Below are 57523 nucleotides of genomic sequence, written 5' to 3'. Positions count from 1 at the left end.
CACCGAGGCGACCGAACGCAGCGACACCCAGCGAGACGGCGATCAACGCCGCGACCACCGTCGCCGTGACGATGCCGGACACATTCGCAATATTGAGGATCACCAGCGCGAACAACCCGAGCAGCATCGACAACCAGGCCGCCGAGGCGGCCCGATGATGGCGATTTGTCAGGTATTCAGTGCGGCAAGTGACCGAAACCATGCGAGTACCTCCGCTCACCCTCACCTCGGCCGAAGCGGTCGGCTACCGTTGTTTCCGTGAGTCTCCGCGCGCAAACTCGGCATGCCCGATCCCATCGAGTCCGGCGCCGCCCCAGCTTACGTGGCAGCGCCCGTCCTGGTGCCTCGTTGTTCGCGGCCTTCTGTCTCGGCTTTGCCGCCCTCGCGTTCGGCGCGTTCGGATCCGGTGGCGCGCACGCTGCGCCGGCTCCCCTGCTCGGCAAGCACTATTCATCGACGGCCGTCACCGGCACTCCCATCCCCGGGGGCGGACCGCTCGTCATCGACTTCCCGAGTGCTGGGCGTATCGCGCTCACTGCGGGCTGCAATCGACACATCGGTTCGGTGCGGATCGAAGGATCCACGATGCGGATCGGGCCGCTGATGTCGACCCGCATGGCGTGCCCGGGCCCGCGGGCCGGCGCCGACGCGTGGCTCGCGAACTTCACCAAGGCGCCGTTGAACTGGTATTCCGTGGGCCAAGCGCTGGTGCTGACGGGTCCGACCAATCAGGTATTGCTCACCGAAGGAGACTCATGACACCAGCACCTGCCGTCGTCACCGTGACGGGTGCCGCGGGCAGCATCGGCTACGCCGCGCTGTTCCGGGTTGCCGCGGGCGCCATGCTCGGTCACGACCAACCCGTTGCGCTGCGCCTGCTGGAACTGCCGCAGACCATCGCGGCGACCGAAGGCACCGCGATGGAACTCGAGGACGGCGCCTTCCCACTCCTGACATCGATCGACATCACCGACGATGCTCGACGCGCCTTCGACGGGGCGAATTTTGGGTTGCTGATCGGCGCCAAGCCGCGCAGCAAGGGCATGGAACGAGCCGACCTGCTGGCCGCCAACTCCGACATTTTCGCCCGCCAGGGGGCGGTGATCAACGACGTTGCTGCGCAGGACATCCGCGTGATCGTGGTCGGCAATCCCGCGAACACGAACGCAGCGGTCGCCGCCGCTCACGCTCCCGACGTTCCGTCGGAACGTTTCACGGCGCTCACCCGCCTCGACCACAATCGCGCCATCGCCCAGCTCGCCCGGCACACCGGCACACCGGTGGCCCAGATCAGTCGGGTTTCGGTGTGGGGCAACCATTCCGCAACCCAGTACCCCGACATCTTCCACGCCCGGGTGGGCGATCGCACCGGCGCCGAGATCGCCGAAGACCGCGACTGGCTCGTCGACGACTTCATCCCGACCGTCGCCAAACGCGGTACGGCGATCATCGAGGCACGCGGTGCATCGTCGGCCGCCTCGGCCGCCAACGGAGCCATCGACCACGTCCACGATTGGGTGCTGGGTTCACCGGACGGCGACTGGACGTCGGCAGCGCTGCCCTCCCCCGGTGTCTATGGCGTACCCGAGGGGTTGGTGTGCTCGTTCCCGGTTCGCGCGGTGAACGGCGAGTGGGAGATCGTCGAGGGTCTCGACATCAACGAGTTCTCCCGTGCGCGCATCGACGGCTCGGTTGCCGAGTTGCAGTCCGAGCTCGACGCGGTGGCTGCACTCGCGGATAGCTGACTCCCACACCGGATCCGCGCCGGAGCGCCTAAACTCGCTCCATGGCAAAAAAGGGCAGCGGCTCCAAGAAGGACACCTCGAAACCCGCGAAGATCCCCAACAAGATCTACGAGGCCGAACTTTTCCGGCTACAGACCGAACTGGTCTCGATGCAGGAGTGGGTCCGAGAGACCGGTGCACGCATCGTCGTCATCTTCGAAGGACGCGACGCAGCCGGCAAGGGCGGCACCATCAAACGCATCACCGAGTACCTGAGTCCTCGCATCGCACGGGTCGCGGCGTTGCCTGCCCCGACCGATCGTGAACGCGGACAATGGTATTACCAGCGCTACGTGGCTCACCTGCCTGCTCCCGGCGAGATCGTGCTGTTCGATCGATCCTGGTACAACCGTGCCGGAGTGGAGAAGGTGATGGGCTTCTGCACCCCCGAGGAGCACACTCGCTTCCTACGTCAGACCCCGATCTACGAGCAGATGCTCATCGACGACGGAATCCTGCTGCGCAAGTATTGGTTCTCGGTCTCCGACGAGGAGCAACTCCGACGCTTCCGCTCGCGGATGACCGACCCGGTGCGTCAGTGGAAGCTCAGTCCGATGGACCTCGAGTCGGTGTACCGCTGGGAGGAGTACTCCCGCGCCAAGGACGAGATGATGGTGCACACCGACACCGCGATGAGTCCCTGGTACGTCGTCGAATCCGACATCAAGAAGCACGCCCGCCTGAACATGATCTCGCACCTGCTGTCCACCATCGACTATCACGCCGTACCCCGACCCGAGGTGACATTGCCCAAGCACCCGATCGAGAGCGGCAACTATCACCGCCCGCCGCGGTCGTTGTCGAAGTACGTACCCAATCACGTCGACCAACTTCTCGGCGGTGACCACTGAACCGGTGAGTGCCCACGGATTCGACGGCATGTGGGTCGGCTTCTGCGAGTTCGACTACCTGCTCGGCGATGTCGGCTCGCTCAAGCACAAACGGTCGGTGATCCGCCCGATCGTCGCGGAACTCAAGCGTCGGTTCGAGATCACCGCGGCCGAGGTCGGTCACCTCGACGTTCACCGCCGAACGTCGATCGGCGTCGCTGTCGTGTCCGCTGATCGCGCTCACGTGGTGGACGTACTCGATGCCGTCGAACGGCATGCAGCTGCTCGCCCGGAGGTCGAGTTGCTGTCCGCACGCCGACGCGTCATCAATGCGGCCGACGTCTGAAGTGTAGAGCCCCGTCCGCTTTCTGAGGTGGGTCGGACCCTCAGCCGGCGGGCGCGGACACGATCCCCGCGGCGACCGCGGCCTCCCGGTATGCGGCGGCAAGGCTCTGCACCGTTTCGTGCGCGTTGAGACCGCTCGGATTGGGCAGCACCCACAGCTGCGCGCCACCCAACGCCCCGTCCTGTCGTCCGCTGACCGCGCGCCGATCGTCAAAGGCGGTGCGGTAGGCCGTGATTCCGAGGATCGCCACCACCCGCGGGGCGACCTGCGCGATCCTGCGACGCAACTGCTCACCGCCCTCGCGCAGTTCGGCGGCGGTCAGCTCGGCTGCGGTCGCGGTGGCTCGCGCGACGATGTTCGTGATACCGACGCCGCGGTCAAGGAGGAGCCCTCGGTCCGCGTCGGAGTACCCGTGCGACGCGTCGATCAGACGGTCGACAATGCCGGCCTGCACCAACGCGGGGTAGAACCGGTTGCCCGGCCGTGCGAAATGAGCCCCGGTCGCTGCTGTCCACAGTCCCGGATTGATTCCGACCATGAGCAGCCGGCAGTCGTCGCCGACCAGGTCGTCGACTTCCTCACCCGTATGAGCGAGCAGTTCGGCCCGCGTGAAACCCACTCGTTCAACCCTCTTCGCAGTCGGTGTCCTCTCACTCGGACGTTACGTCACCCGGCACCACCTCAGAAGCACCGCCGCACTTCGTCGGGTATGCCCGAGTGCCCGGCGGGATTACACTCAGCGGCGATGACCCGGCCCTCGTACACAGTTCTCGGTGGACTCGGCGCGCAGATCGATGCCGCGGCCGTCGAACTCGGCACGCGCAAACAGCGGATGACGCTTGCCCAACTGATCCTGGCCGAGGGCGCACCGGTGAGTGCCGACCGCCTGATCGTCGGCGTCTGGGGCGACGCACCCCCGGATCGGGCGGAAGTGTCTCTGCAGGCGTACATCTCGGGTCTGCGCAAGGCACTCGAACCCGATCGCAAACCGCGCGCACCGTCCACCGTATTGCTCACCCATGGTTCGGGCTACAGCCTGCCCACCGACGACGACCAGGTCGACGTGCGGCACCTGGTCACCCGGATCACGCGTGCACGCGAACTCCTCCGGCACGACGACCCGGCCGGCGCGGCGGCCCTGCTGCGCGAGGTCCTCGCCGACTATCGTCCCCTGCTACCCGAATTCGAGGGTCTCGGGTTCCGCGACGAGGCCGCCGCACACCTCGAGCGGTTGGTCGACGCCGCACGCGAACTCTCCTTCGAGGCCCGGATGGCGATCGGCGACCACCGGCTCCTTCTATCCGAACTCGAGCAGGCGTTGCAGCGCTCGCCTCTCGATGAGGGTCTGTGGGTGTTGCTCGCGACCGCACGCTATCGGCTCGGGCGGCAATCCGACGCGTTGGGCGCCATCGCCGAGGCGCGACGCATCCTCGCCGACGAGATCGGCGTCGATCCCGGTCCGCGCCTGCGTCAACTCGAGCGCGACATCCTCGACCACGCACCACATCTCGACGCGCCGGTATCCTCGACGCCCAGCCCAGCCACACAGTCCCGTGATTCGGCGGTCCCGACCGCCCAACCGGACGATGCGGAGGGCGACGCGGCAGCGACCCCGGCGGCGTCGAATCTGGTGGGTCGCACCGACGAACTCGCGGCCCTGCACCGCGCCGTCCTGATGTCGTTGGCCGGGCCGGGCGGCGTGGTGGTCGTCGAGGGGGAACCCGGCGCGGGCAAGACCGCGCTGATCGATGAAGCCGCCAAGCGCGCGTTGCATGCCGCAGACCTGAGCGTGCTGTGGGGACGCTGCGTCGAAGACGTGGCGGCGCCGTCGATGTGGCCGTGGGTCCAGATCCTGTCGTCGGTCCTTGCGCGGCTGGATCCGGACGATCTGCCCGTCCTCCTCGACAGCGATCTGGGCCGGATGGTCACCCAGGGCGCCAACGTGATCCCGCCGCCGCGCGAAATGCCCGACGCGGCCGCACGATTCCAGTTCTACGATCAGGCCGCAGATCTACTGGACCAAGTCGCCCAGCGCAGGCAGTTGATCATCGTGCTCGACGATTTGCAGTGGGCCGACGGCGCGTCCCTGGAACTGTTCGCGCACATGGCAAACCGCCGGACGTCCGGGGTGACCTTCTTCGCCTCGGTCCGCAGCGCAGCGTCACTGCGACCCGTCGTCGAACAGACATTGGCAACCCTCGCTCGCTTACCCGAACACCGTCGCCTCGAGGTCGGTGCGCTCGGAGCCGACGACATCTCCGAGTTGATCCGCCGCGAGACCCGGGAATGGCCGACGGTGAACACCGTGGATTCGATCGCCAAACGCACCGGCGGCAATGCCTTCTTCGTCCGTGAGCTCGCGCTGATCCTCGCCGACCGCGGATCGATCGCCGACAACGCGGTGCCCTCGGGAGTCCGTGACGTGGTGCGGCAACGCGTGCGCGACATGCCCACCGACACTGCAACTCTGCTCGATGTGGCCGCGTCGATCGGCAGTCGTGTCGATGTGGCCCTGCTCGCCGATGCCGCCGGCCGGGAGATCGACGGCACGCTCGAGTCGCTGGAAGTGGCAACGGCCGCGGGCGTGATCGAGAGCGACCCAGACGATCCGTTCGGATTCTCCTTCACCCACGACCTCATCCGTGAGGCGATCGTCGCGGGGATCGGCTCGGTCAGGAGCCGTCGAATCCACCTCGCGGTCGCCGACGCACTCGATCGCACCGGCTCACCGAACCGCATCACGCGAGTGGCACGGCACCTGTGGGCGGCAGGACCACTCGCAGACCGCGCACGAACGTCGGCGGCACTACTCGCCGCGGGCCAACTCAATCTGCGCACATACGATTTCGAGGGCGCCGTCCGGAATCTGACGGACAGCTCAACCCTCGCCCGCGCGATCGGCGACGAACAGGCCGAGATGTCGGCCATCACCATGCGACTCGCCGCCGACGTCGCACAGAACGGATACTTCTCGGCCGACCACGCACTCACCGAACGGGCGCGCGAGCTCGCCGAACGACTCGGCGACGAGCGGCTTCTCGCCAATCTCGATTACGCGCGATGCGCTGCGCACCTCCAGATCGCCGACGTCGCCACCGGACATCGGCTCGCCGAGGATCTGCGACGCAGGGCGCAGGGTTCCGACGACCCGACCGTCGTCCATCTCGCCATGCATGTCAGTGCGATCGATGAGTTCAACCGCGGCAACATCGGTGCGGCACACCGGCTTCTGGAACGCTACGCACCGCTCGATACCGACGTGGACGGGATCCGACCCGACCAGATGATCCTCGCCCGTGGCTTTCGCGCCTGGGCGGCGACGCTCCACGTGGACGCGACGACCGGCCGTGAGGAGTTCCGGGCGATCGACCTGCGCCAGACCGATCCGGTGGGGCGGCTGGGCGTTGCGATTTTCGCCGCGAGCGCGGCGGCGATGATCGGCGACACCTCCTGGGCCGCCGATGCAGGCCGACGCCTTCTGGACGCGAGCGGCCAGGGCCCCCTCGAGTATCTGCGCAACGGCGGTGAGCACATGTACTGGTGGGCGCGCGCGATGCAGGGTGACGTCGAGGAGGCATTGGCCGCGATCGACCGGCTCACCACACCCAACGACCAGGCACGGACCGGCGCGGGCTTCTGGTACGGGCTCTATGCGGAGATGCTGGTCGCGGCCGATCGCCTGATCGACGCCGGCGCCGTGCTGGCGGAGGCCGAGTCGTTTGCGGATATCACCGGCGAGCGTTACGCCGACGCCCATCGACTACTCGTCGACGCCACTCTCCAACGGGCGCGCGGAGCAGACAACCCGTCGATCAGCACACTCCTGACCAGGGCACGGGGCGTCGCCGTCCGGCAGGAATGCACCGAGCTCGTCACGCGTATCGATCGGACCGCGAGCTCCTGGGGCTGTTCGGCCGGCTGATCGGCAATCGACGAACGCCACCCACTTGGCGTTTGGCGTGGGGAGGCCAAGTCGGAGTGAACACCCCCTACGCGAATCGCCACCCACTTGGCGTGGGGAGACCAAGTCGGAGTGAACAACCCTGCGCGGGCCGACACCCACTTGGCTTGGGGAGACAAGTCGGCCACAAGTGCGTCCCAAGAACCGTTGGCGAAGGTTGTTCTCGAGCCGGTGACCAGCCGGAGAAGCAACCAGCGTCGGCCCTGCCGGCCGACCCCAACGTCAGGAATACCACGTCATGTCGATCGAGCTGAACAACCCTTCCAACCCCGAGTCCGTCCTCTCCGTCCGCACCCAGAACTCGGTTCTCGCCGACCTGCGCGACCGCATCGCCGGCGCGGTCTACGGACCTGGCGAACCGGGTTACGACGCCGCTCGCAGCGGCTTCAATCTCCTCGCCGACCATCGGCCCGCGGTGATCGCGGTACCCGCCAACCCGTTCGACGTCGTCGAGGCGGTCCGTTTCGCGGTCGACGAGGATCTGCGGGTGGCGGTTCTGGCGACCGGACACGGACCGGGTGCGGCCGCCGACGGCGCACTGCTCATCAACACCTCGCACCTGGATTCAGTGTCCGTCGATCCGGTCAACCGCACCGCAACCGTCGCGGCAGGCGTCAAGTGGGGCCCGGTACTCGAGGCTTCCGCAGCGCACGGGCTGGCCCCGCTGCTGGGGTCGTCCACCGATGTCGGCGCTGTCGGCTACACCCTGGGTGGCGGCTTCGGCTGGCTGGGCCGGCACTACGGCCTCGCCTCCGACGCGGTCCGGTCTTTCGACCTCGTCACCCCCGCCGGTGAAGCCCTCAAGGTCAGTGCCGATGCACACCCGGACGTCTTCTGGGCGCTCAAGGGCGGCGGCGCCGGCAGCCTGGGCGTCGTGACCTCGATGGAGATCGACCTCTTCCCTGTCGCCACCGTCTATGCGGGCAATCTGTTCTATCCGGCGTCGGACGCCGCGGCGGTGCTGCGTCGCTTCCGCGAGTGGGCGCCTGCGCAGTCGGACGAGCTGACCTCGGCGGTGACGTTGATGAACTTCCCGCCGCTCGACATCGTCCCCGAGCCGCTGCGTGGACAGAGCTTCGTGATGTTCCGTGGTTGCTGGTCGGGTGACATCGACGCCGGCAAGGACGTCGTCGACGAATGGCGGCGCTGGAAGACCCCGGATATCGACATGTGGGGCGAGCTTCCGTTCGCCGCCGCAGACGCCATCAGCATGGATCCGACCGACCCGATGCCCGCGATGGTGACGACGGAGTGGTGCAACGACATCGCCGACGGTGCGATCGACGTGATCACCTCCAACGTCTTGCCGCGACCGGGCGCCATGCCGCTCATCCTGTTCGCCGAGTTCCGGCACGCCGGCGGCGCGATCGCGGCGCACGCCGCCGAGGCGGCCAACGACCGTGGTCGCTGCGACGAGTTCCTCCTGGAGATGGGTGCGATCGTGCCCGATCCACACGTCGGACTGGCGGTCGAATCGGCGCTGCGGCTCACTCGACGTGCCCTCGAGCCGTACGTGACCGGTGCCGCCTACCTGAACTTCACGGAGTTCGAGGAGCGTGCTGATCGCTCGGCGTCGGCGTTCAGCGAGATCCACCGGCAGAAGATCGCTGCGATCAAGACCGACCTCGATCCGCAGAACAGGTTCTGCCACGGAACCGTGTTGTCCTGAAACCCCGCGCAGGACAGCGGCGAGACAGGGCCCGGTGACCCCCACCGGGCCCTGTCGTCGTCGCACCGGCAGTCTCGACGCCCCGGAAGCACCTGCGGAAAGTAGGGGAAGAAACTTCCTCCCCTACCCTTGGAGTCCTCCCCCAGAAAATTCTCGCGGACGACTATGAACCCCGGGGAAGAAGCTCTTCCCCTAGATTTTGTGGGCACCGCGCGATCGTGTTTGCCCAGGTCATAAGGGTGGTTGCCGAACACTTCGGGTCAGACACGCATGATGGACGAATGCAATCCGATCCGGAACGGCCGACGGTCCTCGTGGTGGACGCCGCCAATGTGGTGGGTTCGGTCCCCGACGGGTGGTGGCGCGACCGTCGGGGCGCCACCGAACGGTTGCGCGATCGGCTCGCGGGGCCGGCGACCGACGGACTTGCGGAGGTCCCGGGACCGCTGGAGGTCACCCTCGTCATCGAGGGTCGTGCCCGCGGTGTCGCCGCGACTCCGACGGTCGGAGTGATCGAAGCGCGTGCGTCGGGCGATGACGCCATCGTCGAATACGTTGCCGCCCAGGGCGACCGGAATGTGGTTGTGGTGACTGCCGACCGTGAGCTGAAAAGCCGCGTCCACCAACTCGGTGCGCGAACACTGGGTCCGTCGGTCCTGACCCGCTGACGCGAGTGCCTCGACGCCCATACGATGGGTGTCGACCGGTCGGTTCGGGGGATGCACACGCAGATCCGACACCACCTCATGGCGAGGAGCGGCAATGGCCACCACCGTGGCAGAGATCATCGTCGAGCGCTTGAAGGACGCCGGAATCGCTCGCGTATACGGGATTCCCGGTGATTCGCTCAACGGGTTCACCGACGCACTTCGGACCGACGCCACCATCCGGTGGCAGCACGTGCGGCACGAGGAGGGCGCCGCGTTCGCGGCGTCGGCCGAGGCTGCGCTCACCGGAGAGTTGGCGGTGTGTGCCGGGAGTTGCGGCCCGGGCAATCTGCACCTCATCAACGGGCTCTACGACGCGCAACGGAGCCGGGTTCCGGTCCTCGCGATCGCCGCGCATATCCCGGCACCCGAGATCGGCAGCGGGTATTTCCAGGAAACCCACCCCGAGCAACTCTTCCGGGAATGCAGTTCGTATTGCGAGATGGTCAGCACACCCGAGCAGATGCCGCGCCTCCTCGACATCGCCATGCGTACGGCGGTCGAGGAGCGTGGGGTGGCGGTCTTGGTGATACCGGGCGAGACGTTCCTGGAGAAGTGCGCCACGCGGCGCTCGGGGGCTCCGATCCGCGCCATCGACAGGGTCGTGCGGCCCACCGATGCCGACCTCGCGCGCGCCGCCGACATCCTGAACCGCTCGGAGCGGGTGACCATTCTGGCCGGGGCGGGTGTCGCAGGTGCGCACGACGAGGTCGTCGCACTCGCCGCAGCCCTGCAGGCACCGGTTGTGCATGCCCTGCGCGGCAAGGAGTTCATCGAATACGACAACCCCTTCGACGTCGGAATGACGGGCCTGCTCGGGTTCTCGTCGGGCTACCGCGCGATCGAGAAGTGCGACACGCTCCTGATGCTCGGGACCGATTTCCCGTACCAGCAGTTCTATCCGTCGAAGGCCACGATCATCCAGGTCGACATCCGGGGTGAACAGATCGGCAAACGCTGCCCTGTCGACCTGCCGCTGGTCGGGAGTGTGCGCGACACCATCGGACCGCTTCTCGACCGGATCGACCCCAACCGGGACAAGACCCATGCGGCGTCTGCTCGCGAGCATTACGCAAAGGCCCGCGTCCGCCTCGACGATCTCGCGGTCAACGACCGCAACCGCGCGCCGATTCATCCCCAGTACCTGGCCCGTCTGGTGAGCGAGAAGGCGACGGACGACGCGGTGTTCATCCCCGACGTCGGTTCTCCGGTGGTGTGGGCAGCGCGGTACCTCGAGATGAACGGCGCGCGGCGACTCATCGGCTCCTTCACCCACGGTTCGATGGCCAACGCGGTCTCCCAAGCGGTCGGGGCGCAATCGGCCTATCCGGGCCGCCAGGTGATCGCACTGGCCGGCGATGGCGGCCTCGCCATGCTGCTCGGCGAGTTGCTCACCATCACGCAGAACAGGCTGCCGGTGAAGATCGTGGTGTTCAACAACTCCTCGCTGAACTTCGTCGAGGTCGAGATGAAGGCAGCCGGTTTCGTGAATTTCGGCACGGACCTGGTCAATCCCGACTTCTCGGCGCTCGCCCAGTCCATCGGCATCCTCGGGCGTCGCGTCGAGCAGCCCGACCACCTCGATGCCGCGGTCACCGAGATCCTGGCCCACGACGGCCCGGCCCTGCTCGACGTGGTGACCGCACGACAGGAGTTGTCGATCCCACCCACCGTCACCGCCGCCCAGGCAAAGGGGTTCACCCTCTATGCGTTGCGCACCGTGATGTCCGGGCGCGGCGACGAACTCGTCGACCTCGCCGAGACCAACGTGTTCCGTCGACTCTTCGATTGAGCACCATGACCGGCGAATGGGCGATCGCCACGACGATCGCCGAGCTGGCGACACACGAAAGTGGTCGCATCATCGTGGGATTCACCGGACCGCCCGGTGCGGGTAAGACGACCATGGCCGGGCGCGTTGCCACCCTCCTCGCCCGGAGGCTCGGCCCCGACGCGGTGGGCTACCTGCCCATGGACGGATTCCACCTGTCGAACGCCGTGCTCGAGCGCCTCGGCCGCCGCGATCGCAAGGGTGCGCCCGACACGTTCGACGTTCATGGTTTTGTGGCCACACTTCGTCGAATCACCGACGCGGACACCGTGGTCTACGTTCCGGGATTCGACCACGCCGCAGGCGAACCCATCGCCGCCCAGCTGGTCATCCCAAGCGATGCGCAGGTGGTGGTCACCGAAGGCAACTATCTGGGGCTCGACGCCGGCTGGGCCGCGGTGCGGCCGCTGCTCGCCCTGCTCTACTACGTCGACGCGCCCGACGAGGTGCGGACCGCGCGTCTCCTGAAACGCCATGTCGCGGCCGGCAAGACACCCGAACAGTCACGCGCGTGGATCGATGACGCCGACCGGCCCAACGCGACGATGATCGCCGCGACCCGGGACCGCGCAGACGCCGTCATCGACAACGCGGCAGGTCACTCCGCTCGCGAGAACGCCGACGCCCGCGCCACCTGATCGGCGGTGACCGCTACGCCGGTATAGCGCTCGAACTGTCGCGCGGCCTGCAGTGCGATCACCTCGGCGCCGGTGACCACCTGCTTGCCCGCCGCTCGTGCCGTTGTGATGAACGGCGTTTCGGCAGGAAAGGCGACGACGTCGAAAGCTGCGCGTGCCGCGCCTATCTGCTCGGCGGAGAAGGCCAGCGACGATTCGTCTGCACCACTCATCCCCAACGGCGTGACGTTGACCAGGATGACGTCGGCAGGATCGGGTTCGGTTGCCGTGTGCGCATACCCGTACTTGTCGGCGAGCGCCGAACCGGCCTCCACGTTTCGCGCCACCACGGTCAGATTCTCGAAGCCCGCCCCGCGGAACGCCGCGACCACCGCTTTGGCCATGCCCCCCGATCCGCGCACGACGACCGGGATTCCCCGATCCAGCGAATGCTCGTCGATCAACTGCGCGACCGCTTCGTAGTCGGTGTTGGACGCCACAAGGCGACCATCCTCATTGACGATCGTGTTGACCGACTCGATCGCCGACGCCGACTCCTCCATCTCGTCGACGAGGTCGATGACGGCCTCCTTGAACGGCATCGACACCGACGCGCCCCGGATGCCGAGCGCACGCACCCCGCGGATCGCGCCTTCGATGTCGTCGGTGCCGAACGCCTTGTAGATGAAGTTGAGACCGAGCTCGTCATAGAGGTAGTTGTGAAAGCGGGTACCGATGTTCGACGGACGGCCCGACAATGAGATGCACAGGGTCATGTCCTTGTTGAGGATCGGCATTCGATGCTCCGTCTCCTGGCCGCCATCACGGCCTGCGTTGGGATCCCCCCGCCGACCACCGTACCCACGCCACGACAATGTGAGGACCGCAGATGATCAGCCGCCACCTTTCCGTTGTCGTTCCCGGGATCACCGCCGACGCGGTGTACCGATTCGCCGGCGACCCCGACAACCTGCCGAGCTGGGCGGCCGGACTCGCGAGCGGCGTCCGGCGCGACGGTGAGCTGCTCGTCGTGGATTCACCGATGGGCAAGGTGACTGTCCGCTTTGCCGAGTCCAACGCATTCGGAATCCTCGACCACGAGGTCCGACTGCCCGACGGCACAGGTGTCGACAACCCACTACGCGTGCTGTCGCATCCTCTGGGTGCCGAAGTGGTGTTCACGGTTCGCCAGCGCGACCTGTCCGATGAGGACTTCGACACCGATTGCGCTGCGGTGCAAGCCGACCTCGACCGACTGCGAGGCCTGCTGGTCGAGTGACGTCGTGATCAAGTGTCCCCAGATCGAGTTTCACCGTCACCCCTGATCACCGCTTCAGCCAACTCGCTGCGCCTTCGACCCCTGAACGCCAGAATGTGACTCACACCACATCGCTCCGCGTCGATCGACGACGGGTGCATTGATGAGAAGGGCCGAAGCCATGGGTCGCTCCACTACCGATCAGATCGATGTCCTGGTTGCCGGCGGCGGTCCGGTGGGCCTGACCGCCGCGATCGAGTTGCGGCGCCGCAGAGTGCGGGTGCGCATCGTCGACCCGCTCGACAGTGCTCCCCAATACGCCAAAGCCGTTGGCGTGCAGCCACGCACTCTCGAGGCGTTCGAGCAGATGGGCGTCCTCGGCCAGGTTCTCGACGCAGCCATCGAGATGCACGGCCAGATCGTGTTTCTCAACGGCGAGCAGGTGTCTCGGGTCGAACTGTCTGTGCCCCCCGACATTCCGTTCCGATTCTGCTTCATCCCGCAGTACGCCACCGAGCGCATACTCACCGAACGGCTCGCCTCGCTCGGCACGACGATCGATCGCGAGGTCCGGCTCGACGGATTCACCCAGGACGCCGACGGCGTGACCGCCACCTTGTCGGGTCCCGACGGCCACGAAACAGTCCGGGCCCAGTACCTGATCGGATGCGACGGCGCGCACAGCACGGTGCGCAAGACCCTCGGACTGACCTTCGAAGGCGGAGCGTTCGTCGAGCAGTACATGCTCGGTGACGTGGCGGTCGACTGGTCTCTGCCCCGCGGATTCGCTGTGCGTTCGGTTCACCGGTCCGAAGGTGGCGACGACGGACTCGTGTGTATTCCGCTACCGGGCCGGGGTCGCTACCGTGCGTCGATGCTTGTCCCCGACGAGTTGTCGGCCGATGCCGATCAGGGCGATGGCGTCGCCCACGGATTCGAGGGATCCAGGCGGCCCGAGTTGCACCACATCCAGACGGTTTTCGACCGGTTGGCACCCGAGCCCGCCACGGTGTCGGACATGCGGTGGTCGTCGGTGTTCCGCATCAGTCATCGAATCGTCGACTCTTACGGGCGTGGAAGGGTTTTCGTCGCCGGCGATGCCGCCCACATCCATCCGCCCACCGGCGCACAGGGCATGAACACCGGTATCCAAGATGCCCACAACCTTGCCTGGAAGCTGGCGCTCGCGGTCGCCGGCGACGCGGCGGACGGCCTCACCGACAGCTACGACGCCGAGCGACGACCGGTCGGCGAGGAGGTGGTCGGCCGCACCGTGCGCAACGCACGGCAAGGCATCGATACGGCCACGACCGACCCCGACCACCTCATGCGCAGGGAGGGGCAACTCCTGATCGACTACGCCGGCAGTCCCATCGTCGGTGACGCGCCCACGGCAACCGAGGGACCTCACCCGGGGCAGCGGGCGCCGGACGCAGCCGGCCTGACGCGCGAGGTGGTCAACTTCGGCCTGCGATTGTTCTCGGCCCTCGACCGCACACAGCATTCGGCAGTGCTGTACGCGGACAGCACGTGCGGTGCGGCCGAGGTGGCGGCTCTCGAACTGTGCGCCGCCGAGGTGGTTGCCGCAGCGCGGGGCAGGATCGATGTGCATGTGGTGGCGGCTCCAGCGGCCCAAGTCGGCACCACGATTCTCCCGTTGCTGCGCGATTCCGAAGGTCTCTTCGCCGACGCCTACCGCCCGGACGGGCCAACGGTGTTCGTCATTCGTCCGGATGGATATCTCGGCTACCGGGGCCCGCTGTCGAACGTCACGGCCACCCTCGCCCACCTGAGATCGACATTCGCCGAGTCCGCCACCGACCCGGCTCGCGAGAGCGCCACCGCGACAACGTAATCTCGGCGCATGTCGATTCCTGAGGTCGCGCAGCGTGCGCGACGCGCTGCGGGGCGCGTGGCCGGCACGACGATGGCACGCACGCTCGGCATCGGCGAGGTCATCTACCTGATCGCCCCCACCGGCTACCCGAACTACGGCGACGAACTGATCGCTCGGACGTGGCTGCGCCATCTGGCTCGGGTTCGTCCGCGCGCCACCGTCGTCGTCGACTGTCATTCGCCGGGACAGGCGTCGCTGCTGCACCGCGGCATCCACCCCCACACGCTGTTCGTGGATACGCTGTGGCAGTTGTCGGAGTTCGCCGCAGCCGCACCCAAGGATTCCGACGACGGCCCCGACCCGGACCAGCCGTGGACGTGGATGGCCTCGACCGTCACCGACCCCGGTCGCTCACCACGGCTGAGCGCGGGAATCGAGATCCTCAATCGCGCGTCGACGATCCACCTCCTCGGCGGCGGCTACGTCAACAAGGTGTGGCCGCAGCACGTTTCGCTTGTTGCCGCCGCTGCGGCGGTCAGTCGGGCCACCGGTGCCACCGCGGTGGCCAGTGGTCAGGGATTGATTCCCTGCCTGGATGAACCGGCGTGGACGGCGTTGGTCGATGCGGCCGGCGCCTTCTCGGTGTTCGACGTCCGCGACGATGCATCCGCCGATGCGCTGACCGCGGTGCCACACGCGACCAATTCCGGTGACGACGCATGGCTTTCGCTGCACCGGCCCGCGTCGAATGTGCACCGCCGGATGTGGAAGGACCGCGGCGTCGTCCTATGCCTGCAGTCCGACCTCACCGACGAGTTCCGCGGACCCGAGTCGACCGGAGTCGCCGCACTCACCGATCTCGTCCGATCGACTCTCGACAAGTGGGATGTCGCCGGCAGCGATGTCACCGTCATCGAGGGAATCCCTGGCTACGACAACGAGGTCGCCCACCGTCTCGGCGACCGCCTCGACGGCGCCACCAGGATCCCGTTCCGCGATGTCTGGATGTACGGCTTGCCTGCCGGCGAGGGGCAGACGTGGATCAGCACGCGTTTCCACCCACATCTGATGGCGGCAGCGGCCGGCGATTCGGGCGTGGCCATTGTCCCGATGCCCGAGTACTACTCGACCAAACATCGGTCGCTCACCGATCTGGGTTCGGCGTGGACGGTCGTCGACGACGGCACCACCGTTCCCGACCGGCCCTTCCGCGGCGGCTTCACCCCCGACGACCGGCAGCGCGCGATCGACGCGAAGACCGCGCTGGCCAAACGCATCTACCCCGACTCCCCCAGCCGGTCGCTACGCCGCGGCTGAGCACCCGGGTGGTTGAGTAGCGACATGCGAGCGAAGCGCCCTCCTCCGCTCCCTGAGGTGCGCCCTTCGATACGCTCGCAGGCTCGCTACTCAGGACCCGCGAAGCGAGCCTCGAAGGGTCGTGGTGAGAGGACCATGTCGTCTCACCAGGGGCTTCGAGGCTCGTCGCTTGCGCTCCTCACACCACAGCCATCGGATCGGGCTTCGAGCGTCGCGCCGTTGCTCGCGATGACGTCGGCGTACCAGTGGAATGACTTCTTGCGTGTGCGAGTGAGTGTCCCAGTTCCGTCGTCGCTGCGGTCGACGTGGATGAAGCCGTAGCGCTTGGACATCTGCGCGGTGGACGCGCTGACGAGGTCGATCGGACCCCACGTGCAGTAGCCCAGCACGTCGACCCCGTCCCGGATCGCTTCACCCACTTGGACCAGGTGATCGTTCAGGTAGGCGATGCGATAGTCGTCGACGACGGTCGGCCCGTCGGGACCGTCGACCAGGTCGTCGTGGGCGCCCAGACCGTTCTCAACGATGAACAGCGGCTTGTTCCAGCGATCCCAGAACTGGTTCAGAATCACACGGAGACCGCCGGGATCGATCTGCCATCCCCAGGCGGACTCGGCGAGGTGCGGGTTGGCCACCCCGCCCATCAGATTACCTTCGCGTGCAATGCGTTTGGCGGGGTCGGCGGTCTCGCACACACTCATGTAGTAGCTGAACGAGACGAAGTCCACGGTGTGCTCGGCCAGCAATTCACGGTCGGCTGCGGTGACCTCGAGTTCGATCCCGTGGTCGCGGAAGTACCGCTGTGCGTACCCGGGATAGCGTCCTCGCACGTGGACATCGGAGAACATGAGATTGGCATGGTCGGTCTCCAGCGCGGCAAGCACGTCCGCGGGATCCGGAGTCAGCGGATACACCGGAACCCCGAGCACCATGCACCCGACGCGGATGTCGGGGTTGGTCTCGTGACCGATCTTGGTGGCGAGCGCACTCGCCACCAACTCGTGGTGAATAGCTTGGTACAACTGGGTTTTCGACAGCTCGGCGACCGGAGTGTTGATTCCCCCGGACATGAACGGCGCGTGCAGAACCGAGTTGATCTCGTTGAACGTCAGCCAGTACCGCACGCGATGTCCGTACCGGGAGAAGAGAACCCGCACATACCGCTCGAACAGTCCGATGACCTTGCGGGAGATCCAGCCGTCAAAGCGATCGGCGATGGCCAGCGGTGTCTCGTAATGCGAGATCGTCACGAGTGGTTCGATGCCGTGACGCTCGAGTTCGTCGAGCACGCGGTCATAGAACGCAAGCCCGTCCTCGTTCGGATGCTCGTCGTCGCCGTTCGGGAAGATCCGGCTCCAGGCGATCGAGAACCGGAATACCGTGAAGCCCATCTCCGCGAACAGGGCGATGTCGTCGGCATACCGGTGGTAGAAGTCGATGGCGGTCTGCTTGAGATTGTCGGATGTCGGTGCGGGCGTGCGAGGTTCGAGAATCCCGCGCGGCAAGACGTCTTGGATGGACAGGCCTTTGCCACCTTCGTCGAAGGCTCCCTCGATCTGGTTGGCAGCGGTCGCGCCGCCCCAGAGGAACCCGTCGGGAAAAGGTGTGGACTCAGTCATCGTCGCCGCCCACCGATTCCACCGCGGCCCTGAATTCTTCCGAGGAGTAGAACGGCGCCAACCGTCGTCGTAACACGTCGTCGAGAAGTCCTCGCTCGTCGAGGGTTTCAAGGACCGGCGGTCCGAACCGCAGACCCTCCTCGATGAGGTCGTCGCGCCCGATGCCCAATTCGGTGAGCAGGTCGGTCAGGGTGGTCTCGCCGTACTTGTCGAACACGTGCGCAATCCCCTCGTCCAACAGCGCACGGAAATATGCGGTGTCGCGGAAGGACTTCCAGAACTCGAAGGCGGCCACCACCCCGTCTTCGACGTCGTCGGCGGTGACCAGCTCACGAAAGGTTCCCACGGACTCGGTGGCATTGCGACGCCACACCTCGCGGGCGGCGTCCACCAGCGCGACGTCGCCCTGCGCTGCTCCCAACACGAAATGCATACCGGCCCTGGTGGCCTGCTCCACCCCACGTTCGACGACGGGCATCGCCGGGGTCACCACCCGGGACAGACCACCGCGCAGGAAACCGACCACCCCCGTGCTGCCTCCCGCATCGACCCCCTGGGTGACCGCATCGTCGACCGCGCGCACGACGATCTCGACGAAGATGTCTTCGGTCACCGGGTCTGTAAGGATCCGTTGCAGCACGCGGTGCACGACGTCGAGATCGGCGATCGTGACGAGCAGATCGTCGAACTCGCGGACATCGAGGACCTCGGCGACCGCGACCTCGTCGTTCACGCGGTGGCGGTACAGGCGTCCGGCGATCTCGCCGACGAGTTCGGGGATGGCACCCTCGACCGGAAGCTGGACCGCGTACTTGTAGGCGGTGTCCTGAATGCGGGCCGGCGTCACCACCTCACCCAGGGTGAGTTGCCCCGCGTCGGCGAGAAAGTGGTCGATCTCCTCGGCGACCAGGTCGCCGAACAGATCGCCGTCGCGCAGTTGCCTTTTGGCGAAAGCAATCTGTGCCTCGAGCAGCGCATCCGCGAGTTCGGTCATGCCACCAGCCTCGCACACATCCGGCGGCCCACACATCAGCTCAACGCAAACGCACCACCCGTCGGGCCGGCTGATTTGGCCGACGAGCGACCACCGATGTCCCGTCCGATCCAGACGCCGGGAGTCAGCTGCCGGTATTCGTGCAGGCTGATGGGGACACCCCCGAAATCAGCTCGGAAGTCCGCGGCGTACACAGGTTTCCGGTCGATCCTGGAGATGGTTCGAACGAGGGCACCCCCGGCGTCGCGGCCCCACAGATAATCCTTGTAGACCCACGGGCCGCCGTTGGCCCCCGTGGTGAATGTCAGCGTCTTGCCCAGGAGGTTCTGCGTGCGGGAACCCGCGCGCGCAGCGTCGTCGGCCACCGCTTTGCCGTTTACCTGGAAGACCGGCAGCAAGGCGATGGATAACGTGCCCTTCGGCGCCTCGCCGAGTGGCGCGGAAAGAAACAGACTCATGATCTGTTGGCTGGTACAGCGATTGAGCAACACATCGACGGTGGCTGCCTTGTCATCGGCACGTACGACGCAATCTCGACCGATCGATGACGGCGCCGCATGAGCCGTCGATGGCGCCGTGAGACCGACGACACTGCTTACGATCGCCGTCACCATCATCCCGAACTTTCTGAGTCTCATACCCGCAGTCAACGCGCTGGAGCGGCATCTGACAACTCAGATCGCTTAATCCTCACTTTGACGAAACAAATTGAGCATCAACAACTTCGGCAATGCGATCCCGGGTCGCCGCCCACGTCAACGAACGCGGCTCAGATCCGTGCGCAACAACATCACGTTGTAGTCGCTCCATCGCGACGCGTTGAAGTACAACTCCGGACCCGTCCCCTTCAGCGCGGGCGATTGCGGCAGCATCATCGGCCCATACAGCACGATCCGGCCCGACGGCACGAGCGTCTTGCGCGCACTCCACGGCCCTTGCGGGTGGTCGGCGGTGCGCAGCGTGATCTCGTTGTCGCCGTCGAGCATCACATACTTCTTGAGGTAAGGACTCCACGACACCGACAACTCGGTGACCGGGGCCGGGATGACGACCGCCTCGCCCATGGCGTTCAGATCGTCGATCCACGTCGTGCCGTTCCAGTACTGATACCGGTCGAGGGCCAGGATGTCGTCGGGTTTGAATCTGGCCAGGAAGGCTGCGCCGAATCGTCCGTTGGGCGTGCCGAATTGGTAGATGTAGTCCTTCTCGTCGGCGTCGTCGGGGCGGCCGCGAGTGTAGGCGTTCTGCTGGAACTTGCCGTTGTTGACGGCCACGTCCGGAAACGGCGGCGACGGTAGATCAAGGGTCACCGGCGCGTTGACCCGGATGGTGTCACCGGCGTTTTCCCAGGTCTGTCCGTTGTTGTCGGAGTAGGCGATCTGGGAGAAGTTGGTGACCCAGTTCCCGGCACTCCCCCACGAGCGGACCGACATGTAGTTGATGTACTGCCGGAAACCACCGCCGGGTCGAGGAAGTGAGATCGCGGCGGTCGGGATCTTGGTGACCTCGATGTAGTCGACACCGAGCGCGGGAATCAGTTCCTGGGCGAAGTTCGGTTGGCCGGCGGCGATGACCGTACCCGAGTTCTGATCCCCCGCAACACCGTTCGGCACGGTGATCCCGTCGATCATCCGCGTGTCGTTGGTTCGGAGCAGTACGTTGTGCCGCCACTGTTGCCCGGTGGCGTTGCAGTTGCCGAAGGTGTCGCCGAAGGCCATCAGGGTCTGGCCGGAACCGTTGTCCCAGCTGATCCCGAGGTCGGTGCCAGAGATGGCGAATCGACTGAAGGTGCGATTGATGCTGCGCGGGCCGGTGACCCAGGAGACGGTCCGCGTGTTGGTCCCGATGTAGACCGGCAGCAAGCCCTGCGGTCCGTTGTTCGGGATGTTGGAGCTTCCCAGCCCGCTCGATCCGGCGGAACCGCTGGAACCCAGCGAGCCGGTCGACGAACCACTCGACCCCAACTGGCTGGAACCGAATCCGCCGTTGCCGCACGGCGACGCGAGGGCCGGAGCGGCCGTATGCGTGGTGGCCAGAGCCGAGGCGGAGAGGGCAAGAGCACCGACGAGCGCGACGCGTGCAGTCCTGAAAAGAATTCTGCGCACTACCCGACCTCCGCGCGTGACTGATGTTACTGATGTGATTAGTGATGCTATTGTGATTATTCATCATCACCGCTTAGGCATCGCAAGGTCACGATCCGGTACCACCCAGATGGAATGCGTCGCACCGATCGTCGGTTGTAGGCGGCATGAGAGCCGTCGTCGTCACCCAACCAGGCCCACCGGACGTCCTTCAGATCCGGGACGTGCCGACCCCGAAGCCCACGCCCGGCCAGGTCCTCATCCGTGTCGAGGCATTCGGACTCAACCGGTCCGAACTCCACTTCCGTCGCGGAGTGGCCGACAACGGCACTTTCCCCCGGATCCCCGGCATCGAGGCGACCGGAGTGGTGGCGGACTGCCCCGGTGGCGAATTCGAGGTCGGCACCCAGGTGGTCACATTGATGGGCGGGATGGGGCGCGAGTTCGACGGCGGGTACGCGGAGTACACGTGCGTGCCCGCGTCCAACGTCATCGCCTTTGACAGCGATCTACCCTGGGCCACCCTCGGCGCCATACCTGAGATGCTTCAGACCGCCTACGGATCGCTGACCACCGGGGTCGACGGCCACAAGGGTCAAACCCTGCTGATCCGCGGCGGAACATCGTCGATCGGTTTGGCGCTGGCGGTTCTCGCCCGACGACGCGACATGCGCGTCATCTCCACCACTCGGCAGGAGTCGCGCCGAGAGTTTCTCGAGCAGCATGCCGATCACGTCGTCATCGACGACGGCGACATCGCCGACGAGGTACGAGCGCTCACCGATGGCGGCGTGGACGGAGCCGTGGAGTTGGTGGGCGCCAACACCCTTCGCGACACCTTGCGTGCGACGCGGACCCACGGGGTCGTCTGCTTCACCGGCATGCTGTCCGACCAGTGGACGATCCCCGATTTCTACCCGATGGACTACCTACCGAACGGCGTACGTCTGACGGCATACGGCGGGTCGGCCACCGATCTCCCGCCGGCCGTCCTCCAGGACTTCATCGACGACGTCGCAACGGGCACGATCAGCGTTCCGGTCGCGAAGACCTACCGGCTCGATGAGATCGTCGAAGCGCACACCGACATGGAGAACGGCGCGCTCACGGGTAAGGGTGTGGTCCTGACCCGCTGATCGCCGTCAGCCCGACGACCACCCGAGCGCGGGACCGAGATGGCGGGCCATGTCGGTCACGATCTGTTCGTAGTCCGCGGCGTCGAACGAGAACGGCAAGGCGAATGCGACCTCGGATGCACGCTGAAATCCCGCGTGCGACCGAAGCTGTTCGGCCAGTTCGTCAGACGGCCCGACATAATCCGGCGAGAACATCATGCCGCGCGGACCCTGTGGCCCGGCCGTTCGCGGGAGCCGTGATGCGCGGTAGTCCTCATACCGACGGATCTGCTCAGGTGTCGCGGAATCGGTGGGAATGACGACAAGCCCCTGCGATACCCGAGCCCGCGTCGGATCGCGATGGTGCGCGAGGTAGGCGTCGATGTGTTCACCCTGGATCGTCGCGAAGTCCCGAGAATCGGTTCCCTCGATCGACACCACCGACGATGTCAGATAATTGAGTCCCTGCTCCCCCGCCCACTGCGCCGACGCCAGGCCGCCGCCGTACCAGACACGATCGGCAAGACCCGGCGAATGCGGCTGGATGCGTGTCGAATAGGTCTCGATCCCGACGGTGCCCTCGAAGGAACTGACCGGCTCGCCGCGAAGGCCGGACAACAGTCGCTGCACACGATCCTTGGAAAAGTCCTCGATGTCGTGGGTATCGGGATAGAGCGAGGTCTTGTAGTCGTCGTAGCGCATCGGAGTACCCACGGAGACACCGGGATTGAGGCGCCCCTCAGCCAGCAGATCGACCGTCGCGAGATCTTCGGCGAGTCGGAACGGGTTCTCCAGCCCCAGCGGTATCACCGCCGTGCCGAGTTCGATTCGGCTCGTGCGCATCGCGGCCGCCGCCAGCACGGCGATCGGCGAGGAGATCCCGAACTGCAGGTGTCGGTGACGAACCCACACGCTGTCGAATCCGAGGTCCTCGGCCATCTCGATCATTCGCAGGGTCTCGAGATGTCCCGCGCGCGGATCATCCTCGTCGAATCGGCCGATGGTGAGGAAACCCATCTTCTCCAGTGGCAGGTTGTCGCCGGTCATGCTGACATCTTGGCCGATTCAGCCGCGATCGTTCACCCGAGCCTCCGCCCAGAACTCGACAATCGCCTCCGCCGTGGCCGTGGGCTGTTCGACGGCGGGCAGGATGCGCGCGCCGGTGATCTCGACGACGCGCGCGTCGGCCATCTCGGCCGCGATGGGCGCGGCCTGTTCCGCAGTCCACTCACCTCGATCGTCGGTCGTGATCAGCAGCACCGGGCACGTGATGCGTCGCGTCGCCCAGGCCAGGTCGGTGCGACGCAGGATTGCGGTGTGGACCGCCGGCACCAACGCCCGGCCGGAGCATCGCAGCGAGTCATCGAGCATCGCGACCGCACCCGGGTCGTGGGCACGGGTCTCGTCGGTGAACATCGCTTCGACGATCGCAGCGCGAACGGGTCCCCGAGGTCCGACGATTCGGTAGAGCGGCAACAGCACCGAGATCTGTCTGCGCATGGCCGCGTCGATCGGAAACGTCGGCGCACTCATCGCGACCAGACTCGCAATACGATCGGGCCGTCGTGCCGCGAGTTCCATGCCGACGTGCCCGCCCCACGCGTTTCCGACCCAGTCGACCTGGGCAACCTGCTCGCGTGTACCGATCGCGTCGACGATGGTGGCGGCAGCTCGAGCACAAGCAGCGATGTCGGCGGGCGACGTCATGTGCTCGCTGCGCCCCATCGAAGGGCCGTCGATCAGGTACAACGTCCGCCCGGCGAGCAACGGAACCAGGCGATCCCAACTTCGTGAATCGACAAACATGCTGTGCCACAGAACAACCGGCGGACCTGAGCCGATCACGGAGACATGTAGGCGCCCTACTTCGGTGTCGATCTGCAGCTCGTTCATCGTTTGCTCCTACGCGTTCCGTTATTGACATTACACAGAGTAATCCCAATTTCGGTGAATGGAAAGAGCCGCAAGCCATAGACTCGATGAGTGGCTCGGACCTACACGTCGACGGTGCGCAACGAGCGCGCCGCCGCCAACCGGAGCGCGGTGATCACCGCTGCAACGAGGATGTTCTGTGCCGACGGCTGGACGTCGACCACGATGGCCGGGGTCGCGGCAACCTCGGGACTCACCCGGCAGACCGTGTATCAGCAGTTCGACAGCAAGTTGGCGCTCCTCGATGCGTGCATCGACAACGCGCTCTCGGAGGGCCGGGACATCCCGGTGCGAGAAATGGCCACCTACCAAGCGATGGGCACCGGCTCACTCGACGACAGGGTCGATGCCGCAGCGAGTTGGCTACGCGCCGCACACGAACGGTCGGCCCGCATTCAGAACGTTCTCGACCAGGCCGCCGTCAGCGATGCCGACGCGGCAAGTCGACTGCACGTACGGGAACAACGCCGACGTGACGAGGTCGCCTTCGCCGTCGGCCTCGTCGCCGGAGGCCTCACGCCGGCCATCCCCATCGACGACGCAATCGTGGATTCGGTGTGGCTCTTGGCCTCTCGACGCCAGTGGCTGATGCTCCTCGACGAGCGCGGCTGGTCTGCAGATCAATGGGAGCAGTGGTTCGTCCTGCATACCCGCGCAACCCTGACGCTGCGACCTCAGTCCTGAGGTTCACTTCGTCAAATCGTTGCGGCCCAATCGGATTCAGGAGAGTGTCCAGACCGCGTCGAGGCACCGACAACAAGTGAATACTGCACATATGGCCTTGCTCGTCGCTGCTGCCCCCACACCATGACCGCCGGCTCACCGCCCGCCGAGCAGTTGGATCAACGTCGCATCTGGTCCATCTTCGGTGGGCTGATGCTCGCGATGCTGCTGGCCGCACTCGATCAGACGATCGTTGCCACCGCGCTCCCGACCATCGTCAGCGATCTCGGCGGCGCCGACCACCTCTCCTGGGTGGTCACCGCCTACATGCTCGCCACCACGGCGACCACGCCGTTGTGGGGCAAACTCGGCGACCTCTTCGGTCGGCGCGGACTGTTCATCGCGTGTGTCGTCATCTTCCTGATCGGCTCCGCGCTGTGCGGCACCGCCCAATCGATGCCGCAACTCATCGGCTACCGAGCGCTCCAGGGCATCGGCGCCGGTGGACTGATGGTGTTGGCGCAGGCCATCATCGGCGACGTGGTGCCGCCACGCGAGCGGGGCCGCTATCAGGGAATCTTCGGCGCAGTGTTCGGGCTCGCCAGCGTCGCAGGCCCGTTGCTCGGCGGCTTCTTCGTCGACAACCTCAGTTGGCGGTGGGTGTTCTACGTCAACCTGCCCATCGGCGCGGTCGCCCTGGTCGCGATCGTTCTCGTGCTCCCGTCGACCAAGTCGGCGGTCAAGCCGGTGATCGACTACTGGGGCATCGTTCTCCTCGCCTTCATCTCCACCTGCATCGTGCTGGTCACCTCGTTCGGCTCGATCTGGGGATGGACGTCGGCCCGAATTCTCGTGCTGATCGCCGCAGCGGTGATCGCTGTGGTCGCGTTCGCGCTGGTGGAGCGCAGCTCTCCGGAACCTGTGCTGCCGTTCCGGCTGTTGACCAATCGGGTCTTCGTGATCGCTTCGACGGTCGGGTTTGTCGTGGGCTTCGCCATGTTCGGCGCGATCACGTTTCTGCCGTTGTTCCTGCAAACCGTGCAGGGCGAATCCGCGACCTCATCGGGCCTGCGCATGATCCCGATGATGGTGGGTCTGTTGCTGACCTCCGTCGCATCCGGTCAGGTGATCTCCCGAACCGGTCGCTACAAGGCCTACCCGATCGTCGGCTGTGCAATCTTCACGGTCGCCCTGTACCTGCTGTCGACGATGGACACGACCACGTCGGGCACCACCACGAGTCTGTTCCTGTTCATCCTCGGCGTCGGACTGGGCTTGGTGATGCAAGTACTCGTGCTCGCGGTGCAGAATGCCGTCGAGTACCGCGACCTCGGCACCGGGACCTCGGGCGCGACCTTCTTCCGCACGATCGGTGCGTCAGTGGGCGTGGCGGTGTTCGGCGCGATCTTCAACGCCCAACTCGACCGTCACCTGACCGAATCCGCGCCGGCAGCCGCGGTCGACCGATGCTCCGCGGAGAGCCTCGAAGCCTCGGCGCTCGGGTTGAAGGTGTGCCCGCCGGAGGTGAAGCTCTGGTACCTCGACGGTTTCACCGATTCGTTTCAGACCGTGTTCCTCGTTGCGGTCCCGATCGGTGCGGTTGCCTTCGTGCTGTCGTGGCTCCTGCCGGAAGTTGAATTGCGCACGGCAACGAGAACACCCGAACCCAGTGAATCCTTCGGCATGCCGAGTGAGCGGTCGTCGCTGGAGGAATTGCGACTCCAGATCTGGCGCGCCCTGGGCCGCGAGAACAAGTTGCGTGCGTGGGAACACGTCGTCGACGCCGCGCACAGTCCGCTCTCACGCGGTGAGGCATGGATGCTCAGCCGGGTCGCCGAGGAAGGCAGTCGGGACATGGAGGTGATGGCCTCGGCGTCGGAGACCGAACTGCCGACCATCGAGCGGACTGCCCACGCGCTCGCCGCCCGCGGGATGGTGGACATCGACGAGGCGCACGTGGCGATCACGCCGGCGGGAAATGCCGAGGCACAAAGTCTTCTCGATGCCCAGCGCACCGAGTTGCGTGCGTTGGTCGCCGATTGTCCCGGCAGCGACGAGCCGGACGTACAGACGATGCTCGACGAGATTGCGCGCCGGCTTCACGAGGAAGTGCCCCAGTCGCGTTAGTGCTGGCTGACACGGGTGACGTACTTGCCGTCCGCGATGTCGTCAACGATCTGGCGTGGCTTACCGGACAACTGCGATGTCGACTTCGCGACGTCGTATCCGATGACGAGCAGGCAGGTCTTGGCGGTCGCTGCGATGATCGCCGCGTCCTGGCGGGTGCTGTAACCGTGGTCATCCGAGGTGATCGGTGACTTCGACTTCTTCCATCCGGCACCTGCGGTGGGTGCCGCCTCGAATTTTCCGCCGTAGCCCGCGCAATTCTTCACTGCGATGGACACGGCTTCGGCGGCGTCGATGTCGACAACGTCACCACGCCTGATCTTCACGAAGAGATCCTGCAGTTCGGCGTTGGTGTGCGTCTCCGACTTCGGCACGAACGTGACGATCGACGAATCGCCGGGCGTCTCCTGAAACTTCCACCCCTTGGGCGCTCGGAGGGTGACGTCCAATGAGTCGCTCGCGTCACTGTCGGTCAGGGTGACCTTGGTGGTCGAGCCCGCATCGTCGTCGCCACCAGGCCAGAACACGATGGACAGGGTGACCACGAGCGCCACCGCGATCACGACGGCACCAACCGCGATGCCGATCACCTTGCCCGACCCGGACGAGGGCGGCTGACCACCGAACTGGGGACCACCGAACTGGGGCTGACCGAACTGGGGCTGACCGTGGAACTGCTGAGGCTGGGCCATCTGCGGCGCGCCGTAGAACTGCTGAGGTCGGGCTAATTGGGGTGACTGACCCTGCATGGGTGGCGGACCCTGAGGCGCACCCCAGGCTGGGGGCGCGTAGTGGGCGGTCGGTTGACCTGGATGGGGCTGTCCCGACCATCCACCATGCGGCGATCCGCCCATTCCTGGCTGTGTCATGAATGCCCCGTCCCCTGCCGAAACTGTTCTCTTGCTCCCGAAACGTATCGTCCGATGGGCCGCCGCGCCCATTCACCCCCACGGCAGCGCGACAAGGCGGTCGATCGCGTCCTTCATGAAGCACGTCCGAACCCTGGAATCGAGCGGATTGATCCACACCACCAAGAACGGCCGCGTGCGGACCTGCGCACTCAACCGCGAACGTCTCGCCCTGATCGACGACTGGCTCGCCGGCGAACGTCGCATCTGGGAAGACCGCACCGACCGGCTCGAGCAATTCGTCACCAACCCGAAGGAGAACTCATGACCACCGTTGCCGTCGACCCCCGGTTCGACCTCACGATCGAGCGCCTCATCCGAGCCCCACGCCGCAAAATCTGGCGGGCATGGACACAGCCGGATCTCTTGCAGCAGTGGTGGATTCCGGCGCCGATGCGAACGCGCGTGGACCACCTCGACGTCCGGCCCGGTGGCGCCTTTGTCACCCAGATGAGCGAGGACGGCACAACGTATGTGCCACACACAGACTCAGTGTTCCTCGTCGTCGAGGACGAACGTCGACTGGTCTTCACAAACGCCGTCAACAGTGCGTGGCGGCCCGCGTCACCGCAACCCGTGGCGATGACCGCCGAGATCATCCTCGACGACCACCCCGACGGTACCGACTACCGTGCGGTGGTCCGGCACGGCGACCCCGAACAGCGGACTCTGCACGAGGAACTGGGCTTCTTCGACGGTTGGGGGTCGGTGACCGACGCATTGGCGGCACTGGCGGAGACGGGCGGGACGTCACCCGACACGACCCCTATGGATCACTCCAGAACGAATACCGGGATCTGACGATCGGTCTTGGTCTGATACTCGGCGTACGGCGGATACGCCGCCACAGCCAGATCCCACCAGTGCGCACGTTCATCCCCGTCGACCTCGCGGGCCGTCAACTCGCGCACCTCGGCACCGTCCTGCACGGTCACCTGCGGATGCGCCTTGATGTTGTGGTACCACGACGGATGGCTCGGCGCTCCGCCCTTGGACGCAACCATCGCGTACCGGCCGTCCTCCTCAACGCGCATCAACGGGACATAACGCTTCTTGCCGGATTTCGCGCCGGTGGTGGTGAACAGCACGATCGGTCGGCCGAGGACCTGCACTCCGTCGGTGGTGCCCTGCTCGAGGATCGTGGTGGTCTGGGTACGAACCCAGTCGGTGGGGCTCAGTTCAGGTTGTGCGCTCATGCTCGAATACAACACCGTTGGGCCGACACTATTCCTCGCTCGGGTCGAAGCGACCCAACTTGTCGCCAGAAACCGCAGGTGCCGCCAGAAACCGCTGGTGCGCATCGGGTTTCTGACAAGACACGCGGTTTCTGAAATCGCGACACGCCGACGACGTGCCTCGCAGGTCCGCGACCCTGCTGTCGTGGACACAGCTCGGACGTCGGAGCGCGAACGCTTCCCACCCAAGGGCGCTGCCGACATCTGCTCGGTTGGTCGACGTCGCCATCCCGCCGGTCATCGAACTCTTCGGATCAGAGACCCACCCGCCGACGTGGTCGGCGATCGTGTAGGCGGCGGCGGCCTCGTCCCGGAAACCGCGCTTGTGGGTTCGCGATACGCCGACCAGCACTCGGACGGTTGGTGTCCGGCCATGGGCCGCACAAAAGTAGGGGAAGAAACTCGTCCCCTATCCCTGGAGTCCTCCCCGCGAATTTTCTCGCGGACGACTCAACAAGCAGGGGCAGAAAGTAGGGGAAGAACCTTCCCCTACTTTCAGTGGCCCGGCGCCTCGCTGACGTGGCCTGTTCGCCTGTCCTTCGAGGTATCCCTCGGCCGGCGCCTCGGGCACCTCAGCGAGCGGTGGGGTGGTGGACGCTTATGTGCAGGTCAGAGCGCTAGTCACCGAACTCTTCGGATCAGGCGAAGCGAACGTCCAGCGTCGCCATGCCGAAGATCTTCTTGCCGGCGCACTTTGCGACGAGAATGACCACGCCACTACGGGTTTCGGGATCGAGAGATTTGATGCGTCCGCTGTACTCGATATCGCCACGACCATTGGCCGGCACGATCGCCGGTGCGGAGAGCCGCACCGCGTAGCGCGTGACTGCTCCCGGATCGCCCGACCATGCCGAGACGAATCCCGCACCGATGCCCATGGTGAGCATTCCGTGTGCGATCACGTCGGGCAGCCCGGCGAGGTTGGCGATCTTCTCGTCCCAGTGAATCGGGTTCGCGTCACCGGCGACACCCGCGTAGTTCACCAGGTCACCACGTGTGAGTCCGGTGTGGTGCACGGGAAGCTGGTCACCGACCGACAGGTCGTCGAAGTTGAGACTGCCGACCGTGCGGGTGCGGCCGAGTTCCGACCGCGGCGCAGGGTCACCAACTCGCTCCGTCTTCACGTAGTCGATGGTCGACGCCTGGTTCGCCATGATGTCGACGTCGTGCATCATCACCTTGGACACCGCACCGGTGAGTTCGGGGTCGACCTCGTCGGCGGTCACCCCGACAACGGTCGTGTGCATGGTGTGAACGGTTTCACCCGACGTGTCGACAAAGGTGTTGGTGATCGTGATCATCTCGCGGCCGGCCACAGTCCGCACCGACGAGAGTTCGACATCGGTCTGCAGTTCGTCGCCGACGACGATCGGCCGGTGCTGCTCGAAGACCTGCTCGGTCTGCACGTAGGTGTCGTACCCCACGACCACCTCTTCGAGCAGTTTGCGGTTGGCGGCCATCGCCGGAATCGACGTGAAGGTCAGTGGAGCGAAGAGGCCGGTCCCGCCGAGTGCGGCAGCTGCCTCGGCATCCCAATGTGCCGGTCCGTAGTCCTGGACCGCCCGGGCATACTCGCGAACTTTCTCGCGTCCCACCTGATAGGTGTGATCGGCCTCGTAGTAATGGCCGACCCGCTCCCCGAGCGCAGACACTTCCGACGCTGTCGTCAATTCACTCTCCTGCCATTGGGGACTCGCCGCGAACAAGTATCCACGGAGTCGTCGACCCGCGTCACATGGGCAGGCAGACATGCGCGCCACACCACGTTCAGTCCGAAGACCCCTGGCGCGCGAAATGCGACAGTTCTTTCTACTTCTTGCCGCAGTTGCAGTTCTCGCCGCACTTGCAGTCCGGGCCGCAGGTGCAGTCCGGATTGTTGCAACCTCTCGTATTGCCACTCATGCATATGAGGCTACGCCCGGTGCTCGTCGACACGACGATGAACGGCTGCCCAACTCCCGATAAAGCGACCTGCCCGAAGGCCCGCGACGCGCATCAGCGACCATAGATGCCACAGTCCTACCGGGCGATGGGAATGAACGGGTGAGTGACAGCTATGCCGGACACAGCGGTGATGCAACCGTGCCGGTCTTCTTCCTGTCCGACAGCACCGGCATCAGTGCCGAGACCATGGGTAACGCACTGCTGTTGCACTTCCCCGATCACCGATTCGATCGCACCCTGATCCCGTTCATCACCACCGCCGACGAAGCACGCGACGTCGTGCGCAGGATCGACGCCACGATGACCGGCGACGTGACACCGCTCGTGTTCGTCACGGCGGCGCTCGACGACGTCCGCGACGAGTTGCAGAAGACGCGTGCCCCACTGATCGACTTCTTCGACCCGCATATGCAGGAGGTCGAGACGATCCTCAAGACCCGCGGCGCGCGCACCCCTGCGCGTCTACACGGCGTCGGCGATGTCAAGCGCTACAACGCGCGGATGCAGGCCGTCGAGTACGCGATCGAGCACGACGACGGTCAGAGTGTGCGCTCACTCGACAAGGCTGACGTGATCCTGGTGGCACCGTCGCGCTGCGGCAAGACACCGACGACCATGTATCTCGCGCTGCAGCACGGCCTCCGCGTCGCGAACTATCCGTTGATCGACGAAGACCTGGCGAGCACCGACATGCCGCGTCCGATCCGGCATCTGCAGGAACGATGCTTCGGACTCATCACCACCGCCGCCCGACTCAGCGCGGTGCGGACCGAACGCCGACCGGACTCGACCTACGCGTCGCTACGACAGTGCACCTACGAATTGCGCCGCGCCGAGGAGTTGTACCGGGCGCACGGCCTTCCCGTCATCGACTCGTCCGCGAAATCCGTGGAAGAGATGTCCACTCTGATCCTGCAGGTCCTCGCCCGCAGGCCCCACCCTGGCAATTGAGGAGCCATTTCATGAGCAGCAACGTCCGTTGGTTCGCCGACCTCGGCCTCGCCGATCTCGAGCAGGTCGGGGGTAAGAATGCTTCTCTCGGCGAGATGGTCCGCAATCTGACCGACGTCGGAGTGCGGGTCCCCAACGGATTCGCGACGACCGCCGACGCGTACCGGCGGTTCCTCAGCAAGCCCGACGAGTCCGGCACGAGCCTGGCCGACCGGATCAGCGCGCGGCTCGCCGATCTCGACACCGACGACGTGCAGGCGTTGGCCGAGGCCGGTCGTGAGATCCGCGCGGCCGTGATGGAGCAACCGTTCCCCGAAGACCTCGAGGCCGATGTCCGGGCAGCGTTCGCGGAGTTGTCGGGTGGCTCGGACGAGGCGTCGTTCGCGGTGCGGTCCAGTGCGACCGCCGAGGATCTCCCGGACGCATCCTTCGCCGGCCAGCAGGAGACCTTCCTCAACGTGCGCGGGATCGACGCGATCCTGCAGGCGACCCGGGAGGTGTTCGCGTCGCTCTACAACGACCGGGCGATCGCCTACCGCGTGCACCACGATTTCGACCACGACGCCGTGGCCCTGTCGGCCGGCGTTCAGCAGATGGTGCGCTCCGACATCGGCGCGTCGGGCGTCATGTTCACCATCGACACCGAGTCCGGCTTTCCCGATGCCGTGTTCCTGACGTCGTCCTATGGCCTGGGCGAGGCTGTCGTGCAGGGTGCGGTGAATCCCGACGAGTTCTACGTCTACAAACCCGCCCTGCGTGCCGGACGTCCCGCCGTGCTCAAACGCGGCATCGGGTCGAAGGCAACCAAGATGATCTACACCGATGACCGTTCGGTGGGCCGGACAACGGAGTTCGTCGACGTCGACCCCGCCGATCGCCGACTCCTCAGTCTCACCGACGCGGAGGTCGAGGCGCTTGCGCGACAGGCACTGTTGATCGAAGAGCACTACGGGCGCCCGATGGACATCGAGTGGGGCAAAGACGGCGTCGACGGTGAGCTGTACATCCTGCAGGCGCGCCCGGAGACCGTGCAGTCGCGAGCTGCCGTGACAGGTCAGCAGCGGTTCCGGCTCAACGAGACCGGCACGGCCCTCATCGAAGGACGCGCGATCGGTCATCGCATCGGCGCGGGCGAGGTTCGCGTGCTCGAGTCGGTGGAACAGATGCACGAGTTCCAGGTCGGCGAGGTACTCGTCGCGGACATGACCGATCCCGACTGGGAACCGATCATGAAGCGCGCCAGCGCAATCGTCACCAACCGTGGTGGCCGCACCTGTCACGCCGCGATCATCGCCCGCGAGTTGGGCATTCCGGCGGTCGTCGGAACCGGCGGTGCGACACGGTCGCTGACCGAAGGCCGGGCGGTGACCGTCTCGTGCGCCGAGGGTGACACCGGTTACGTGTACGACGGGCTGCTCGACTTCGACGTCACCGAGTCCACGATCGAAGCGATGCCCGAGATCAGCACCAAGATCATGATGAACGTCGGCACCCCCGAGCAGGCCTTCGCCTTCTCCCGCCTGCCCAACAACGGTGTCGGGCTGGCGCGGTTGGAGTTCATCATCAACCGCCAGATCGGGATTCACCCCAAGGCGCTGCTCGACTACGAGACGCTCGACGGACCGCTCAAGGAGCGGATCGGCGAAGCGATCGCGGCGTATGAGAATCCCCGCAAGTACTTCGTCGACCGGGTGGCCGAGGGCGTGGCGACGATCGCCGCGGCGTTCGCGCCGCACCCGGTGATCGTCCGCATGTCGGACTTCAAGTCCAACGAGTACGCGAAGCTCGTCGCCGGTGAACTCTACGAGCCCGACGAAGAGAATCCGATGATCGGATATCGCGGCGCATCGCGGTACCTGTCGAAGGATTTTGCCGACTGTTTCGCGATGGAATGTGCGGCACTCAAGTACGTCCGCGACGAGATGGGTCTGACCAACGTCAAGATCATGATCCCGTTCGTCCGCACGGTCGCCGAGGCCGAGGGCGTGATCGCGCTGCTCGCCACGCACGGCCTGCGGCGCGGCGAGAACGGACTCGAGGTGATCATGATGTGCGAGGTGCCCTCCAACGCCGTCATCGCCGACGCCTTCCTCGACCACTTCGACGGTTTCTCCATCGGCTCCAATGACATGACCCAGCTGACGCTGGGACTCGACCGCGATTCGGCGCTCGTCGCAGACTCCTTCGACGAACGCGACCCCGCCGTCAAACACATGCTCGCCGCCGCCATTGCCGCCTGCAAGGCCCGAGGCAAGTACGTGGGCATCTGCGGGCAGGGGCCCAGCGATCACGTCGACCTGGCCGAGTGGCTGCTCGAGCAGGGCATCGAGTCGATGTCGCTCAATCCCGACACCGTGGTCGACACCTGGACCCGATTGGCCAGCCTCGGCTGACGGGCTTCACTCGTCCGGTCCAGCGGTGATCGTGAACGCGCTGGGTGTCCCCATCTTGCGCTGACGGGTCACCGGCATGAAGGTGGTGCACCCAACGCAAGGCGCGTCACCGCCATCAAGAGTTCCTCGCGTTCCTCAAACACACCGCGAAGGTTCGCCATCATCGAGCCCAAGCGATTCACCACCGCGGCACCTTCACCAGCCGTCTGTTGGCGAGTGAATGAGGGCCGCGACCGGAACGCAGGACGCTGTCCACCGACCGGGTTACACTGCGGCAGAAGTGGGTTCGCACCGGCTCATGCTGCCGACGAAACGGAGACGCACATCAACGCACCGTCAATTGCCCTGGAGGGTCTCACCAAGACTTTCCCCAACGGCCGGGGCATACGCGACGTCTCCATGACAGTCGCCGAGGGAGAGGTAGTCGGGTTTCTCGGCCCCAATGGGGCTGGCAAATCGACCACCATCAGGTGTCTACTCGGGCTGTACCGTCCAACTTCAGGTACCGCACGGATTCTCGGTGCCGACCCGCAGGATTCCGACCGCACGCTCCTTGCCGACGTCGGATACCTCCCCGGCGAGCTATCACTTCCGGAGACGCTGAGCGGTGGCGATATCCTTCACCGATTCGGCCGGATGCGCGGCATGACCGATACGTCGCTGCGGGACACGTTGGTTGAGCGGTTGGACGTCGCAATAAAGCCGCCGATCAACACGTTGTCCAAGGGCAATAAACAAAAGATCGGCATCGTCGCTGCGTTCATGCACCGCCCGAAACTGTTGGTCCTCGACGAACCCACCTCCGGACTCGACCCGCTCCTCCAAGAGTTATTCGCCGAATTGATCAAGGAGGCGACCGACGACGGCCGAACCGTACTGCTGTCGTCCCACGACCTCACCGAGGTCAAACGCCTGGCCAAACGTGTGGTCATCATTCGAGACGGCCAGATCGTCGTCGACGACACGGTGGCCGCGATGGAGGCGCGAGCACCCGGCGTCATCGAACTCGACCTAGACCATGCCTTCGATGTCACCGCCTTGGCATCGGTGCCCGGCGTAACCGTGAAAAGCGTTACCGATCGCCATGTCTCACTCGTCCACTCCGGTTCGGTGGCCGCCGCTTTGACGGCGATCGCGGCGATGGAACCCACGGCTATCGCCGCGCGACCCGCCGAACTCGACGAGTTGTTCCTCCAACTCTACCGCGGCGAGGGGGTCTGATGCGCTTCGATCTGGAACGGCTGGATCTGCGCCTGCGCCGTCGGATGGTGATCGGCACCGCCGTCGGCGCCGCGCTGTACTTGCTCGTGATCGTCGCTCTCTACCCATCGTTCAAGGACGACACCTCACTCGACGAGATGCTCTCCTCGAACAGCGCCATGTCGGCGATGGTCGGCATCAGTGGCTCGATCACCTCTCCGGAGGGTTGGCTCAATGCCAACATGTATGCCAACATCGGTCCCCTGCTGGTGTTGCTGCTGACCATCGGATACGGGGCAGCCTCGGTTGCCGGCCAAGATGCCGATGGATCGCTCGGCGTGATCGCAACGCTTCCGATCTCGCGGCGCAATCTCCTCGCGCATAAACTGATAGCGCTGTTCGTTGCCGCCGCCGTGGTTCCCTTGGCATCCGTGGCGATCTGTCTGCTCGGCCCGCTGTTCGAGCTGACCCCCGATTGGTCGGCGCTGCTGGGCGTCACGCTCACCACAACCCTGTTGGGCTTCCTGTTCGGCGCCCTGGCGATGTCTATCGGGGCCGCCACCGGCAAGCGCGGCATGGCCTTGGGCATCGCCAGCGGCGTCGCAGCCGCGGCCTACTTGATCAGTTCGCTCGCGTCAGTCGTCGACCTCGTGCACAAGATCAGATGGATCTCGCCGTTCTACTGGTCGGTCGGCAACAACCAGATCGTCGACGGGATCGACATGACAGGGGTCATCGCGCTGATCGCGGCGGCCGCAGCGCTGAGTATCGCGGCGATCGCCGCGTTCGAGCGGTTGGATATCCACTGACACTCAAACCCGTCAGGGCGTTGATGCCGCGGGGCGAGGTGTTCGGTCACCCCTTTGCGGTCACCTTGTAGCGAGTTCGACGCTCAATCCCGACACGGTGGTCGACACCTGGACCCGGTTGGCCGCGCTCGGCTGATGCGCCGTCGGCCAGCGGGTTCGGCGCCCGGTGGCCGATACTCGGTGCGGACTCTGCCTGCGGCTCGGAGTACGCGTAGTTTGTCCGCATGGACTATGCGCTCTCGCTGCCGTCAGCCATCGAATTCCGTTCGGCCGTACCGGGAGTGACAACTCACGTCGTGCCCCCGGTTCTCGTGCCGCCTCGACTTCTCCAGTTCACCGTGGTTGCACAGACAACGATCGTGGATGACGAGGACGGCATGCTCGCCTACCTCGCCTATGCCGACGTGGCCGTGGACAACGCGCCGCCGCGCCGGTTGGGTTACGCGGGCACGTGGAGCGCGACAACCGCCGTGGTGGACTTCACCGACCCGGTTCCCGACGCGATCGACCTCGGGCGGCCACATCGTTTCACGATCACGTTGTACGACGGTCGCGACCAGGAAACCGCCGACAACCTCGTCTGCACGCTGCGCCTGGACTACACACCGGCAGCCACGTACTGACCACGAGCCTGGGCGGTTCGGGCGCTCAACGGGTTTCTCGGGTGTCAGCAGATGTCGGTCGCCGACGTGTTGCGGCCGATCTTCAGTTTCCGGTACGCCATGACTCCCTCGCACATCCCGATGTCGGAGGCGACCATCGTGACCGGCGAACCGGGCCCACGAGTCGAGCACAAGACGCCGGCACCGAAGGCGACCTGATCACCCCAGCCCGTCCAGGTGATCTGGTCGATCGAATTGGAGCAGCTTCCGAGCGAGATGGAGCTGGGTTGCGCCGTGCCGTAGCCGGTTTCGTTCCCGGTGGTGGCCGCACCGAGCACCACGGTCGACGCCGCCTTGGTCGACGACGGCGCCGCGGTCTGCGCACTCGCCCAGGTCGCAGGCCCGATTCCGATCGCCGTTTCACTGGCGACGACGCTGCCGTTCTGGATGACCTGGAATCCGTTGCCGGCGATCACGTATCGGGCGTTCTCGGCAGAGTTGACGGCGACGAACCCCGAGCCTTGTGGGTACACCTCGTAGAGTTCGATGTTGGCACCGTCGACGATCCGGTACCCGCGGTAGTAGAGGCGGTTGATCTCACTCCGGCACACCACGAGCGCCGACTCCGCGGTCCGCATGTACATCTCGGCATGATCGGTGCCACGGCACCGGGCTTTTCCGTCGAACCCGAGGAATCCCTGCACATCGACATCGCCGGCCGGTACGAGCGGCACGGCCGTGGTGGTGGCTGTTGTCGTCGAGGTAGTCGCGACCGACGTCGACACGGCGCTGGAACCAGACGACGCGTCGTCGGTGCCATCCGAACTCGAGCAGCCGGCGAGGGCGACGCTCGCCGCCAGACACAGAACCGCAACCGCGGTCGCAAGCTTCCTCATAGGCTCCACCTGTCAACGTCCCACTGAGATACCCGATCTCGGCGAATCGGGCCGTCCCGACACCGGAATATGAGTACCACGCACGATCTCGGGGCGGATTGCGGCACTCCTGCAGAAATTGGGATCCACCCGAACGGACGACACATCGCGCCGGCAGCACGGCGGAATATGCCCACTGGGGTATGGGTTGCAGCAGGTATGACCACACGCGAGATCACCATCGACAACCTGCAACAGACCATCGACGGCGGCGGCATCGTGCTGCTTGACTTCTGGGCCGGTTGGTGCGGGCCGTGCCGGATGTTCGCTCCCGTCTTCGAGAAGGCCGCCGAAGCCAACACCGACATCGTGTTCGGCAAGATCGACACCGAAGCGGAGCAGCAACTCGCCGCCGGTTTCGGCATCCGGTCGATCCCGACCCTGATGGCGTTCCGCGAGGGTGTGATGGTCTTCAATCAGCCCGGCGCGCTGCCCGCCGCGCAACTCGACGAGCTCATCGCCGCGGTACGTGGACTCGACATGGAGCAGGTTCACGCCGAGGTGGCCGCGGCAAACGGGTAAGACCGCGGGACCGCCTATTGGTCGCGAGATCCAGCGAACTCGACAAGCCCAACTGTGGGTCCGCCTCGCGTAGTTTCCGTGCCGCTTTCACCGGGTCATCGATCCCACCGACAACAGACTCAACCCGTTCCGGCGGCCACGCCGCCGTCACCTGGCCGCGTCTACGTTCGTTGCGCACCTCGCGCACACCGTAGACGGACAAGGACGCGAGAAACGCGGCGGTCCACCACTCACCCATGATCAGCGAGCCGATAGTTATCACGGGTGAGACAACCGCAAGGAACAGCCCGCACCACTTGATTGCCCTATTCGGCACCGCGCCCCCTCCTGAAACAACTGTTCGGTGCAGAGTATCGAGTATGTGATGGTCTTGTGTTCCCAGCCGCCTTCCACCGGCTGGCTCACTGACCTAGCAACGAAGAAAGCCAGGCCGGAGGTTTCACCTCTGACCTGGCTTTATTTGTCGGGCTGACAGGATTTGAACCTGCGACCACTTGACCCCCAGTCAAGTGCGCTACCAAACTGCGCCACAGCCCGTTGCCCCGAAAGGGGCGTTCAAGAGCCTAGCCGACGACCAGGTCTACGAACCAATCGCCTGGTCAGACGGTCGGCCCGAGATCACTCGGCCGGTGTCGACGACCGCTTCTTGTACCAGATCCAGCCACCCGTGACGATCAGCGCGCCGACGAGCGAGCCGATGATGCCGCTCGGGTGGAATTCGAGTCCGTGTCCGGTGAGCAGGCTGATCAGCAAGCCGCCGATGAAGGAGCCGACCAGGCCGGCCACGATCGCGAGGCCCCAGTCGATGTTCCACATGTTCTTGCCGCCGATGATGAGCTGCGCCAGAGCGCCGATGACCATGCCGAAGACGATGATTGCCAAAATGAGCACCCGCAGAGCATATAGGAGTCGCGTTCAGCCCAGAATCCGCCCGGCGAATCCGCGTGCGTGCGCACGCAGACTCTCGATTCTTTGCTGCCGCACGGCCTCCGGATCGTCGCCGGCGAAGATCGCCGACGGCCGGACCCGGACGTTGGCGTTGCACTCGAACCCCGAGCAGAGCAACGTACCGACCGTGTCGCCCTTGCGTCCCGCGGCACCGGCCCGCTTGGCGCTGAAGAAGGCGACCTCGTTGGGCAGTTGGACGTCCTCGCAGAACGAACACTGAGGCCGGGTGCGGGGTTGTCGTTGACCTTGGCGCAGCAGGATTCCGACCAGCGTGTCGTCGATCGGCACCACCAGGTACCCGATCAGCGGGAGCTTGGGGTCGCGCCAGGCCAGGAAGTCGAGTTGATCCCAGTCGAGTTCGGCGAACGACGGTGGCAGTGTGAGTGAATTGCGTTCGCGCAGCGTGGTGTTGACGAACGACTTCCGGATCTGTGACTCGGTGAGGGCATGCATGAAGGAACTCCTGTGACGAAGGTGTGTGGGGTACGCGAAGCGGGCGCGGGACGCACATTGTGCGTCGCTCGCGCCTGCGGGGCGGGTGGGTCACAAGGAGCCGGCGAACATGCCGGCAACCCCCTCACGATCGTCAGACATGCTCGCCATGGTGCCGGGTCGTCGTGTGTCCTGCAAACGAATACCGCCCCGATGGCTTCGCGAGATGACAATGTCGTCTCACCAGGCCCTTCGAGGCTCGTCGCTAGCGCTCCTCGCACCTCAGGGAGCGGGTGGGGCCCGAGCACCTCAGGGAGCGGGTGGGGCACGAGCACCTCAGGGAGCGGGTGGGGCACGAGCACCTCGTCAGCGCTTGCGGCGATCCCGCTTGTCGCGAACTCGCACGTTGATGCGCACGGGTGAGCCGTCGAAGTTGAACTCCTCGCGGAGTCGGCGTTCGAGGAAGCGCCGGTAGCCGGCCTCGAGGAAGCCGGTGGTGAACAGCACGAACGTCGGGGGTCGCACAGCGGCCTGGGTCGCAAACATCACGCGCGGTTGGCGGCCACCGCGCAGCGGCGGCGGGTTCGCGGCGATGACGTCCTTGAGCCAGTTGTTCAGCGGTCCGGTCGAGACGCGCTTGTCCCACGACTCCAAGGCCGATTCCAGGGCAGGCACGAGCTTCTGCACGGCCCGGCCGGTCATCGCGGAGATGTTGACCCGGCGCGCCCACGGCACCCGCGCGAGTTCGCGGTCGATCTCACGATCGAGCTGGTATCGGCGATCCTCGTCGACCAGATCCCACTTGTTGAACGCGATCACCAGCGCCCGGCCGCTCTCGATGATCATCGTGAGCACCCGCAGATCCTGCTCGGTGATCGGCTCCGAGGCATCGATCAGCAGGATCGCCACCTCGGCGGCGTCCAGCGCGGCCCGGGTCCGCAACGACGCGTAGTACTCGTGACCACTGGCGGTCCGGACCTTACGACGCAGCCCGGCGGTGTCCACGAATTGCCATGTCTTGCCGCCCAGTTCGACGAGTTCGTCGACCGGGTCGACGGTGGTACCGGCGACGTTGTCGACGACGGAGCGCTCGGCTCCGGCCAACTTGTTCAGCAGCGAGCTCTTGCCGACATTCGGCTTCCCGACCAGCGCGACCCGTCGCGGCCCACCTAGCAGCGCGCCGCCCTCACGAGGCGTCTCGGGCAGTCTGTCGAGCACGATGTCGAGCAGGTCGCCCGCGCCGCGACCATGCGCCGCGGACACCGGATACGGCTCCCCCAGCCCCAACGACCACAACGACGCCGCCTCGGCTTCGAGACGTTCGCTGTCGACCTTGTTGGCGGCCAGGATGACCGGCGTCTTCGAGCGACGCAGCACCCGCGCGACGGCCTCGTCGGTCGCGGTGGCCCCGACAGTCGCGTCGACGACGAGCACGATCGCGTCGGCCGTGCGCATCGCGAGTTCGGCTTGAGTGGCCACAGCCTGCTGAAGGCCCTTGGCGTCCGGTTCCCACCCGCCGGTGTCGACGACGGTGAACCGCCGGCCCGACCAGCTCGCCGAGTACGACACCCGGTCCCGGGTGACACCGGGGATGTCCTCCACGACGGCCTCGCGTCGGCCGAGGATGCGGTTGACGAGGGTCGACTTGCCCACATTGGGCCGCCCGACGATCGCCAGCACCGGCATGTGCTCGACCTCGCCTGCACCGTCCTCGCCACCGAAATCCGACAGTTGCCAGTCGGATTCGTCGGACCAGATCCCGTCGCCGGGCAATGGGGCGAGGTCGCCGTCCAGATTGTCGGTCACCGTTGAACTCCGATCCGGTCGTGCACCAGTGCTTGCAGCGCGGCGAGCACCTCGTCGATGGACAGCTCGCTGGTGTCGACCACCACGGCGTCGTCGGCCGCCCGCAGCGGCGACACCGTACGGGTGGAGTCGAGATGGTCGCGGCGGTTCACGCTGGCCAGGACCGTGTCGTAGTCGCTGTCGCGGCCCGCCGCCAGGTTCTGCGCATGCCGACGCTGCGCGCGCGCCTCGGGCGTCGCGGTCAGGAAGATCTTCACCTCGGCGTCGGGGAAGACCACCGTCCCGATGTCTCGCCCTTCCACCACGACAAAGGCATCTTCGGAATGCTGTCGTTGCAGCGCAACGAGTTTGGAGCGCACCGCCGGAACCGCCGACACCGCGGACACCGCGTTGGTGACCTCGTCGGTGCGGATCGGCCCGGACACGTCGACACCATTCAAGTACACCCGCGAGCGACCGTCGCCGATCGGGATCAACTCGATCATCGCGTCGGCCACCGCCGCTTCGATTCCGCGTGAATCGTCCAGCGGCACATCGGCTTCCAGTACAGCCAGGGTCGCCGCTCGGTACATCGCGCCAGTGTCGAGGTACTGCGCGCCGACCTGCTCGGCGAGCCGTTTGGACACGGTGGACTTACCCGTTCCGGCCGGACCGTCGATGGCGATCACACCGGGACGTCCGCTCACAGTCCGACCGCCTTGTACAGCGCCCCGACCTCGTCGCGGCCCAGCACACGGAGGCTGCCCGGGCGCTGCTCACCGAGAGCGACCGAACCCACGTGTGTGCGGACCAACCCGACGACCGGGAACCCGACCGCATCCATCAGACGCCGCACCACTCGATTTCGCCCCTCGTGCAGGGTGATTCGCAGCAGCGACTGTCCCTCGTGCACGTCCATCACGGTCACCTTGTCCGCGGCGACCGGCCCGTCGTCGAGTTCGACGCCCTCGCGCAGCGTGCGTGCGATCGACCGGGGCACCTCCCCCTTCACCGTCGCCAGGTAGGTCTTGGGCACCTCGTAGGACGGGTGCATCAGTCGGTGGGCGAGCTCGCCGTCGTTGGTCAGCAGCAACAGACCCTCGGTGTCGGCGTCGAGGCGTCCGACGTGGAACAGCCGTTGCCCGGCCATCACACGCTCCGCGACGATGTCGCCGACGCACGGCCGGCCCTGGTCGTCGGACATGGTGGACTGCCAGCCCTTGGGCTTGTTGAGCGCCAGATACTGCCGCGTCTCGTCGATGATCACCCGTGCGCCGTCGACGCGGATGATCGCGGTGTCCGGGTCGATGCGCAGGCCCTGCTCGGTCACGATCTCACCGTCGACCTCGACGCGCCCGGCGGCGATCATCTCCTCGGCGCCGCGCCGGGAGGCCACACCCGCCTGCGCCAGCACCTTCTGCAGGCGCACGCCGTCGGCCACGTAGGTGGCACCGGATTCCTCGGCATCCGCCGGGCCTTGATGGCGCGCCGGGCGGGCGTTGTTCAGGCGAACCCGCCCGGTCTCGACGTCCGGCGTGGCCGACCTGCGCGGTTGCCCCTTGCGGTGCGTCTTCTTGGGCGTCTTCGAGGTACCGGCCTTCTCGGCCCGGTTCTTCTCGGTGCGATTCTTCTCTGAACGGTTTTTGTCAGTACGGGGCCGTTTGCGGGGTCCCGGTGCGCCGTCTCGGCCAGCGGTTGCCATGTCTCAATCCTGAGGGTCGGTGGTTGGTTCTTCCTTCGAGTCTGACCCCTGACGACCCAGTTTGGCGAATCGCGGGTCCGTCAGCAGTTCCTCGTCGAGGTCGTCGATGAGGTCGACGTCGGGCAGCAGAGGCGCCAGATCCGGCAGTTCGCCCAGCGACGCGAGCCCCAGCCGCTCCAAGAACAACTCGGTGGTGCCGTAGGTGGTGGCCGTGGTCTGTGGGTCGGTACCGACCTCGTTGATGAGTCCGCGCGCCACCAGCGTGCGGATCACACCGTCGACGTTGACACCGCGGATCGCCGACACCCGGGCTCGACTGACGGGCTGCCGATAGGCAATCACCGCCAGGGTCTCCAACGCTGCCCGGGTCAACTTCGACCGGGCACCGTCGAGCAACAGTCGTTCCACGTACGGCGCATAGTCGGCGCGTGTGTAGAACCGCCACCCGTCGCCGGCGAAGCGGAGGTCGATCCCGCTGCCCGCCGATGTCAGGTCCGCCGACATCTGATTGAGCATCTCGCGCACCCGCGGTACGTCGGAATCCACCGCGCTGGCCAGTTCGTCGGTGGTCGCCGGGGTGTCCACCACCAACAGCACCGCCTCCAACGCAGCACGCAGGGAGCTGTCGTCGAGACGCGATTCATCAGGCGCGGGGTTCTCGAAGAGCCCGTCGTCGGCCGTAACCGGATTCGCGGCCGCATTCTCCTCGGAGACTGTCGGGTTGTCGTCGGTCATCCGTAGTCCTCTGCCTTGTCCATACTCATGTCTTCGGCGTCCCGATCGCCGGTCCACAACACCCGCAGATCCCCCAGCGCCTCGGGCTGATCGAAGGTGACGGCGCGTTCGCGATACAGCTCCAGGAGCCCAAGGAAGCTGCCCACCACCTCTAATCCGTTCTCGCAGTCGGCGACCAACTCGCGGAAGGTCAGACCCCCGTCGGCAGCGGCGGCCAGCAGTTCCGCCATCCGCTTCGCCTGTGCCGGCACCGATACCTTGTGCATGTCGTGGAGGTGGTCGAGTCCGACGGTCGGCACCGGCCGGGGCGTCATCGCCGACGCCGCGACTTCGACGAAGCCATGCGCGTCGACGCCCAGCGTCACCTCGGGCAGCAGGTCCTCGAATCGTTGCTCCAGGGACACCGCACGCGGATAGCGTTGCAGCGCAGCCGCTTCTAGTTCACCGAACAGCGCTGCCACCTGCTTGTACGCGCGGTACTGCAGCAGCCGCGCGAACAGCAGGTCACGCGCCTCGAGCAGCGCGAGATCCTCCGGGTCGTCGACCTCACCGGTCGGAAGCAGCCGGGCAGCCTTGAGATCGAGCAGGGTGGCCGCGACCACCAGGAACTCGGTGGTCTGCTCCAGCGGCAGTTCCGGCCCCATCTCGCGGGTGTAGGCGATGAAGTCGTCGGTCACCTCGTGCAACGCGACCTCGGTCACGTCCATTCGGTGCTGACTGATCAGGTTGAGCAGGAGATCGAACGGACCCTCGAAGTTGGGCAGGCGGACGCGAAATCCGGTGCCACCCGATTCTTGTTCGGCACCAGCCGAATCCGTTGCCGACGGGTCTGGGATTTCCGGGTCTGGGATTTCCGGGTCTGGGCTCGCAGATTCGACACCGGCAGCGTCGGCGCTCATGCGCCCTTCGCGTCGCGGGCGATGACCTCACGGGCCAGTGCGCGGTACGCCTTGGCGCCTGCCGACTTCGGCGCCCACGACGTGATTGGTTCGCCCGCCACGCTGGTCTCCGGAAACCGCACCGTGCGCGAGATCACGGTGTCGAACACCGCGTCACCGAAGACCTCGACCACCCGGGCCATCACTTCGCGTGAATGCAGGGTTCGTGCGTCGAACATGGTGACCAGGATCCCGCCGAGTCCGAGACGCGGATTGAGTCGATCCCGCACCTTCTCGATGGTGTCGGTCAGCAGCGCCAGACCTCGAAGACTGAAGTACTCGCATTCCATCGGGATCAGCACGGTGTCGGAGCAGGCCAGCGCATTGACCGTCAGCAGACCCAGCGAGGGCTGGCAGTCGATGAGCACGAAGTCGTAGCGGTCCAGCACCGGATGCAGCGCACGTCCGAGTGACTGTTCACGGCCCACCTCGGTGACGAGTTGGATCTCCGCCGCCGACAGGTCGATGTTGCTGGGCAGCAGGTCGAGTCCGTCGACCCGCGTCCGCATCAGCACATCGTCGGTCGAGGCGTGGGGAGGGACCAGGAGGTTGTAGACGGTCTGGTCGAGATCGTGGTGGGGCACGCCGAGCCCCGCGGACAACGCACCCTGCGGGTCGAGGTCGACGAGCAGCACACGCCTGCCGTACTCGGCCAATGCAGCGCCGAGATTGATGGTCGACGTGGTCTTTCCCACGCCACCCTTCTGGTTGCAGACCGCGATCACCGTGGCGGGACCGTGTCGGTCGAGCGGAGCCGGTTCCGGAACGTCGCGGTACGGGCGACCGGTGGGGCCGAGTTCGCCTTCCTTGACGTGTTCGGTCTCGTCGGCGTCGTGGCCTGGCGAAACCTCGATGCGATATTGATGGTCGGGACGGACACCGGGGCGTGGTGAGCTCGGATTCGTCACTGGCCGGTAGCTCCCTTCTTCCCTCGATCGCACCTCGTGGCGAATGTCAGCCTAGTGGTTTGCGGTGGCGAACCGTCGGAGCATCGCCGTGACACCCCTGTCACCGGACGTGAAACCCTCATCGCGCCCGCGGATGGGCGGTCGCGTAGACCTCGCGCATGGTGTTCACCGTGACCAGCGTGTACACCTGCGTCGTGGTGACCGACGCGTGGCCCAGGAGTTCTTGCACGACGCGAACATCTGCCCCGCCGTCGAGCAGATGGGTGGCAAAACTGTGCCGCAGCGTGTGCGGCGACACCGCCTTGTCGAGCCCCGCGCGCTCCGCCGCGGTCACCAGGACCTGCCAGGCGCTCTGTCGCGACAGCCGTCCGCCGCGGGCGTTGAGGAACACCGCGGGTTCCGATCGCGAGACCAGCGCCGGCCGACCACGCACCAGGTAGGCGTCGATGGCCTCCGCCGCCGGCCCACCGACCGGCACCACCCGCTCCTTGCCGCCCTTGCCGCGCAGCAACACGGCGCGAGCGTTCACGTCGAGGTCGTCGACGTCGAGCGCGATGGCCTCGGAGATCCGTGCCCCGCAGCTGTAGAGCAGCTCCAACAACGCGCGGTCGCGAAGTGCGCGCGGATGATCACCACCGGTCGATTCGAGGATCGCCAGCACCTCGTCGACGGGCAGCGACTTGGGCAGGCGGCGGGCCGCGCGCGGCGGCCGCACCGCGTGCGCGACATCGGTCCCGACCGCGCCCTCGTCCGCTGCGAATTTGTGAAACCGCCTGGTGGCCACCAGCGTTCGTGCGATCGAGCTGTCTGCGAGCGGCGCGGCGCCGGTGGTCGGATCACCGCGCCGCAGTTCGACGAGAAACTGCCGGACGTCCTCTTCGGTGACGCTCGGGAGGTCGGCGATGTCGCGGGTGGCCAGATAGTTCTGGTAACGCTCGAGGTCACGCCGATACGATGACACCGTATTGCGGGCGGCACCGCGTTCGACGGTGAGGTGATCGAGGTAGCGCTGCGCGAGACCCGAGATGGGCCCCGGCGGAAACGGATCGGTGATCACGACCGCCGCCGTCGACGCAGGCCCGTCGGTTCATCCGTCCAGGGCGCATCCACCGTGCGCAATGGGGTGCTGGACGCGTCGGCTGCCGCCACGGCGAGGATCCCCGCGACACTGGTCGCGTTCACGATCTCACCCGACAGAACGTTCGCGACCGCGTCCGAGAGCGGCACCCACTCCACCGACATGTCGGCTTCCTCGTCGCTGCGTTGCGCGGCGTCGAGATGCTCGAGGTCCTCGGCCAGATACAGGCGCAGCGCCTCGTCGGTGAATCCGGGCGACAACGCGAGGTCGACCAGGACGTGCCACGTCCGCGCGGCGAGATCGACCTCTTCGGCAAGTTCGCGCTGCGCGGCGACGAGCGCCGACTCCCCCTCCCCCTGGTCCAGCAGTCCGGCAGGCAACTCGAGCAGGCGACGGCCGATCGGATGCCGATACTGCCGCACCATCGCGATCCGACCATGCTCGTCGCGAGCCACGACCGCCACCGCGCCGAAGTGTTCGACGACCTCGCGCTCGGCAACCCGGCCACCGGGCATCGTGACGTCGTCGACGCGTAGCGCCAGGATCGCCCCGTCATAGATCAGGCGCGAGCGCTGCACCTCGAAGTCGTGGTTCCCGGGCCCGGCAGCTGACGTCAAGCGCCCAGACCCTCCCCGGCGGCGACGTCGGCGTCGGCGGGATCCTCGGCGGGCTGGTCGTAGTTGCCGATGTCGACCGGAAGCCGTTCCGCCGCTTTGTACTTGAGCGCAGCTGCGATGAATGACTTGAACAGCGGATGGGGTCGGGTCGGTCGGCTCTTCAACTCCGGATGCGCCTGCGTGGCCACCAGGAAGGGATGCACCGACTTGGGGTATTCGACGAATTCCACCAGATGGCCGTCGGGCGATGTCCCGGAGAACACGAGGCCCGAACCGGCGATCTTCTCGCGGTAGGCGTTGTTGACCTCGTAGCGGTGCCGGTGCCGCTCGGACACCTCGCGGGTGCCGTAGCTCTCGGCGACCACGGAACCCGGTTTGAGGCTCGCCGGGTAAGCGCCGAGGCGCATCGTGCCACCGAGGTCGGCGTCACCGGCAACGGCGTCCTCCTGGTCGGCCATCGTGGAGATCACCGGATGCGGGGTGTCGGGGTCGAATTCGGTCGAACTCGCCTCGTCCAGTCCAACCGACCGGGCCGCCTCGATGACGACGCACTGCAAACCGAGACACAGTCCGAGCAGCGGGATGCCCCGGCGACGCGCATAGGCGATCGCTCCGACCTTGCCCTCGATGCCGCGGATGCCGAAGCCGCCGGGGATGAGCACCGCGTCGACGTCGCCGAGAGCGGCCTGCGCCCCCGCCGGCGTCTCGCAGTCATCCGACGGCACCCAGCGGATCTCGGTACGTGCCCGCCACGCGAAGCCACCGGCGCGGATCGCCTCGGTCACCGAGAGGTAGGCGTCGGGGAGGTCGACGTACTTGCCGACGAGTGCGACGGTCACGCTCTCACCCGGATCGTGCACTCGCGACAGCAAGTCGCCCCATTCGGTCCAGTCGACATCGCGGAAGGGCAGCCCCAACTTGCGCACGACGTAGGCGTCGAGATGCTCGTTGTGCAGGACCTTCGGGATGTCGTAGATCGACGGTGCGTCGGGCGTCGAGATCACACCCTCGAGGTCGACGTCGCACATGAGCGCGATCTTCTTCTTCAGTCCCTCGGGCACGTCGCGGTCACAGCGCAGGACCAGGGCGTCGGGCTGGATACCGACGTTGCGCAGCGCGGCCACCGAATGCTGTGTCGGTTTGGTCTTCAGTTCGCCCGACGGCGCGAGGTACGGCACCAGCGAGACGTGCAGGAAGAAGACGTTGTCGCGTCCGACGTCGTGCCGGATCTGTCGCGCGGCCTCGATGAACGGCAGCGACTCGATGTCGCCGACAGTGCCACCGATCTCGGTGATGACCACGTCGGGGGTCTCACCGTCGTCGCCCGGGGCGCGCATCGCCAGCACGCGGGATTTGAGTTCGTCGGTGATGTGCGGGATCACCTGCACCGTCTCACCGAGATACTCGCCGCGCCGCTCCTTGGCGATGACCGCCGAATACACCTGTCCGGTGGTGACATTCGCCGACTGCGACAGGTTCCGGTCGAGGAATCGCTCGTAGTGCCCGACGTCGAGGTCGGTCTCTGCGCCATCCTCGGTCACGAACACCTCTCCGTGCTGAAAAGGGTTCATCGTGCCCGGATCGACGTTCAGATAGGGGTCGAGCTTCTGCATCGTCACCCGCAGACCGCGCGCGGTGAGAAGCTGGCCCAGGCTCGACGCCGTCAGGCCCTTCCCCAAGGACGACGCGACGCCGCCCGTGACGAAGATGTGTTTGGTGTCATGCACATGGCGAAGTGGTCGCAAACGCGTATCTCCCGTCGGCCGAATCAAGCACGGAAAGCCTGATTACCTACGGGACTCCAGGGTAACACCACTACGCCGATCGTCCGTCCGCCACTCCGCAGGGCGTTCAAGACTCTCGTCCTACGCACCCGCCGGATCGAGGTAGTTCGCGCTCAGTCGCCGGGTTTGCCGTCGGCTCCCACGGTGATGGCGATCGCACCCCGGCCGGTTCCGTAAGCACCGGTGTGGCCGTCGGCATCGGCGGCCAGGGCGAGAATCGCGGTGATCCGGCCGGTCTGCTGATCCACGTTGTCGACCGTCGACATCGCGTTGCCCAGCGCCGGATCCGACCGGACGACGGCGACCGGCGAACCGCCGAGCGCCGATCCCGATCGTCCGACGAGGATCCCACCCTGCCCACGAGACGTCATCGCAGCGCCGAACCGCGCAACCACCGAACCCTGCGCGCCCGAGTCGCGACCGAACTCGTCACCGGTGACGAGCACCACGAGATCTGCCTGCGACACCGCATTGTCCGTGTAGTCGATGAAGCCGCCGTCGCGCAGCGCCTGCAGACCCATCGCACGGTCCGCTGCCCGCGCCGGTGTCGTGCCGGGTCGAACGAGGACAAGCGAGCCGACGAGGTCGCCGGCACGGCCACCGGAGTCGGTCAGTTCGGGCCGCAGCATGGCCCCGGGCGGGATCGTCTGGTCGACGATGGTCCGCAGTTGCTCCGCGTGCTGATCGGCGAGGAACTGATCGGTGAGGGCGATCTGGCCGGCGAACCTGCCGCCCGCCCCGGAGATGGACTCCTTGACCGCGGCAACGTCGGCGTCGGCGGCATTCGGCGCCGTGACCACCACAACCGATTGTCCGCGAAGCGAATTCGCGATCAGTCGCGGGGCGACCGCCTGGTCGAAGCTGTTGGCGGCGTTGAGTTGCCCGTTGAGGTCGTCACGCTGGTTCTCCAGATCCCCGATGCGGTCTCTGCTGGTTCCGGTGACCGAGTTCATCCGGTCGCCGACGAAACCCGAACCGAGGAAAAGTCCCAGCGCCAGCGCCAGAAAGACGGCGACCAGTGAGATGGCGTGCTGTCGAAGCGAGATCATCGACTACCTGTTCCAGACTCCCCGAGCCCATTCGACCAGCTCATTCCATTGCGCCACAATCCAATCGGTGACCTCTGGACCTGCGCTCGACAGCATCACCGCGGCGATCACGGCCACCAGTGCCGCCAGCACCACACAGGCGATGGCCGCACCCGAGACGCGGCTACGGTACAGCGTGGCAACGGCTTTCGCGTCGACCAACTTGGGTCCGACCTTCAGTCGCGTGAGGAAGGTCGACGGATTGCTCTCACGTCGGGAGCGGTCGAAGAAGTCGTCGAGGGTCCCGGCGTACCCGACCGTGACGATCAGATCGGCGCCGTGGTAGTCGGCCAGCAGCAGTGCCAGGTCACCCGCGGAGCCGGCCGCGGGGAAAGTCGTCGCCCCGATTCCGAGATCCTGGATGCGTTCCAGACCGGGCGCATGGCCATCTGTATCGGCAGGCAGCACGATCTGTGCACCAGACTTGAGTGTCTGGGTCTTCATCTCGTCCGGGTCGCCGACCACGAGAGCCGGGCGATAGCCGGCCTTCATCAGGGTCTCTGCGCCGACACCCACGCCGATCATGATCGGCGAGTACTCCTTGACGAACGGCTTCAGCGCGCGCAGATCTGCCACGCGCTCCGGGCCCTCGGCAACGATCACCACGTGCTTGCCGGCGAGGTCGACGTCGATGTCGGGCACCCCGACACCGTCGATCAGCAGCGGCGATTCACTGCGGATGAACTCGATGGTGTTGCCGGAGAACGCCTCCAGGTGGTCCACCAGCCCGGACTTCGCGCCGATCATCATGTCGGCGATCTCACGCTCGTCGAGCTCGGCGCCACGCGCCAGGCGCCGGTCACCGAGGAAGAGGCGGTCGTCGTGGACGCGCACCTTGGCGCCGTCCTTGACTCGTTTGAAGACTTCTGGTCCCACGTCATCGAGCAAAACGACACCCGACGCGACCAGAACCTCGGGTCCCAGGTTCGGATACCGCCCGGTGATCGACTGTGACGCGTTGACCACGGCGAGCACGTTGGCCTGCACGAGGGCATCGGCGGTCAGCCGATCGAGATCGACCTCGTCGAGGATGACGATGTCTCCCGGCCCCACCCGATCGAGGAGCCTCTTGGTGTTCTTGTCGACCCTGGCGATCCCGGTGACGCCAGGCAGTTCTTCGGTGTTTCGAGCGAGCAGTGCAGGCATCTTCATGACGGACATGATTGACGTTCGCACCCGTGTCACAGTGGAGGCGCGCCGTAACAATGACAACTTTTGTCACACGAGTAACAGGAGTTGCACGGCCCGGTCAGCTCGAAGAGCGCTCGTTCTCCGCCGTTTGCAGCAGCTCTTCAGCATGGGCACGCCCGGTGTCGGACTCTCCGAGACCGGCGAGCATTCGAGCCAATTCGGCCACTCGATCGTCCCGGTCGAGTGTGCGGACGGTGCTCTTGTGCGCGCCGCGCCCGCTGCTCTTGCCGATCACGAGATGGTTGTCGGCGAAAGCCGCGACCTGCGGCAGATGCGTCACCACGATCACCTGATGCGCGCGCGCCAACGCTGCCAGCCGCTTGCCGATCTCAACCGCCGCGCGTCCGCCGACACCGGCGTCGACCTCGTCGAACACCATCACCGAACCGGACGTGGGCGCGGCCAACACGACCTCGAGCGCGAGCATGACGCGCGAGAGTTCGCCTCCCGATGCCGATTTGGCGATCGGCAACGGTGTGGCGCCCTTGTGTGCGACAAGCGCGAACTCGACGCGATCCGCGCCGTCGGAACCTGCATGCACTCGAGTTCCCGCCACGTCGATTCCGAGGCGGTCGTCGGCGGCGGCGGGGTCGAGGCTCACCGCGACGTCGAGTGCCGCGTCGCCCATGGCGAGGCCACGCAGTTCGGTCGACACCTTGGTCGCCATCGACGACGCCGACTTCGCGCGCACCCCATGCAGTTTCTCGGCCGCCACCTCGACGTCCGCGCGGGCGGCCGCCGCGGCCGATTCGAGTTCGTCGATGGAGCTACGCGGATCCTCGATCTCGGCCAGTCGGGCCTCGGCCTGCGTGCGCCAGGCGATGACACCGTCGATGTCGGGCGCGTACTTGCGCACCAGCACCTTCAGTTCGGCCTGGCGGTTGAGGAGTTTGTCGAGTTCGTCGGCGTCGGCGGGCAGATCGGATGTGAACGCGGTCAGCTCGGCGCCGACGTCGGTGGCCACGGTCAGCGCCTCGTTGACCCTTGCCACGAGTCCACGCAGGGTCTCGTCGGTCGCGTCCTGCAGGATGTCGCGCACGCGCCCGAGGCTCTCCACGACCGAGGTCCCGTCACCGGCCACGAGGTCGTGCGAGGTGACCGCTGCCGCACGGATCGACTCGAGGTCGGTGAGTCGCCGGATGGTGGCGGTGAGCTCGTCGTCCTCCCCCGGCATCGGATCGACCGCGGCGATCTCGTCGATCCCGAAACGCAGACGGTCGGCCTCCTGGGCGATCTCGCGGTAGTTCGCGCGCCGCGCATCGAGCTCGTCGAGAAGTGCCACCCACGCCGAACGCGCGGTCCGGTAGGCGGTGAGCGCCTTGTCGGCCCGTGCTCCGGCGAATCCGTCGAGAGCCGCCCGCTGGTGCTCCGGGCGCAGCAGTCGCAGCTGATCGTTCTGGCCGTGGATCGCCAGCACGGCATTGGTGAGCCGGCCCATCGTCCCGACCGGAACGGAGCGGCCGCCCAGATGCGCCCGCGACCGCCCGTCGGAGCCTACGGTCCGCACCGCAATCACCGTGTCGTCGTCGTCGAGTTCGGCGCCCGTCGCCTCCAGGATCTCGTCGACCCGTGGATCATGTTGTACGCCTTGCCGGCTTGCGAGGCGGAAGCGGCCTTCGACGACCGCTTTCGGACTCCCGCTGCGTACACGGTTCGCGTCGGCGCGCGCACCCGACAGGAGATGAAGACTCGTGACGATCATCGTCTTGCCCGCACCGGTCTCACCGGTGAGCACGGTGAAACCCGGATGGAACCGCGCAGATGCCTCTTCGATGACACCGAGGCCCGAGATGGACAGTTCTTCGAGCACCGTTATGTCTGCCTCCCCCGCCAGCCGGTCACCGGCAGCGCGAATTTCGTGACCAGACGATCGGCGAACGGATCGGAATCGATGCGCACCCACAGCACCGATCGATCACTGCGCACGACCTCGACGCGCGCGCCGGCCGGGACCTCCAGCAGTCGCCGTCCGTCGCACAGCGCGATCGCCGACCGGCCGTCCTTGTCGATCTCGACCGCGACTCTCGACCGCGGGCTCGTCACCATCGGTCGCGCGAACAGCGCATGCGCGTTGCTCGGCACCACGAGAATCGCCTCGAGGTCGGGCCACATCACCGGTCCACCGGCCGAGAACGCGTATGCCGTGGAACCGGTCGGCGTCGACACGAGGACGCCGTCGGCACCGAACGCGGACACCGGGCGGCCGTCGACCTCGGTGATGAGTTCGAGAACGCCGCTGTTGGTGCGGTTGAGGATGGCCACCTCGTTGAGCGCCCAGCTCCGCGACGGTGATTCGGGCGCGGCCGGGTCGGTGACGACCACATCGAGCGTCATTCTCGGCTCCACGCGATAGTCGCCCGAAATGAGTTGGGCCATCACGGCATCCACCCGGTTTGCCTCTGCTTCGGCGAGGAACCCGATACGGCCGAGATTGATTCCCAGCACCGGGACGTTGGCCGGGTACGCCAATTCTGCCGCTCGGAGGAACGTACCGTCTCCACCCAGGACGATGACGACCTCGCAGCCCTCGGCCGAGGCCGCATCTGCGGTCGTGACATCGACGGCAGCGCCGATCTGACGGAGATGCTCCGGGTCCACCGGGTGGTTCTCGGCCAGCGGCGTCTTGCCCGGCAGGTGGTCCGGCGGGTCGGCATACGAGTGGGCGCGCGCGCCCTCCTTGGTGTCGTGATCGACCACGCGTAGTCGGACGCCGGCTCCGGCGCAATGTCGGGCGATGGCATCGACCGTGGTCGTGACGATCTCCCGACCGGTGTGGGCGACCACCAGGAACTCGCGGCCGCCGGCTTGCTCGGGCGAGCGCAGCGACGGGGCCGTTGGTTCGGCCACCGACTCGTCGGCCACTCTGGGTCCCCCTTCGTTCGGTTGCGCTGCAGGCTCGGCGGTCAGGCCGGACCGTCGGCGACGGCCCGTTCGATCATTGATCGCAGATCGACCCTATCGCCCTCGTCCGACGCTCCGCCCGGCCGGTGATGCAGCCACAGGAAGTACTCCACATTCCCCGACGGGCCGGGCAACGGACTGGCGACGACGCCCCGGGTGACGAGCTGCAGGTCGGCAGCCTGACGCGCGACGTTGAGCACGGCTTCGGCACGCAACGCGGGGTCGCGCACGACGCCGCCCGAACCCACCCGGTCCTTGCCCACCTCGAACTGCGGCTTGACCATCGGTACCAGGTCTGCGCCCGGGATTGCACACCGCGCGAGGGCGGGCAGAACCAGGCCGAGCGAAATGAAGGAGAGGTCGGCGACCACCACGTCGACCGGCCCGCCGATGTCGTCGGGCTCGAGATGACGGACGTTGGTCCGGTCGTGCACGTGCACCCGGTCGTCGTTCTGCAGACGCCAGATCAGTTGGCCGTAGCCGACATCGACGGCGACGACCTCGGCGGCACCTCGTCGGAGCAGAACGTCGGTGAATCCTCCGGTGGAGGCGCCCGCGTCGAGACAACGCCGACCGGTTACGCGCAGGCCGCCGGGCTCGAATGCATCGAGCGCGCCGATCAATTTGTGCGCACCTCGCGACGCCCAGTCCTCACCAGGTTCTTCGATCAGCAACACCGGGGTATCGCGGGTGACGTTGGTGGCGGGCTTGCTGGCTACCACTCCGCCAACCTTGACCACGCCGGATTCCACGAGCTGGCGAGCGTGGTCGCGTGACCGCGCCAGTCCGCGGCGGACCAGTTCGGCGTCGAGTCGTGCTCGGGTGGCCATCGTTGGGTCCGCGTCAGCGACGATCGACCGCGTCGAGCGCCGCCGTCAGCGACTCATGCGCTTGTTCCAGCAATGCGGTCAGCCGTTCGAGAGCGGCCGGGTCGAAGGAATCTCCCGCGGATTCGCGGATGGTGTCGACCTGCTCGAGCAGCACGGAGATCTCGGAGTGCACCGCCTGCGTCGCGGCGTCGGTGTCCACCTCGGACAACTCGGCCATCGACCCGGGGTTCGCCTCATACTGCCGACGCGGCATGGCGGCCGGACTCGGGAATTCGCTCATCGTCGTCAACGCTAGCGCAGCGGGACGCCGAGCACCGCTAGGCGATCCTGCGTCGCGGCGTCACCGGCCACCACCGACAACGCGTCGCCTGAGGCGGTCCCGTCGTCAATCGCCGCCCAGGCTGCTCCGACGAGCGCAGGCACGAGCGACGCAACCGATGCCTCGTCGTCGGAAATTCCCCCGTCGCTGCGCTCGCCCCGGGAAACTCCCCCGTCGCTGCGCTCGCCCCGGGAAACCGGCGTCACCACGATGCGGGAACCCTCGACCGCCACATCCCAGCCGGGCTGCGGCCCGACTCGTACCGCTTCGAGGTCCTCGAACAAACCGGCAAGGTCGGCAAGGACGTAGGTGGGCCGCTGTTCCGGTGGTGCGACCAGCAGGTCCGAGACCGTACTGACCCCGGTCAGGACGAGCGCGCTGTGCAGGCCGACCGCGTGGGCGCCCTCGATGTCGGTGTCGAGCCGATCGCCCACGACAAGCGGTTTGCGTGATCGCGAGCGGGCGATCGCATCGGCCATGAGCGGGGCAGCCGGTTTGCCCGCGACCAATGGCTCAGTGTCCGTCGCATGTTTGAGCGCGGCAACCATGGACCCGTTGCCCACCAGCAGGCCGCGCTCCGACGGCAATGTCGCGTCGACGTTGGTGGCGATCCACAACGCACCCGCCCGGATCGCCAGCGCCGCCTCCGAGAGCTGCGCCCACCCGGTATCCGGCGAATGTCCCTGAATCACCGCGGCCGGCCGATCGTCGGCGCTCCGAGTGACCCCGATCCCGACCTCGCGAACCTCTTGCGCCAGTCCGTCGGTCCCGATGACGAGGGCCCGGGAGCCAGGCTGCAGGTGTTCGGAGAGGAGTCGCGCCGCGGACTGGGCGCTCGTCACCACCAGTTCGGGTGTTGCTTCAAATCCGAGGTCGGTCAGGTGAGCGGCCACCTCGGGCGGGCGTCGACTGGCATTGTTGGTCACGAAGAAGCGTGGGACCTGGGTACGGGCAAGGGACTCAACGGCATTCGGCAATGCCTGGTGCCCCGCGAACACCGTACCGTCCAGGTCCAGGAGCAGTGCGTCGTAGGCGTCGAGAAGCGTGTGCGACCTCGATGGACTCACAGTCGCCGATGTCTCCACACTGCGCTCCGTCGGCTCCGCATCGTCGTCCGCAGGCTGCGTCGACGCCACCGCGACTTCGACGCCATCGGTTGCGGTGGTCACCTCCGCGGATTCCTCGGGTACGGAGTCTTCGGGGACCTCCGGCTCGTCGGGGCCCTCGGCCAACTCGGTGAGTCGGAACTCCGCGTCGGTCGCATCGTCCACGTCGGCCGCCGACGCGTTCATGAACCATGTGATCGCGTCGTCGGTGCGGCCGGCTGCGGCCAACGCCGACGCATAGGCATAGAACAGACGCGCCGGCCCGGTACCGGTCTGACCGGGACGGAGATCCTCGGCCTGCAGGGTGACCAGTGCCTTCTCCGGTTCACCGAGGTCGATGCGTGCGCCGGCCTCGACGATCCGCATCTCGGTCGCCGCGTCCCCGGTCAAGGCTCGACCTTCGTCGCCACGGGCAATATCGATGGCTCGCTCCGGCCGGCCCAAACCGCGCTCGGCGTCGGCAATGAGTGGCAGAAGCGCCGAGTTGCCGGTGATCCGCCGCGCGGCCCGCAGCTCGGTGATGGCCTCTTGCCACTCACCGGCGCTGTATGCGGCAATACCGACGGTCTCGCGAACCACACCGACGCGCGACGCCCGGCCACGGGCTGCGCGAGCGTGCTCCAGGGCGAGCAGCGGGTCCTCGTCCAAGAGTTGGGTGACCATGACGAGATGTCGTGCGACGGTATCGGCGTTCGTCTTGTCAAGGGTCAGTAGGTCGCGGCGGACCTCTCCATCGAGATCTGCCGCGGTCACCTCGTCCGGAATCGACGGACCGGCCGGCCGTTCCCGATCCCGCCGTCCCCGACCACGCGGCTCCGGCCGCGAACGATCACGATCACTCATGGTTTGTCACCCTATGCCCTCTGAAGTTTGACCAATAGCACAAGACCCCGTATTCGATATGAATGTATCGAATACGGGGTCTTCATGAAGTTGTGTTCGGCGGTGTCCTACTCTCCCACACTGGTTAA

General features: G+C 66.2%; 54 protein-coding genes and 1 tRNA gene (1 of these 55 cut by a window edge). 23 read left to right on the top strand and 32 right to left on the bottom strand.

Annotation, left to right across the window (positions count from 1 at the left end; all coding sequences use genetic code 11):
- Positions 1-202, bottom strand: partial view of a hypothetical protein gene (locus ACWDTF_RS18240; RefSeq protein ID WP_240857169.1) — the 5' end (the start) only. It extends 929 nt beyond the left edge of the window; the window shows 202 of its 1131 coding nt (coding positions 1-202); it begins with the start codon at positions 200-202; its stop codon lies off the left edge, out of view.
- 146 nt (positions 203-348) lie between these two features.
- Between ACWDTF_RS18240 and ACWDTF_RS18235 the strand changes: the two genes are divergently transcribed.
- From ACWDTF_RS18235 to ACWDTF_RS18220, 4 genes are read left to right on the top strand one after another with little or no spacing between them, the layout of a single operon-like run.
- Complete coding sequence (locus ACWDTF_RS18235; protein WP_240857170.1) at positions 349-759, top strand: META domain-containing protein; 411 nt, start codon at positions 349-351, stop codon at positions 757-759.
- The gene (locus ACWDTF_RS18230; RefSeq protein ID WP_240857171.1) at positions 756-1745 is read left to right on the top strand and encodes a malate dehydrogenase; all 990 of its coding nucleotides are present in this window, start codon (positions 756-758) and stop codon (positions 1743-1745) included. The genes ACWDTF_RS18235 and ACWDTF_RS18230 overlap by 4 nt, the downstream gene beginning before the upstream one ends.
- A 41-nt stretch (positions 1746-1786) precedes the next feature.
- Positions 1787-2635, top strand: coding sequence for a polyphosphate kinase 2 (ppk2, locus tag ACWDTF_RS18225; protein WP_240857172.1), 849 nt, complete (start codon positions 1787-1789; stop codon positions 2633-2635).
- 28 nt (positions 2636-2663) lie between these two features.
- Positions 2664-2960: a DUF503 domain-containing protein gene (locus tag ACWDTF_RS18220; RefSeq protein ID WP_449754804.1), complete on the top strand. Its 297-nt coding sequence runs from the start codon at positions 2664-2666 to the stop codon at positions 2958-2960.
- A 40-nt stretch (positions 2961-3000) separates the two neighbouring features.
- On the opposite strand, the gene mug is transcribed toward ACWDTF_RS18220, so the two are convergent.
- Positions 3001-3579, bottom strand: a complete 579-nt coding sequence (mug, locus tag ACWDTF_RS18215) for a G/U mismatch-specific DNA glycosylase (RefSeq protein ID WP_449754798.1) — start codon at positions 3577-3579, stop codon at positions 3001-3003.
- 126 nt (positions 3580-3705) lie between these two features.
- Here mug and ACWDTF_RS18210 point away from each other — a divergent pair, with 126 nt between their 5' ends.
- The 5 genes from ACWDTF_RS18210 (at position 3706) to ACWDTF_RS18190 (ending at position 11766) form a co-directional block, all read left to right on the top strand.
- Positions 3706-6882 carry a BTAD domain-containing putative transcriptional regulator gene (locus ACWDTF_RS18210; protein WP_355272914.1) on the top strand — a complete coding sequence of 1059 codons (3177 nt, stop codon included), beginning with the start codon at positions 3706-3708 and terminating at the stop codon, positions 6880-6882.
- A gap of 277 nt (positions 6883-7159) precedes the next feature.
- Complete coding sequence (locus tag ACWDTF_RS18205; RefSeq protein ID WP_449754797.1) at positions 7160-8590, top strand: FAD-binding protein; 1431 nt, start codon at positions 7160-7162, stop codon at positions 8588-8590.
- Between the two features lie 281 nt (positions 8591-8871).
- Positions 8872-9258 (top strand): PIN domain-containing protein, encoded by a 387-nt coding sequence (locus ACWDTF_RS18200; RefSeq protein ID WP_240857176.1) that lies wholly within the window; start codon positions 8872-8874, stop codon positions 9256-9258.
- 94 nt (positions 9259-9352) lie between these two features.
- Positions 9353-11089 (top strand): ubiquinone-dependent pyruvate dehydrogenase, encoded by a 1737-nt coding sequence (gene poxB / locus ACWDTF_RS18195; protein WP_355272922.1) that lies wholly within the window; start codon positions 9353-9355, stop codon positions 11087-11089.
- Between the two features lie 5 nt (positions 11090-11094).
- Positions 11095-11766, top strand: coding sequence for a nucleoside/nucleotide kinase family protein (locus tag ACWDTF_RS18190; RefSeq protein WP_355273026.1), 672 nt, complete (start codon positions 11095-11097; stop codon positions 11764-11766).
- Here ACWDTF_RS18190 and ACWDTF_RS18185 read toward each other — a convergent pair.
- Positions 11727-12542 (bottom strand): shikimate 5-dehydrogenase, encoded by an 816-nt coding sequence (locus tag ACWDTF_RS18185; protein WP_240857178.1) that lies wholly within the window; start codon positions 12540-12542, stop codon positions 11727-11729. The two genes, ACWDTF_RS18190 and ACWDTF_RS18185, sit on opposite strands and share 40 nt — an antisense overlap.
- Positions 12543-12634: 92 nt before the next feature.
- Between ACWDTF_RS18185 and ACWDTF_RS18180 the strand changes: the two genes are divergently transcribed.
- The 3 genes from ACWDTF_RS18180 (at position 12635) to ACWDTF_RS18170 (ending at position 16157) form a co-directional block, all read left to right on the top strand.
- A complete protein-coding gene (locus ACWDTF_RS18180) occupies positions 12635-13024 on the top strand; it encodes an SRPBCC family protein (RefSeq protein WP_355272925.1) in 390 nt (129 codons plus the stop codon).
- Between the two features lie 142 nt (positions 13025-13166).
- Positions 13167-14858 (top strand): FAD-dependent monooxygenase, encoded by a 1692-nt coding sequence (locus ACWDTF_RS18175; RefSeq protein ID WP_449754796.1) that lies wholly within the window; start codon positions 13167-13169, stop codon positions 14856-14858.
- A gap of 9 nt (positions 14859-14867) precedes the next feature.
- Positions 14868-16157 (top strand): polysaccharide pyruvyl transferase family protein, encoded by a 1290-nt coding sequence (locus ACWDTF_RS18170; RefSeq protein ID WP_449754795.1) that lies wholly within the window; start codon positions 14868-14870, stop codon positions 16155-16157.
- Positions 16158-16300: 143 nt separating this feature from the next.
- Here ACWDTF_RS18170 and ACWDTF_RS18165 read toward each other — a convergent pair whose 3' ends face one another.
- The 4 genes from ACWDTF_RS18165 to ACWDTF_RS18150 all read right to left on the bottom strand — a co-directional run bounded on the left by ACWDTF_RS18165 (position 16301) and on the right by ACWDTF_RS18150 (position 20875).
- On the bottom strand, positions 16301-17776 hold the full coding sequence (locus tag ACWDTF_RS18165; protein ID WP_449754794.1) for a glycoside hydrolase family 1 protein: 1476 nt from the start codon (positions 17774-17776) through the stop codon (positions 16301-16303).
- Positions 17769-18770, bottom strand: coding sequence for a hypothetical protein (locus tag ACWDTF_RS18160; RefSeq protein WP_449754793.1), 1002 nt, complete (start codon positions 18768-18770; stop codon positions 17769-17771). The genes ACWDTF_RS18165 and ACWDTF_RS18160 overlap by 8 nt, the downstream gene beginning before the upstream one ends.
- 35 nt (positions 18771-18805) lie before the next feature.
- On the bottom strand, positions 18806-19387 hold the full coding sequence (locus ACWDTF_RS18155; RefSeq protein ID WP_449754792.1) for a hypothetical protein: 582 nt from the start codon (positions 19385-19387) through the stop codon (positions 18806-18808).
- A 138-nt stretch (positions 19388-19525) separates the two neighbouring features.
- Positions 19526-20875, bottom strand: a complete 1350-nt coding sequence (locus ACWDTF_RS18150; protein WP_449754791.1) for a DUF4185 domain-containing protein — start codon at positions 20873-20875, stop codon at positions 19526-19528.
- Positions 20876-21078: 203 nt separating this feature from the next.
- Here ACWDTF_RS18150 and ACWDTF_RS18145 point away from each other — a divergent pair, with 203 nt between their 5' ends.
- Positions 21079-21990 (top strand): alcohol dehydrogenase catalytic domain-containing protein, encoded by a 912-nt coding sequence (locus tag ACWDTF_RS18145; RefSeq protein WP_449754790.1) that lies wholly within the window; start codon positions 21079-21081, stop codon positions 21988-21990.
- A 6-nt stretch (positions 21991-21996) separates the two neighbouring features.
- On the opposite strand, the gene ACWDTF_RS18140 is transcribed toward ACWDTF_RS18145, so the two are convergent.
- Together ACWDTF_RS18140 and ACWDTF_RS18135 are read right to left on the bottom strand one after the other, a co-directional pair.
- On the bottom strand, positions 21997-23016 hold the full coding sequence (locus ACWDTF_RS18140) for an LLM class flavin-dependent oxidoreductase (protein WP_449754789.1): 1020 nt from the start codon (positions 23014-23016) through the stop codon (positions 21997-21999).
- Positions 23017-23034: 18 nt separating this feature from the next.
- The gene (locus tag ACWDTF_RS18135; RefSeq protein WP_355272951.1) at positions 23035-23862 is read right to left on the bottom strand and encodes an alpha/beta fold hydrolase; all 828 of its coding nucleotides are present in this window, start codon (positions 23860-23862) and stop codon (positions 23035-23037) included.
- A gap of 90 nt (positions 23863-23952) precedes the next feature.
- Here ACWDTF_RS18135 and ACWDTF_RS18130 point away from each other — a divergent pair, with 90 nt between their 5' ends.
- Positions 23953-24585, top strand: coding sequence for a TetR/AcrR family transcriptional regulator (locus tag ACWDTF_RS18130; protein WP_355272954.1), 633 nt, complete (start codon positions 23953-23955; stop codon positions 24583-24585).
- 123 nt (positions 24586-24708) lie between these two features.
- A complete protein-coding gene (locus tag ACWDTF_RS18125) occupies positions 24709-26691 on the top strand; it encodes a DHA2 family efflux MFS transporter permease subunit (protein WP_449754788.1) in 1983 nt (660 codons plus the stop codon).
- Here ACWDTF_RS18125 and ACWDTF_RS18120 read toward each other — a convergent pair.
- Positions 26688-27383: a hypothetical protein gene (locus ACWDTF_RS18120; RefSeq protein ID WP_449754787.1), complete on the bottom strand. Its 696-nt coding sequence runs from the start codon at positions 27381-27383 to the stop codon at positions 26688-26690. The genes ACWDTF_RS18125 and ACWDTF_RS18120 overlap by 4 nt on opposite strands.
- Positions 27384-27675: 292 nt before the next feature.
- On the opposite strand from ACWDTF_RS18120, the gene ACWDTF_RS18115 reads away from it, so the two are divergent.
- Both ACWDTF_RS18115 and ACWDTF_RS18110 read left to right on the top strand, forming a co-directional pair.
- Entirely contained in the window at positions 27676-27867 is a 192-nt protein-coding gene (locus tag ACWDTF_RS18115; RefSeq protein ID WP_433254818.1) for a hypothetical protein, read from the top strand.
- A complete protein-coding gene (locus tag ACWDTF_RS18110) occupies positions 27864-28400 on the top strand; it encodes an SRPBCC domain-containing protein (RefSeq protein WP_449754786.1) in 537 nt (178 codons plus the stop codon). Before ACWDTF_RS18115 ends, ACWDTF_RS18110 begins: the two co-directional genes overlap by 4 nt.
- On the opposite strand, the gene ACWDTF_RS18105 is transcribed toward ACWDTF_RS18110, so the two are convergent.
- Together ACWDTF_RS18105 and ACWDTF_RS18100 are read right to left on the bottom strand one after the other, a co-directional pair.
- Entirely contained in the window at positions 28373-28795 is a 423-nt protein-coding gene (locus ACWDTF_RS18105; RefSeq protein WP_240857192.1) for a nitroreductase family deazaflavin-dependent oxidoreductase, read from the bottom strand. The genes ACWDTF_RS18110 and ACWDTF_RS18105 overlap by 28 nt on opposite strands.
- A gap of 677 nt (positions 28796-29472) precedes the next feature.
- A complete protein-coding gene (locus ACWDTF_RS18100; protein ID WP_240862829.1) occupies positions 29473-30504 on the bottom strand; it encodes a fused (3R)-hydroxyacyl-ACP dehydratase subunits HadA/HadB in 1032 nt (343 codons plus the stop codon).
- A 373-nt stretch (positions 30505-30877) separates the two neighbouring features.
- On the opposite strand from ACWDTF_RS18100, the gene ACWDTF_RS18095 reads away from it, so the two are divergent.
- The 5 genes from ACWDTF_RS18095 (at position 30878) to ACWDTF_RS18075 (ending at position 36754) form a co-directional block, all read left to right on the top strand.
- Positions 30878-31729, top strand: coding sequence for a pyruvate, water dikinase regulatory protein (locus ACWDTF_RS18095; protein WP_240862831.1), 852 nt, complete (start codon positions 30878-30880; stop codon positions 31727-31729).
- 11 nt (positions 31730-31740) lie between these two features.
- Entirely contained in the window at positions 31741-34122 is a 2382-nt protein-coding gene (gene ppsA, locus ACWDTF_RS18090; protein WP_355272968.1) for a phosphoenolpyruvate synthase, read from the top strand.
- Positions 34123-34521: 399 nt separating this feature from the next.
- Positions 34522-35343 (top strand): ABC transporter ATP-binding protein, encoded by an 822-nt coding sequence (locus ACWDTF_RS18085; protein ID WP_355272971.1) that lies wholly within the window; start codon positions 34522-34524, stop codon positions 35341-35343.
- A complete protein-coding gene (locus tag ACWDTF_RS18080; protein ID WP_355272973.1) occupies positions 35343-36131 on the top strand; it encodes an ABC transporter permease subunit in 789 nt (262 codons plus the stop codon). The genes ACWDTF_RS18085 and ACWDTF_RS18080 overlap by 1 nt, the downstream gene beginning before the upstream one ends.
- Positions 36132-36355: 224 nt before the next feature.
- Positions 36356-36754: a hypothetical protein gene (locus ACWDTF_RS18075; RefSeq protein ID WP_355272976.1), complete on the top strand. Its 399-nt coding sequence runs from the start codon at positions 36356-36358 to the stop codon at positions 36752-36754.
- A 44-nt stretch (positions 36755-36798) separates the two neighbouring features.
- On the opposite strand, the gene ACWDTF_RS18070 is transcribed toward ACWDTF_RS18075, so the two are convergent.
- Positions 36799-37629 (bottom strand): hypothetical protein, encoded by an 831-nt coding sequence (locus ACWDTF_RS18070; RefSeq protein WP_449754785.1) that lies wholly within the window; start codon positions 37627-37629, stop codon positions 36799-36801.
- Positions 37630-37827: 198 nt separating this feature from the next.
- Here ACWDTF_RS18070 and trxA point away from each other — a divergent pair, with 198 nt between their 5' ends.
- Positions 37828-38190, top strand: a complete 363-nt coding sequence (trxA, locus tag ACWDTF_RS18065; protein ID WP_240862651.1) for a thioredoxin — start codon at positions 37828-37830, stop codon at positions 38188-38190.
- Between the two features lie 463 nt (positions 38191-38653).
- On the opposite strand, the gene ACWDTF_RS18060 is transcribed toward trxA, so the two are convergent.
- The 19 genes from ACWDTF_RS18060 to ACWDTF_RS17970 form a co-directional block, all read right to left on the bottom strand.
- A tRNA-Pro gene (locus ACWDTF_RS18060) sits at positions 38654-38727 on the bottom strand.
- Positions 38728-38808: 81 nt separating this feature from the next.
- Positions 38809-39081: a GlsB/YeaQ/YmgE family stress response membrane protein gene (locus tag ACWDTF_RS18055; protein WP_240862653.1), complete on the bottom strand. Its 273-nt coding sequence runs from the start codon at positions 39079-39081 to the stop codon at positions 38809-38811.
- A 24-nt stretch (positions 39082-39105) separates the two neighbouring features.
- Entirely contained in the window at positions 39106-39591 is a 486-nt protein-coding gene (locus ACWDTF_RS18050) for an FBP domain-containing protein (RefSeq protein WP_355272982.1), read from the bottom strand.
- 345 nt (positions 39592-39936) lie between these two features.
- Complete coding sequence (gene der, locus ACWDTF_RS18045; RefSeq protein ID WP_449754784.1) at positions 39937-41376, bottom strand: ribosome biogenesis GTPase Der; 1440 nt, start codon at positions 41374-41376, stop codon at positions 39937-39939.
- Entirely contained in the window at positions 41373-42062 is a 690-nt protein-coding gene (gene cmk / locus ACWDTF_RS18040) for a (d)CMP kinase (protein WP_355272988.1), read from the bottom strand. The genes der and cmk overlap by 4 nt, the downstream gene beginning before the upstream one ends.
- Positions 42059-43057 (bottom strand): pseudouridine synthase, encoded by a 999-nt coding sequence (locus ACWDTF_RS18035; RefSeq protein WP_449754783.1) that lies wholly within the window; start codon positions 43055-43057, stop codon positions 42059-42061. Before ACWDTF_RS18035 ends, cmk begins: the two co-directional genes overlap by 4 nt.
- Positions 43058-43060: 3 nt before the next feature.
- Positions 43061-43792: an SMC-Scp complex subunit ScpB gene (scpB, locus tag ACWDTF_RS18030; RefSeq protein ID WP_240862662.1), complete on the bottom strand. Its 732-nt coding sequence runs from the start codon at positions 43790-43792 to the stop codon at positions 43061-43063.
- On the bottom strand, positions 43789-44691 hold the full coding sequence (locus tag ACWDTF_RS18025; protein ID WP_355272995.1) for a segregation and condensation protein A: 903 nt from the start codon (positions 44689-44691) through the stop codon (positions 43789-43791). The genes scpB and ACWDTF_RS18025 overlap by 4 nt, the downstream gene beginning before the upstream one ends.
- Entirely contained in the window at positions 44688-45638 is a 951-nt protein-coding gene (locus tag ACWDTF_RS18020) for a ParA family protein (RefSeq protein ID WP_355272998.1), read from the bottom strand. The genes ACWDTF_RS18025 and ACWDTF_RS18020 overlap by 4 nt, the downstream gene beginning before the upstream one ends.
- Before the next feature lie 118 nt (positions 45639-45756).
- The gene (gene xerD / locus ACWDTF_RS18015) at positions 45757-46695 is read right to left on the bottom strand and encodes a site-specific tyrosine recombinase XerD (RefSeq protein WP_355273001.1); all 939 of its coding nucleotides are present in this window, start codon (positions 46693-46695) and stop codon (positions 45757-45759) included.
- On the bottom strand, positions 46692-47333 hold the full coding sequence (locus tag ACWDTF_RS18010) for an NUDIX hydrolase (protein ID WP_355273004.1): 642 nt from the start codon (positions 47331-47333) through the stop codon (positions 46692-46694). Before ACWDTF_RS18010 ends, xerD begins: the two co-directional genes overlap by 4 nt.
- Positions 47330-49078, bottom strand: coding sequence for a CTP synthase (locus tag ACWDTF_RS18005; RefSeq protein ID WP_240862671.1), 1749 nt, complete (start codon positions 49076-49078; stop codon positions 47330-47332). Before ACWDTF_RS18005 ends, ACWDTF_RS18010 begins: the two co-directional genes overlap by 4 nt.
- Before the next feature lie 152 nt (positions 49079-49230).
- Positions 49231-50166 carry a copper transporter gene (locus ACWDTF_RS18000; RefSeq protein WP_355273009.1) on the bottom strand — a complete coding sequence of 312 codons (936 nt, stop codon included), beginning with the start codon at positions 50164-50166 and terminating at the stop codon, positions 49231-49233.
- Between the two features lie 3 nt (positions 50167-50169).
- The gene (gene steA, locus ACWDTF_RS17995; protein ID WP_240862675.1) at positions 50170-51357 is read right to left on the bottom strand and encodes a putative cytokinetic ring protein SteA; all 1188 of its coding nucleotides are present in this window, start codon (positions 51355-51357) and stop codon (positions 50170-50172) included.
- Between the two features lie 97 nt (positions 51358-51454).
- Positions 51455-53206, bottom strand: a complete 1752-nt coding sequence (recN, locus tag ACWDTF_RS17990) for a DNA repair protein RecN (protein ID WP_355273012.1) — start codon at positions 53204-53206, stop codon at positions 51455-51457.
- A 2-nt stretch (positions 53207-53208) separates the two neighbouring features.
- Entirely contained in the window at positions 53209-54258 is a 1050-nt protein-coding gene (locus tag ACWDTF_RS17985) for an NAD kinase (protein WP_355273015.1), read from the bottom strand.
- A gap of 41 nt (positions 54259-54299) precedes the next feature.
- The gene (locus tag ACWDTF_RS17980; protein WP_240862681.1) at positions 54300-55127 is read right to left on the bottom strand and encodes a TlyA family RNA methyltransferase; all 828 of its coding nucleotides are present in this window, start codon (positions 55125-55127) and stop codon (positions 54300-54302) included.
- Between the two features lie 13 nt (positions 55128-55140).
- Positions 55141-55407, bottom strand: a complete 267-nt coding sequence (locus tag ACWDTF_RS17975) for a hypothetical protein (RefSeq protein WP_240862683.1) — start codon at positions 55405-55407, stop codon at positions 55141-55143.
- Positions 55408-55418: 11 nt separating this feature from the next.
- Complete coding sequence (locus ACWDTF_RS17970; RefSeq protein WP_240862685.1) at positions 55419-57395, bottom strand: HAD-IIA family hydrolase; 1977 nt, start codon at positions 57393-57395, stop codon at positions 55419-55421.
- Positions 57396-57523 lie beyond the last annotated feature (128 nt).

The sequence above is a fragment of the Gordonia sp. NPDC003422 genome (assembly GCF_053588675.1).
This window is presented reverse-complemented; position numbering and strand designations above follow the sequence as displayed.

Bases quoted from the DNA above. Each gene is read 5' to 3' on its own strand.
- ACWDTF_RS18035 (WP_449754783.1), bottom strand. From the start codon at position 43,057: ATGGCAACCGCTGGCCGAGACGGCGCACCGGGACCCCGCAAACGGCCC.
- ACWDTF_RS18135 (WP_355272951.1), bottom strand. From the start codon at position 23,862: ATGAACGAGCTGCAGATCGACACCGAAGTAGGGCGCCTACATGTCTCC.
- ppk2 (WP_240857172.1), top strand. From the start codon at position 1,787: ATGGCAAAAAAGGGCAGCGGCTCCAAGAAGGACACCTCGAAACCCGCG.
- ACWDTF_RS18105 (WP_240857192.1), bottom strand. From the start codon at position 28,795: ATGAGCGCACAACCTGAACTGAGCCCCACCGACTGGGTTCGTACCCAG.
- ACWDTF_RS18170 (WP_449754795.1), top strand. From the start codon at position 14,868: ATGTCGATTCCTGAGGTCGCGCAGCGTGCGCGACGCGCTGCGGGGCGC.
- ACWDTF_RS18180 (WP_355272925.1), top strand. From the start codon at position 12,635: ATGATCAGCCGCCACCTTTCCGTTGTCGTTCCCGGGATCACCGCCGAC.
- ACWDTF_RS18200 (WP_240857176.1), top strand. From the start codon at position 8,872: ATGCAATCCGATCCGGAACGGCCGACGGTCCTCGTGGTGGACGCCGCC.
- ACWDTF_RS18075 (WP_355272976.1), top strand. From the start codon at position 36,356: ATGGACTATGCGCTCTCGCTGCCGTCAGCCATCGAATTCCGTTCGGCC.
- ACWDTF_RS18115 (WP_433254818.1), top strand. From the start codon at position 27,676: ATGAAGCACGTCCGAACCCTGGAATCGAGCGGATTGATCCACACCACC.
- ACWDTF_RS18125 (WP_449754788.1), top strand. From the start codon at position 24,709: ATGACCGCCGGCTCACCGCCCGCCGAGCAGTTGGATCAACGTCGCATC.
- ACWDTF_RS18185 (WP_240857178.1), bottom strand. From the start codon at position 12,542: ATGCCGATCCTCAACAAGGACATGACCCTGTGCATCTCATTGTCGGGC.
- ppsA (WP_355272968.1), top strand. From the start codon at position 31,741: ATGAGCAGCAACGTCCGTTGGTTCGCCGACCTCGGCCTCGCCGATCTC.
- ACWDTF_RS18110 (WP_449754786.1), top strand. From the start codon at position 27,864: ATGACCACCGTTGCCGTCGACCCCCGGTTCGACCTCACGATCGAGCGC.
- trxA (WP_240862651.1), top strand. From the start codon at position 37,828: ATGACCACACGCGAGATCACCATCGACAACCTGCAACAGACCATCGAC.
- ACWDTF_RS17975 (WP_240862683.1), bottom strand. From the start codon at position 55,407: ATGAGCGAATTCCCGAGTCCGGCCGCCATGCCGCGTCGGCAGTATGAG.
- ACWDTF_RS18140 (WP_449754789.1), bottom strand. From the start codon at position 23,016: ATGACCGGCGACAACCTGCCACTGGAGAAGATGGGTTTCCTCACCATC.
- ACWDTF_RS18155 (WP_449754792.1), bottom strand. From the start codon at position 19,387: ATGATGGTGACGGCGATCGTAAGCAGTGTCGTCGGTCTCACGGCGCCA.
- ACWDTF_RS18025 (WP_355272995.1), bottom strand. From the start codon at position 44,691: ATGAGCGCCGACGCTGCCGGTGTCGAATCTGCGAGCCCAGACCCGGAA.
- ACWDTF_RS18000 (WP_355273009.1), bottom strand. From the start codon at position 50,166: ATGATCTCGCTTCGACAGCACGCCATCTCACTGGTCGCCGTCTTTCTG.
- ACWDTF_RS18230 (WP_240857171.1), top strand. From the start codon at position 756: ATGACACCAGCACCTGCCGTCGTCACCGTGACGGGTGCCGCGGGCAGC.
- ACWDTF_RS17970 (WP_240862685.1), bottom strand. From the start codon at position 57,395: ATGAGTGATCGTGATCGTTCGCGGCCGGAGCCGCGTGGTCGGGGACGG.
- scpB (WP_240862662.1), bottom strand. From the start codon at position 43,792: ATGACCGACGACAACCCGACAGTCTCCGAGGAGAATGCGGCCGCGAAT.
- ACWDTF_RS18205 (WP_449754797.1), top strand. From the start codon at position 7,160: ATGTCGATCGAGCTGAACAACCCTTCCAACCCCGAGTCCGTCCTCTCC.
- ACWDTF_RS18175 (WP_449754796.1), top strand. From the start codon at position 13,167: ATGAGAAGGGCCGAAGCCATGGGTCGCTCCACTACCGATCAGATCGAT.
- ACWDTF_RS18120 (WP_449754787.1), bottom strand. From the start codon at position 27,383: ATGGCCCAGCCTCAGCAGTTCCACGGTCAGCCCCAGTTCGGTCAGCCC.
- ACWDTF_RS18160 (WP_449754793.1), bottom strand. From the start codon at position 18,770: ATGACCGAACTCGCGGATGCGCTGCTCGAGGCACAGATTGCTTTCGCC.
- ACWDTF_RS18190 (WP_355273026.1), top strand. From the start codon at position 11,095: ATGACCGGCGAATGGGCGATCGCCACGACGATCGCCGAGCTGGCGACA.
- poxB (WP_355272922.1), top strand. From the start codon at position 9,353: ATGGCCACCACCGTGGCAGAGATCATCGTCGAGCGCTTGAAGGACGCC.
- ACWDTF_RS18080 (WP_355272973.1), top strand. From the start codon at position 35,343: ATGCGCTTCGATCTGGAACGGCTGGATCTGCGCCTGCGCCGTCGGATG.
- ACWDTF_RS17980 (WP_240862681.1), bottom strand. From the start codon at position 55,127: ATGGCCACCCGAGCACGACTCGACGCCGAACTGGTCCGCCGCGGACTG.
- steA (WP_240862675.1), bottom strand. From the start codon at position 51,357: ATGAAGATGCCTGCACTGCTCGCTCGAAACACCGAAGAACTGCCTGGC.
- ACWDTF_RS18210 (WP_355272914.1), top strand. From the start codon at position 3,706: ATGACCCGGCCCTCGTACACAGTTCTCGGTGGACTCGGCGCGCAGATC.
- ACWDTF_RS18050 (WP_355272982.1), bottom strand. From the start codon at position 39,591: ATGCATGCCCTCACCGAGTCACAGATCCGGAAGTCGTTCGTCAACACC.
- ACWDTF_RS18220 (WP_449754804.1), top strand. From the start codon at position 2,664: ATGTGGGTCGGCTTCTGCGAGTTCGACTACCTGCTCGGCGATGTCGGC.
- ACWDTF_RS18165 (WP_449754794.1), bottom strand. From the start codon at position 17,776: ATGACTGAGTCCACACCTTTTCCCGACGGGTTCCTCTGGGGCGGCGCG.
- ACWDTF_RS18085 (WP_355272971.1), top strand. From the start codon at position 34,522: ATGACAGTCGCCGAGGGAGAGGTAGTCGGGTTTCTCGGCCCCAATGGG.
- ACWDTF_RS18070 (WP_449754785.1), bottom strand. From the start codon at position 37,629: ATGAGGAAGCTTGCGACCGCGGTTGCGGTTCTGTGTCTGGCGGCGAGC.